This window comes from Oleidesulfovibrio sp. (genome assembly GCF_047973035.1).
Classification (GTDB): Bacteria; Desulfobacterota; Desulfovibrionia; order Desulfovibrionales; family Desulfovibrionaceae; genus Oleidesulfovibrio.
The window spans coordinates 115,344-172,317 of record NZ_JBKEBF010000037.1 but is presented as its reverse complement, the minus strand read 5'-3'; the positions used below and the strand labels follow the sequence as shown (position 1 = coordinate 172,317).

General features: G+C 54.6%; 56 protein-coding genes (2 of these 56 only partly in view). 25 read left to right on the top strand and 31 right to left on the bottom strand.

Annotated features, from left to right (window positions below):
- From ACK5LI_RS13025 to ACK5LI_RS12975, 11 genes are all read right to left on the bottom strand, one after another.
- Positions 1–500, bottom strand: the start of a protein-coding gene (locus tag ACK5LI_RS13025; RefSeq protein WP_416950031.1) for a DegT/DnrJ/EryC1/StrS family aminotransferase. The gene continues 4,018 nt to the left of window position 1, outside the view; the window shows 500 of its 4,518 coding nt (coding positions 1–500); its start codon is at positions 498–500; the stop codon falls past the left edge of the window.
- Positions 501–521: 21 nt separating this feature from the next.
- A complete protein-coding gene (locus ACK5LI_RS13020; protein ID WP_416950029.1) occupies positions 522–1,247 on the bottom strand; it encodes a CatB-related O-acetyltransferase in 726 nt (241 codons plus the stop codon).
- The gene (locus tag ACK5LI_RS13015; protein WP_416950027.1) at positions 1,244–2,188 is read right to left on the bottom strand and encodes an NAD-dependent epimerase/dehydratase family protein; all 945 of its coding nucleotides are present in this window, start codon (positions 2,186–2,188) and stop codon (positions 1,244–1,246) included. The genes ACK5LI_RS13020 and ACK5LI_RS13015 overlap by 4 nt, the downstream gene beginning before the upstream one ends.
- 135 nt (positions 2,189–2,323) lie before the next feature.
- The gene (locus ACK5LI_RS13010; protein WP_416950025.1) at positions 2,324–2,968 is read right to left on the bottom strand and encodes an HAD family hydrolase; all 645 of its coding nucleotides are present in this window, start codon (positions 2,966–2,968) and stop codon (positions 2,324–2,326) included.
- 12 nt (positions 2,969–2,980) lie between these two features.
- Positions 2,981–3,898 carry a phosphoglycerate dehydrogenase gene (locus tag ACK5LI_RS13005; protein ID WP_416950023.1) on the bottom strand — a complete coding sequence of 306 codons (918 nt, stop codon included), beginning with the start codon at positions 3,896–3,898 and terminating at the stop codon, positions 2,981–2,983.
- Positions 3,899–3,906: 8 nt separating this feature from the next.
- Positions 3,907–4,536, bottom strand: a complete 630-nt coding sequence (locus tag ACK5LI_RS13000; protein ID WP_416950021.1) for an acyltransferase — start codon at positions 4,534–4,536, stop codon at positions 3,907–3,909.
- A gap of 4 nt (positions 4,537–4,540) precedes the next feature.
- On the bottom strand, positions 4,541–5,314 hold the full coding sequence (gene kdsB, locus ACK5LI_RS12995; RefSeq protein ID WP_416950018.1) for a 3-deoxy-manno-octulosonate cytidylyltransferase: 774 nt from the start codon (positions 5,312–5,314) through the stop codon (positions 4,541–4,543).
- Positions 5,315–5,364: 50 nt separating this feature from the next.
- Positions 5,365–6,291, bottom strand: a complete 927-nt coding sequence (locus ACK5LI_RS12990) for an NAD-dependent epimerase/dehydratase family protein (RefSeq protein ID WP_416950016.1) — start codon at positions 6,289–6,291, stop codon at positions 5,365–5,367.
- A 19-nt stretch (positions 6,292–6,310) separates the two neighbouring features.
- The gene (locus ACK5LI_RS12985) at positions 6,311–7,072 is read right to left on the bottom strand and encodes an HpcH/HpaI aldolase family protein (protein ID WP_416950014.1); all 762 of its coding nucleotides are present in this window, start codon (positions 7,070–7,072) and stop codon (positions 6,311–6,313) included.
- Positions 7,073–7,105: 33 nt separating this feature from the next.
- On the bottom strand, positions 7,106–7,630 hold the full coding sequence (locus ACK5LI_RS12980) for an ArsR family transcriptional regulator (RefSeq protein WP_416950206.1): 525 nt from the start codon (positions 7,628–7,630) through the stop codon (positions 7,106–7,108).
- Positions 7,631–7,710: 80 nt separating this feature from the next.
- The gene (locus ACK5LI_RS12975; RefSeq protein ID WP_416950012.1) at positions 7,711–9,522 is read right to left on the bottom strand and encodes an ABC transporter ATP-binding protein; all 1,812 of its coding nucleotides are present in this window, start codon (positions 9,520–9,522) and stop codon (positions 7,711–7,713) included.
- A gap of 304 nt (positions 9,523–9,826) precedes the next feature.
- On the opposite strand from ACK5LI_RS12975, the gene ACK5LI_RS12970 reads away from it, so the two are divergent.
- The 9 genes from ACK5LI_RS12970 to ACK5LI_RS12930 all read left to right on the top strand — a co-directional run bounded on the left by ACK5LI_RS12970 (position 9,827) and on the right by ACK5LI_RS12930 (position 19,375).
- Positions 9,827–10,849 carry an N-acetylneuraminate synthase family protein gene (locus tag ACK5LI_RS12970; protein WP_416950010.1) on the top strand — a complete coding sequence of 341 codons (1,023 nt, stop codon included), beginning with the start codon at positions 9,827–9,829 and terminating at the stop codon, positions 10,847–10,849.
- 45 nt (positions 10,850–10,894) lie between these two features.
- Entirely contained in the window at positions 10,895–11,593 is a 699-nt protein-coding gene (locus ACK5LI_RS12965; RefSeq protein ID WP_416950008.1) for an acyltransferase, read from the top strand.
- Positions 11,590–12,435, top strand: coding sequence for a cytidylyltransferase domain-containing protein (locus tag ACK5LI_RS12960; RefSeq protein WP_416950006.1), 846 nt, complete (start codon positions 11,590–11,592; stop codon positions 12,433–12,435). Before ACK5LI_RS12965 ends, ACK5LI_RS12960 begins: the two co-directional genes overlap by 4 nt.
- Positions 12,428–13,813, top strand: coding sequence for a glycosyltransferase family 2 protein (locus ACK5LI_RS12955; RefSeq protein ID WP_416950004.1), 1,386 nt, complete (start codon positions 12,428–12,430; stop codon positions 13,811–13,813). Before ACK5LI_RS12960 ends, ACK5LI_RS12955 begins: the two co-directional genes overlap by 8 nt.
- 2 nt (positions 13,814–13,815) lie before the next feature.
- Positions 13,816–15,708, top strand: a complete 1,893-nt coding sequence (gene asnB, locus ACK5LI_RS12950; RefSeq protein WP_416950002.1) for an asparagine synthase (glutamine-hydrolyzing) — start codon at positions 13,816–13,818, stop codon at positions 15,706–15,708.
- Between the two features lie 178 nt (positions 15,709–15,886).
- The gene (locus ACK5LI_RS12945) at positions 15,887–16,513 is read left to right on the top strand and encodes an acyltransferase (RefSeq protein WP_416950000.1); all 627 of its coding nucleotides are present in this window, start codon (positions 15,887–15,889) and stop codon (positions 16,511–16,513) included.
- 18 nt (positions 16,514–16,531) lie between these two features.
- Positions 16,532–18,535: a hypothetical protein gene (locus ACK5LI_RS12940; protein ID WP_416949998.1), complete on the top strand. Its 2,004-nt coding sequence runs from the start codon at positions 16,532–16,534 to the stop codon at positions 18,533–18,535.
- Between the two features lie 114 nt (positions 18,536–18,649).
- Positions 18,650–19,039, top strand: coding sequence for a Fur family transcriptional regulator (locus ACK5LI_RS12935; RefSeq protein WP_416949996.1), 390 nt, complete (start codon positions 18,650–18,652; stop codon positions 19,037–19,039).
- A 111-nt stretch (positions 19,040–19,150) separates the two neighbouring features.
- On the top strand, positions 19,151–19,375 hold the full coding sequence (locus tag ACK5LI_RS12930; protein ID WP_416949994.1) for a rubredoxin: 225 nt from the start codon (positions 19,151–19,153) through the stop codon (positions 19,373–19,375).
- 175 nt (positions 19,376–19,550) lie between these two features.
- On the opposite strand, the gene ACK5LI_RS12925 is transcribed toward ACK5LI_RS12930, so the two are convergent.
- Genes ACK5LI_RS12925 through potA form a run of 4 tightly spaced genes read right to left on the bottom strand, consistent with a single transcriptional unit; the run spans position 19,551 to position 23,347 of the window.
- Positions 19,551–20,597 carry an ABC transporter substrate-binding protein gene (locus ACK5LI_RS12925; RefSeq protein ID WP_416949992.1) on the bottom strand — a complete coding sequence of 349 codons (1,047 nt, stop codon included), beginning with the start codon at positions 20,595–20,597 and terminating at the stop codon, positions 19,551–19,553.
- Entirely contained in the window at positions 20,594–21,367 is a 774-nt protein-coding gene (gene potC, locus ACK5LI_RS12920) for a spermidine/putrescine ABC transporter permease PotC (protein WP_416949990.1), read from the bottom strand. The genes ACK5LI_RS12925 and potC overlap by 4 nt, the downstream gene beginning before the upstream one ends.
- Positions 21,367–22,242: a spermidine/putrescine ABC transporter permease PotB gene (potB, locus tag ACK5LI_RS12915; RefSeq protein ID WP_416949988.1), complete on the bottom strand. Its 876-nt coding sequence runs from the start codon at positions 22,240–22,242 to the stop codon at positions 21,367–21,369. The genes potC and potB overlap by 1 nt, the downstream gene beginning before the upstream one ends.
- Positions 22,229–23,347, bottom strand: a complete 1,119-nt coding sequence (potA, locus tag ACK5LI_RS12910; RefSeq protein ID WP_416949986.1) for a spermidine/putrescine ABC transporter ATP-binding protein PotA — start codon at positions 23,345–23,347, stop codon at positions 22,229–22,231. The genes potB and potA overlap by 14 nt, the downstream gene beginning before the upstream one ends.
- A 752-nt stretch (positions 23,348–24,099) precedes the next feature.
- Here potA and ACK5LI_RS12905 point away from each other — a divergent pair.
- The 3 genes from ACK5LI_RS12905 to ACK5LI_RS12895 are packed head-to-tail and all read left to right on the top strand — an operon-like array spanning position 24,100 to position 24,938.
- Positions 24,100–24,546 (top strand): flavodoxin, encoded by a 447-nt coding sequence (locus ACK5LI_RS12905; protein ID WP_416949984.1) that lies wholly within the window; start codon positions 24,100–24,102, stop codon positions 24,544–24,546.
- A gap of 28 nt (positions 24,547–24,574) precedes the next feature.
- Complete coding sequence (locus tag ACK5LI_RS12900) at positions 24,575–24,787, top strand: hypothetical protein (RefSeq protein WP_416949982.1); 213 nt, start codon at positions 24,575–24,577, stop codon at positions 24,785–24,787.
- Positions 24,768–24,938 (top strand): hypothetical protein, encoded by a 171-nt coding sequence (locus ACK5LI_RS12895; protein WP_416949980.1) that lies wholly within the window; start codon positions 24,768–24,770, stop codon positions 24,936–24,938. The genes ACK5LI_RS12900 and ACK5LI_RS12895 overlap by 20 nt, the downstream gene beginning before the upstream one ends.
- A gap of 178 nt (positions 24,939–25,116) precedes the next feature.
- On the opposite strand, the gene ACK5LI_RS12890 is transcribed toward ACK5LI_RS12895, so the two are convergent.
- The 7 genes from ACK5LI_RS12890 to ACK5LI_RS12860 form a co-directional block, all read right to left on the bottom strand.
- Positions 25,117–25,851 (bottom strand): amino acid ABC transporter ATP-binding protein, encoded by a 735-nt coding sequence (locus ACK5LI_RS12890; protein WP_416949977.1) that lies wholly within the window; start codon positions 25,849–25,851, stop codon positions 25,117–25,119.
- A gap of 18 nt (positions 25,852–25,869) precedes the next feature.
- On the bottom strand, positions 25,870–26,541 hold the full coding sequence (locus tag ACK5LI_RS12885) for an amino acid ABC transporter permease (RefSeq protein ID WP_416949975.1): 672 nt from the start codon (positions 26,539–26,541) through the stop codon (positions 25,870–25,872).
- Positions 26,542–26,670: 129 nt separating this feature from the next.
- The gene (locus tag ACK5LI_RS12880) at positions 26,671–27,414 is read right to left on the bottom strand and encodes a glutamine ABC transporter substrate-binding protein (RefSeq protein WP_416949973.1); all 744 of its coding nucleotides are present in this window, start codon (positions 27,412–27,414) and stop codon (positions 26,671–26,673) included.
- Between the two features lie 1,143 nt (positions 27,415–28,557).
- Positions 28,558–30,012 carry a threonine synthase gene (gene thrC / locus ACK5LI_RS12875; RefSeq protein ID WP_416950204.1) on the bottom strand — a complete coding sequence of 485 codons (1,455 nt, stop codon included), beginning with the start codon at positions 30,010–30,012 and terminating at the stop codon, positions 28,558–28,560.
- Between the two features lies 1 nt (position 30,013).
- Positions 30,014–30,616, bottom strand: a complete 603-nt coding sequence (gene plsY / locus ACK5LI_RS12870) for a glycerol-3-phosphate 1-O-acyltransferase PlsY (protein ID WP_416949971.1) — start codon at positions 30,614–30,616, stop codon at positions 30,014–30,016.
- Positions 30,617–30,673: 57 nt separating this feature from the next.
- Positions 30,674–32,770, bottom strand: coding sequence for a ribonuclease catalytic domain-containing protein (locus ACK5LI_RS12865; protein ID WP_416949969.1), 2,097 nt, complete (start codon positions 32,768–32,770; stop codon positions 30,674–30,676).
- 95 nt (positions 32,771–32,865) lie between these two features.
- Complete coding sequence (locus tag ACK5LI_RS12860) at positions 32,866–34,140, bottom strand: IMP cyclohydrolase (RefSeq protein ID WP_416949967.1); 1,275 nt, start codon at positions 34,138–34,140, stop codon at positions 32,866–32,868.
- Positions 34,141–34,410: 270 nt separating this feature from the next.
- Between ACK5LI_RS12860 and ACK5LI_RS12855 the strand changes: the two genes are divergently transcribed.
- Positions 34,411–34,770: a hypothetical protein gene (locus tag ACK5LI_RS12855; RefSeq protein WP_416949965.1), complete on the top strand. Its 360-nt coding sequence runs from the start codon at positions 34,411–34,413 to the stop codon at positions 34,768–34,770.
- On the opposite strand, the gene ACK5LI_RS12850 is transcribed toward ACK5LI_RS12855, so the two are convergent.
- On the bottom strand, positions 34,681–36,168 hold the full coding sequence (locus ACK5LI_RS12850; protein ID WP_416949963.1) for a transglycosylase SLT domain-containing protein: 1,488 nt from the start codon (positions 36,166–36,168) through the stop codon (positions 34,681–34,683). The genes ACK5LI_RS12855 and ACK5LI_RS12850 overlap by 90 nt on opposite strands.
- Before the next feature lie 202 nt (positions 36,169–36,370).
- Here ACK5LI_RS12850 and ACK5LI_RS12845 point away from each other — a divergent pair, with 202 nt between their 5' ends.
- From ACK5LI_RS12845 to ACK5LI_RS12825, 5 genes are all read left to right on the top strand, one after another.
- Positions 36,371–37,654: an adenylosuccinate synthase gene (locus ACK5LI_RS12845; protein WP_416949961.1), complete on the top strand. Its 1,284-nt coding sequence runs from the start codon at positions 36,371–36,373 to the stop codon at positions 37,652–37,654.
- Positions 37,655–37,659: 5 nt separating this feature from the next.
- Positions 37,660–38,550: a DNA polymerase III subunit delta' gene (locus ACK5LI_RS12840; RefSeq protein ID WP_416949959.1), complete on the top strand. Its 891-nt coding sequence runs from the start codon at positions 37,660–37,662 to the stop codon at positions 38,548–38,550.
- A gap of 95 nt (positions 38,551–38,645) precedes the next feature.
- Positions 38,646–39,461, top strand: coding sequence for a response regulator (locus tag ACK5LI_RS12835; RefSeq protein WP_416949957.1), 816 nt, complete (start codon positions 38,646–38,648; stop codon positions 39,459–39,461).
- A complete protein-coding gene (gene phrB, locus ACK5LI_RS12830) occupies positions 39,461–40,921 on the top strand; it encodes a deoxyribodipyrimidine photo-lyase (RefSeq protein WP_416949955.1) in 1,461 nt (486 codons plus the stop codon). Before ACK5LI_RS12835 ends, phrB begins: the two co-directional genes overlap by 1 nt.
- A 111-nt stretch (positions 40,922–41,032) precedes the next feature.
- Positions 41,033–41,854 carry a response regulator gene (locus ACK5LI_RS12825; RefSeq protein ID WP_416949953.1) on the top strand — a complete coding sequence of 274 codons (822 nt, stop codon included), beginning with the start codon at positions 41,033–41,035 and terminating at the stop codon, positions 41,852–41,854.
- 182 nt (positions 41,855–42,036) lie between these two features.
- Here the strand turns inward: ACK5LI_RS12825 and ACK5LI_RS12820 are convergent, their stop codons facing one another.
- Both ACK5LI_RS12820 and ACK5LI_RS12815 read right to left on the bottom strand, forming a co-directional pair.
- A complete protein-coding gene (locus ACK5LI_RS12820; RefSeq protein ID WP_416949951.1) occupies positions 42,037–42,399 on the bottom strand; it encodes a DUF4911 domain-containing protein in 363 nt (120 codons plus the stop codon).
- 21 nt (positions 42,400–42,420) lie between these two features.
- Positions 42,421–43,818 carry an FAD-binding oxidoreductase gene (locus ACK5LI_RS12815; protein WP_416949949.1) on the bottom strand — a complete coding sequence of 466 codons (1,398 nt, stop codon included), beginning with the start codon at positions 43,816–43,818 and terminating at the stop codon, positions 42,421–42,423.
- On the opposite strand from ACK5LI_RS12815, the gene ACK5LI_RS12810 reads away from it, so the two are divergent.
- Positions 43,817–43,954 carry a hypothetical protein gene (locus ACK5LI_RS12810; RefSeq protein ID WP_416949947.1) on the top strand — a complete coding sequence of 46 codons (138 nt, stop codon included), beginning with the start codon at positions 43,817–43,819 and terminating at the stop codon, positions 43,952–43,954. The two genes, ACK5LI_RS12815 and ACK5LI_RS12810, sit on opposite strands and share 2 nt — an antisense overlap.
- 99 nt (positions 43,955–44,053) lie before the next feature.
- Here ACK5LI_RS12810 and ACK5LI_RS12805 read toward each other — a convergent pair whose 3' ends face one another.
- From ACK5LI_RS12805 to ACK5LI_RS12790, 4 genes are all read right to left on the bottom strand, one after another.
- Positions 44,054–44,725, bottom strand: a complete 672-nt coding sequence (locus ACK5LI_RS12805; RefSeq protein WP_416949945.1) for an amino acid ABC transporter permease — start codon at positions 44,723–44,725, stop codon at positions 44,054–44,056.
- Entirely contained in the window at positions 44,725–45,492 is a 768-nt protein-coding gene (locus ACK5LI_RS12800; protein WP_416949943.1) for an amino acid ABC transporter ATP-binding protein, read from the bottom strand. The genes ACK5LI_RS12805 and ACK5LI_RS12800 overlap by 1 nt, the downstream gene beginning before the upstream one ends.
- A 12-nt stretch (positions 45,493–45,504) precedes the next feature.
- On the bottom strand, positions 45,505–46,173 hold the full coding sequence (locus tag ACK5LI_RS12795) for an amino acid ABC transporter permease (RefSeq protein ID WP_416949941.1): 669 nt from the start codon (positions 46,171–46,173) through the stop codon (positions 45,505–45,507).
- A 324-nt stretch (positions 46,174–46,497) separates the two neighbouring features.
- Positions 46,498–47,253: an ABC transporter substrate-binding protein gene (locus ACK5LI_RS12790; RefSeq protein WP_416949939.1), complete on the bottom strand. Its 756-nt coding sequence runs from the start codon at positions 47,251–47,253 to the stop codon at positions 46,498–46,500.
- Positions 47,254–47,593: 340 nt separating this feature from the next.
- Here ACK5LI_RS12790 and ACK5LI_RS12785 point away from each other — a divergent pair, with 340 nt between their 5' ends.
- From ACK5LI_RS12785 to ACK5LI_RS12770, 4 genes are all read left to right on the top strand, one after another.
- Positions 47,594–48,166 (top strand): flavin reductase family protein, encoded by a 573-nt coding sequence (locus tag ACK5LI_RS12785; RefSeq protein ID WP_416949937.1) that lies wholly within the window; start codon positions 47,594–47,596, stop codon positions 48,164–48,166.
- 131 nt (positions 48,167–48,297) lie between these two features.
- Positions 48,298–49,218, top strand: coding sequence for a helix-turn-helix domain-containing protein (locus tag ACK5LI_RS12780; RefSeq protein WP_416949935.1), 921 nt, complete (start codon positions 48,298–48,300; stop codon positions 49,216–49,218).
- Between the two features lie 70 nt (positions 49,219–49,288).
- Positions 49,289–50,311: a proline dehydrogenase family protein gene (locus tag ACK5LI_RS12775; RefSeq protein WP_416949933.1), complete on the top strand. Its 1,023-nt coding sequence runs from the start codon at positions 49,289–49,291 to the stop codon at positions 50,309–50,311.
- Positions 50,301–50,714 (top strand): DUF2000 domain-containing protein, encoded by a 414-nt coding sequence (locus ACK5LI_RS12770; RefSeq protein WP_416949931.1) that lies wholly within the window; start codon positions 50,301–50,303, stop codon positions 50,712–50,714. Before ACK5LI_RS12775 ends, ACK5LI_RS12770 begins: the two co-directional genes overlap by 11 nt.
- Positions 50,715–50,890: 176 nt before the next feature.
- On the opposite strand, the gene ACK5LI_RS12765 is transcribed toward ACK5LI_RS12770, so the two are convergent.
- Entirely contained in the window at positions 50,891–52,240 is a 1,350-nt protein-coding gene (locus ACK5LI_RS12765; protein ID WP_416949929.1) for a glutamine synthetase family protein, read from the bottom strand.
- Between the two features lie 269 nt (positions 52,241–52,509).
- The gene (locus ACK5LI_RS12760) at positions 52,510–54,690 is read right to left on the bottom strand and encodes a glutamine synthetase III (protein WP_416949927.1); all 2,181 of its coding nucleotides are present in this window, start codon (positions 54,688–54,690) and stop codon (positions 52,510–52,512) included.
- Positions 54,691–55,127: 437 nt separating this feature from the next.
- Here ACK5LI_RS12760 and asnS point away from each other — a divergent pair, with 437 nt between their 5' ends.
- Positions 55,128–56,513 (top strand): asparagine--tRNA ligase, encoded by a 1,386-nt coding sequence (asnS, locus tag ACK5LI_RS12755; RefSeq protein ID WP_416949925.1) that lies wholly within the window; start codon positions 55,128–55,130, stop codon positions 56,511–56,513.
- 154 nt (positions 56,514–56,667) lie between these two features.
- On the top strand, positions 56,668–56,974 hold the 5' portion of the coding sequence (locus tag ACK5LI_RS12750; RefSeq protein ID WP_416949923.1) for a universal stress protein. The gene runs 113 nt beyond the window's last position; only the first 307 of its 420 coding nucleotides appear in the window; the start codon lies at positions 56,668–56,670; the stop codon falls past the right edge of the window.

Sequence of the window (56,974 nt, the reverse complement as noted above, 5' to 3'; positions counted from 1 at the left end):
CCTTCGCAGACACGGGGAAGATACGCATAATCCACTCCGGCCTGCGACAAAGCATCCGCCATGCGGGGCATGTAGACTTCTGTAAAGGAGCCCTTTTCCGCTATCCGCCGCATATGGAAAAAAGTATCGATAAGAATCAGCGGCCTGCCGCCTTCATCTTTTGCAGGCAAGGGACGGGCCTCACCTCTTGCGCTCACGGCAAATTCAGTATGTAAAGGCGAGTTCCAGCACCAGCGGGTGATGACGGTATTAACGGCCAGGCTGCCCAACCATGCGGCGCTTCGCACGGCATAACGGACAAGCTGCTTTGCCTTGACGGTGCGGGATACCGCAAGGTCGGCACCATCCCAGTCCAGCGAAGCCAGAAGGTCGGCATAGAACGTATTTTTTGCCAGAACAGGATTTGCCAGCAGGTTAGGATCATTGCAAAACTGAACAGAAAGATTGCTCAGCCTGCGGCGCAGTGCCTCGCGGCGTTTTTGCATAAGGGAGTGTGCCATACTAAGTTCCGGCTGCGTTTATCAGGCATTGCCTGAGTTGTCTGAGTCAAAACTCATTGCGGCAGTACTTCCCCCCATGGTTTCTGCCTGTGCCTGCAAGGTCATGAGGTATGCTTTTAACTCGGCAAGGTCATACCAGACTTCCTTATTCACCATATCCTGCAACACCTCGCGGGGAAGATTCCACCACGCAGTCTTCAGCAACAGCTCGCGGTCTTCCTGCGAAAAACGATACTCGTGCACCTTTGCGGGAACCCCCGTCACAACGGCGTAAGGCGGCACATCTCTGGTAACCACCGCAGAAGCACCGATAATGGCTCCATGCCCGACCGTAACTCCTTTGCGGATAACGGCATTGGCGCCAATCCATACATCGCTGCCGATGGTAGTGCGCACATGATCACGCGAAAAATTACGCCAGCCCTTACAAAATCCGCCGCTGGATTCATACAGGTAGAACGTGTGCGTGGTGGTAAATGTGTCATGCTCCCACAGGCCCACATACACCCCCGGGCCTATGGACGTGAATCTGCCTATGTCTGCTGCTACAGCCATGGAACCTGCCGAAAGATAGCTGTACGCACCAAGCACAGAGTCGCGCAGTTCGCAGTTTTTTTTCAGCCGCGAATACTCGTGCATGGTACTGCCCGAAACTTCGCTACCGTCCAGTATCTGCGTGGTTGCATCAATACTGTTGCCGAAGCGTTCATCCCGGAAGAAAACGGCATGGTTCACGGGGCTGCTCATACTGCCACCTTGCCGTAAGCGGGTGCTGTGCGGCGGTACATATCTTTAAGACCTTCGGCAAACGACACCTGCGGTGTATAGCCAAGAGCCTTTCCGGCCAGCGTAATGTCCGCATGGATGCCGTGCATATCGCCTGCGGTGCAGCCGGAGTATTCCACCGTGACAGGTACGGGGTGCAGAGCGCGCAACGCCTCCACCACATCGCCCACGGTTACTCTGCCGCTACCGGCAATATTGATAATCCGCCCGTACGATTCCGGCCGTTCAAGGCACAACAGAAACGCACGCACCACATCGCTGATATGAACAAAGTCACGGTATCTTTCCGGACTGCCTTTTACATGGATATGCCCGTCACGCAGCATCATGGCCATAAAAATGGACACCATGCCCTGACGCAGATTTTCCATGTTCTGCCCATGCCCGTACACGTTGAATAACCGCAATGCGGTAGAACGTATGTCGAACTGCTCATGCAACCGCATATAGTGTTCGCTAGCCAGCTTGCCCACACCATAGAACGAAAGCGGAACCGCAGGCGCAGACTCACTGACTGGCACATCAGGCTGTACGCCGTAAACCGACATGGTGCTGGCATAAATCATTCGTCTGCAGCCGGTACGCCGTGCAAATTTCAAAAGGTGCAGCGTCGATTCCGCATTAGTGCGCAGATCATAGGCGGGATCGTCAAAACTGACTTCGCCGCTGCTCTGCCCTGCAATATGAAAAATAGCATCATACGACTTTTGCGACAGAATACGCTCATACAGTGCAGCATCCTGACAGTCTGCCTCGTAGAAGATAACACCGGCAGGAATGTTATCCCGATGTCCAGTCGTCAGGTTGTCCACGCCGATAACGCGGTGCCCTTGCTGCTGCAAAGCACTGGCCACGGCTGCGCCTATGAACCCGGCTACTCCGGTAACAAGGTATGTTGCCATCTTGTCCTGATTCCTCATGTTCTCGTATCAAGTGCTTCGGAGGCTGATGTTGCTACGCCTGCAGCTTTGCCTGCACTGAAAACCGCGCCGCTTCCGCAATAACATCGTTCCGGTAACCTGCTGCTACGCAGGCGGCTACACCTCTGCCAGCAGGCGCAGCAGGTGTTCCTTCAGCGGGTGCAGATCTTCCGCCCACGGATGGCCGGACGTTGCAAAGCTGCTGCCGCGCCCGAAGTAGCGGGTGCCGCAGGCGGTTGCCGCTTCAAGGTCCGTGCTGCTGTCGCCTACCATGACGGTTTTTTGCGGGTCTGCCCCGGTATGACGCAGTATGTCTGCCAGCAGGGCTGTCTTGTGCGGCGGTGAGCCGAAAATTCCCTGAAAGTATCCGGTCAGCCCTTTTGCTTCCAGCACATACGTCAGCTCATCATGGGGCGCACCGGACGCAACGTACATGGGCACCTTGCCGTACAATGCCTGAATGGTCTCCAGCGCGCCGTCCACAGCGGGTGCAGCAACAACTTCTTCAAAGGCAAACTTGGTAAAGCGCTCTCCGAGGTCCTGCATTTCCTTGTCGGTAATGGTACGCCCCAGCACTTCTGCATAAAACCATTCAAACTTTTTATAGCGGCTTACACCACCGTGAGCCATGTGGTAGTCAAGCAACCGCTGCACGGCCTGAGGGCCGAATTCTTCAACAGTACGACCGAATGCGCGGGTTTTCACTTCTACGGTTTCCAGCAGCACGCCGTCGCAGTCAAAAACAACTAAGTCTAACGCCATAAAGGTATCCTGCTATCCCTTCTGCGCTGCACTTAAGGCATCGATAAGGTTGGCTATGGTGTCAGTTTCCATACGGATACGGGCTTCCATGGCATACGAGCCTATATGCGGCGTCAGGATAACGTTGTCCAGCGTGGCAAGGGGGCCGGTGTAAGGCTCTTTTTCAAATACATCGATGGCGGCGCCGGCAAGATGGCCGTCCGCCAGCACATTATAAAGCGCCTGTTCATCTATAATGCCGCCGCGGGCCACATTGAGAACCCAGCTGCCGCGCTTCATGGCACGCAGATGCTCTTCGGTATAATACGAACACTCGCCGCCGGCTCTGGAACAATGCAGGCTAAGAATATCCGCCCAGCCGAGCAGCTCTTCCACGGGCATGCAGCGGAAGTCAGTGCAGGTGGCTACGGGGTCGTTAAACGCCACTTCCACTCCCAGAGGGGCAAATGCATCCGCAACAGCACGGCCAATGCGGCCGAAGCCGATAATGCCCAGGCGCTTGCCGGTAAGCAGATTGCCCATACGTTTTCTCCACACACCGGAACGCAATTCTCTGTCCATGCGGGTAACCTGTCGCATCAGGTCCAGCGCAAGGCCAAGGGTCAGCTCCACCACGGCCTGCGTGGGGCCGTCCGGCGTATTGCGTACGGCTATGCCGCGCTCTTTCGCTGCGCTCATATCCACGTTGTCCATGCCGGTACCGCAACGGGAAATAATCTTAAGTTCCGGCAAGGCATCCATAACGCGCGCCGTCAGGGGCTCCGTTCCTGCAGCAACAGCCACACAGCCCTGCAGCAACTCAATGGTTTCATCTTCTGTCAGCTTGCGGCCATGAGGATTCAGCACGTATCCGATACCGGCCTTGCGCAGCAGGTCGAGCGGCTCTTCGCTGAACTTGGCAAACGATGATGTGGTAATGGCAATTTTCATATGGGTACCTACGAGGTCTGATCTGAAATGTTTTCGGGCTTACGGCTGCCGGTAACGCGGGCCGGAACGCCCGTTACGATGGCGTAAGGCGGCACATCGCGGGTAACAACGGCTCCTGCCCCTACCACGGCACCGGTACCGATGCGGACATCAGGCAGAATGGTGCAGTTCGCACCTATCCAGACGTCATCTTCGACGGTGATTGTTCCGGCTTTATGCCCCTGCATGCTGATGGGAACATCGGCATGTTCAAAGCGATGATTTGCCGCACGTAGCACAGTGCCCGGGCCGATGCCGCAGTCGCTGCCGATGCTGATGCGCCCGCCGTCTTCGGCATCAATAAATACGCCGCTGTTCAGCGCACTGCGCGTGCCTATCTGCAAAAGACCGTTACGGGCATACAGACTGCAACGCGGCATGATGCGTACATCAGGGCCGAAGTGCATGTTCGCACAGCCCCGCAGCAGGCAACCGATGCCCATACGCGGCGCACCGGAGGCAAATAGCAGGCGCAGTCCGGCCATACGCAACATCGTTCCCACAGCCGTAGGAACTATACCCAGCAGCCATACCCAGAGTTCCTCAAGGTTGGCCGCCAGCGCAGCGCGTAAAGAATGGTTGCCTTTGCGCGGAATCATACGCTTATTCTCCGGTGTACTGCAGACGCAGCGTATCTTCCTGCATCATGGCACGGGCGCGCTCAAGGTCCTGCGGCGTATCCACGCTGAGAGTACGCCCCGCGAATGGAACCATGCGTACTTTTTCGCCGTGTTCAAGAATACGCATCATATCTACGGATTCGATCCGTTCCAGCGGAGTTTCCGGCAGGCTGTTGAACCGCAGCAGGTAATCGCGGCGGAAAGGGATGACACACACCTGCTTGCGCATAGGTACCTGCGTTACGCCTTTTTTACGGGAAGGCACAGCCTCGCGCGAAAAATACAGTGCATCGTTGTTAAGATCCGTGACCACCTTGACTTCGTTGGAGTCTTCAAATTCTTCCGCGGTTTCCATGTCAGCCATCAGGTTGGTCACATTGACAGACGCATCAGCCAGCATAGGAGCAATGGCATCGTCAATCATGTCGGGAGTAACCATGGGTTCGTCTCCCTGCACCATGACCACAATGTCCACACGCTTTCCGGTAAGTTCTTCAATCTTCAGCATGGCTTCTGCCGTGCGGTCCGTACAGCGTTCGTGGGTATCTGCGGTCATAACGGCCTTGATGCCCGCCTTTTTCGCATATTCCATGATGACTTCGTCACATGTCGCAATCCATGTTTCTGTCACGGCAGGTGCCATTGCGGTGCGCAGCGCCACGTGTCCGACCATAGGCACACCGTGGATATCGGCCAGCGGCTTGCCGGGAAAGCGGCTTGAACCCATGCGGGCAGGAATGACGGCTATAATGTTCATTACGGTTTCCTTGCGGGTGCCGCGTGTTTGATCGCGGCGGAATTGTTTGTTTATTCTTTTGCGGCGTCCGGACTATCCACCAGTACGCCTTGTATGATTTCCATTTCGGGATTCATTTCGCGGTGCAGCTCTTCAATAGCCCGAAGCACCCCCTGCCCCAAGTCGGTATGCAGAACAGGAGTCATTTTTTTACCCATACGGGGGCTGAAGTTGTACGGCGTAATTTCATAATGGCCGCTGTCGGGATTATCGTTGAAAGAAAACTCAACGGGTCTGCCCAGCATTTCAGCAATCATCTTCAGCAGATTGCCCACCTGCATAGGCTGGTGCCCCGTCAGCACGATATGCTGGTTGGCATATTCGGGCTTTAAAATTTCAACGCTGGAAAGGGCTGCGTCCTCTACGTGGATGTATTCGCGCAACGCCGTGGGACGGCCGTAGTATTTGATACGTCCTGTTTCCAGTGCCTCACGCACAAAGCGGTAGATGGCATTGCGGTGGTCGGCGCGGGGGCCGTACAGCGAGCCGTACCGCAGGATAGTGTATTCAACCCCGTGCACCTGCTGGTAGTTTTCGATGTACAGTTCGCTTGCCTGCTTACTGCAGCGATAAAAACTGCCGGACTGGCTGTAAACGTATACCGAACTGGCAAAAACAAAACGCTGCACTCCTGCAATCCGGCAGGCTTCCAGCACTACTGTATTTCCTAAGATATTATACCGTACGGTATCCACAGGCCGGTTGCCCGCCTCGCCTATATCGGCGATGCCTGCAAAGTTATATACGGCATGAGCGTCGTTGACAGCCTCCAGCACGGCGGCCTCGTCAAGAATATCGCCTATGACCATACTCTGGTCGTCGCGCAGCCACGGCGAGCGCACGATATCAAATATCGTCACCTCGTGACCGGCATCCGAAAGCTTGTCGCAGACGTGGGAGCCCAGAAATCCGGCTCCGCCGAAAACGGTTATCTTCATATAGTCTCCTGCGGCGCGCCTAACGGTTTTTTGCCAGCGGATTCTGCGCCGCGTGCCACAGGAACACGGCATCCAGCCCGTATGCGATAAACCGGTAACCCTGCCCGATACGCTGCGAAAGCTGCTGCGGGTCGGGCGATACAATGTGCAGCCCCATAGGCACGTTATGCCTTGTGGCGGCTTCTTCTATACGGGCAAGCGCTGCCGTAAACCGTGGATTATCAAATTCGCCCGTGCAGTCCATTGAGCCGGAAAGGTCATATGGCCCTACCATTATGGCATCGAGACGCGGATGGCTGAGAATTTCATCAATACTGTCCACCGCGCGGATATGTTCAATCTGGGCCACAAACAGGGTTTCTTCCGCTTGTTTCAGCCCGCCATCAAAATTTTTACCGTACAGGTTCCCTCTGCAAAAACCGACACCGCGTGTGCCGGAAGAAGGATAAAGCGCGTACCCGATGGCCGCATCCAGCTGGCTTCGCGATTCAATCATGGGAAAGATGAGTCCCCGTGAACCGGAATCGAGCGAGGCCTTGATGGCTGTCATGTCGCAATGCGCCACCCGTGCAAAAGGGGCCGCACCGCCAAGTGCAATAGCGCGGAACATATCCGGCAGATGCGAACGGCTGAAAGCTCCGTGCTCAAGGTCAACGGCAACCCAGTCATAGCCTGCCGCCCCCATGACTTCTGCCACATCGGCAGAAGGAAGCTGCAGCCATGTGCCGATGGTGGCACCACCTGTGCGCATTGTTTCGCGGATAGATTGAGCTGTGTTCATTGGTATGTCTCTGCAACCTGCCGAAAGCACGGGTTAGAAAATCTTCCAGTGAGGACGCTTCATAATGACATCGTGGCTGTCTTCAAACTGTGCTTCTGTCAGCATCAGCGTACGGACGCGGCGTTTTAAATGCTTTTCCGCGTTCATACACAGCGTGTGTACTTTCTCAGGGTCCACATCACCCACGATAAGCACATCAATCAGCCCGCTGTCTATGCCTTTGGCATAATCATCCAGAATGTACACTTCGAGCACCGTACCCAGATGATTGACGATGATCTCCATCAGGCCGTCTATGCCCATGTGCTTGCGCACAATGGAGCTTATTTCCGGAAAAAACGGGTGCTTACGGTTGGCATTATAAAAGATGTACCGCCCCTTCTTCTCCTTATTCAGGTATCCGGCTTGCGAAAGCCCGTCGAGCTCCTCCTTGAGAGCATTGGGAGACAGTTCAAACTCTGCTGCAAGCTCCCGCAGATAGGATGATACATCCGGATTCAGAAAGAGCTTGATAAGCAGTTTGACCCGTGTCTTCGACGTAAAAAGCGAACTGAGCATATTCATGGTGTACAACTTACCTGTACGTTGAACTTTAGGCCCTGTGGAATTCCACTGGACTCAAATATCTGTCCCGCACGTCAGGTGCGCGGAGCCTGTGCCCTTGTGGCAAGAAATTCTTCGTATTTCGGCAGCACTTCGTTTGTGGCGCCTTGCATGCGCACCGTTCCGCTGTCGAGCCAGACCAGGGAATCGCAGTCTTCTATGGTGGAAAGACGGTGTGCGATAACAATGATCGTGTAACTATGCGCAAGAGAGCGGATAGTCTGACGGATGAAGTCTTCGCTGCCTTTATCCAGTGCACTGGTGGCCTCGTCCAGCACCAGCACCTGAGGACGCGTATAGAGAGCCCGGGCCAGTGCCACACGTTGTGCCTGCCCGCCGGAAAGACGCGCGCCGCGCTCACCGATGGGGGTGTCTTCTCCTTGCGGAAGAGTGGCGATGAAATCCATACCTGCCATCCGGCAGCATTCCAGCACACGGGCACGGTCAAAGCTGCCACCCTGAGGTACAAATGCAATGTTTTCCGCAACGGTGCCGTCAATGATGTAAGGCTTCTGCCCCACATACCCTACCCGCTCACGCCATGCGCTCATGGTGTCCGGTGTCAGCTGCACCCCGTCCATGTCTATGGAGCCGTGCTGCACGGGTAAAAGCCCTGTCAACAGGTCTGCAATGGTGGTTTTGCCGGCGCCGGAAGCGCCTACGATCCCCGTCATGCTGCCTGCGGTAAAAACAAGCGAAACGCCGTCCAATGCAGGAGCAGAATCTGCATCGTATGAAAAGCGTACTTCATTAAAGGAAATGGCCTTCTGCAACGCGGGCAGCTGCCCTGTGCCTGTCTGGTCGGCTGCGTAGGGCGCATTAAGCATATCGATAATACGCAGGGTCTGCGGCAACGCCCGGCGGATATTCGCCAGACGGATGAGGATACGGTTCACCGCAGGCAAAGCGCGCCACGCGGCAACGCCCAGCAGGGCCAGCGTGCCCGTAACGGCAGCGGGAGAAGCGCCAGCGCCCAGAGTAAGGTACAGCGTGACGCCGCACAGAGCAAAAACGCCTGCAGACTCCATCAGCCACTGAGGCGAAGTGCCCAGTACACGGGTTACCGCATCGGCGTTCGCCGCAATGTGCACACGGCCTTTGAAGGCATCAAAAAACACATCGCCCCTGTTCGAGGCCTTTATGTCTTTAATACCGTGCAAAGCCGTGGTCGCGGCCTTGCTGGCTTCCATATCATAGCGCGACCATGTGGCAGCGTGCCTGTCTATGCCCGGCCGCACAACACGCAACACAAGAATGGCAGCAATCAGAAGCACCGCCATGATGATGGTGCTGGCCAGCGGAGCCCATGCAATCAGCATGGCTACCGAAACAACGGCGACAAGCAGTTCATTCAGCCCCTGCATGGCTTGAAACATCAAAGCACTGCCCACTTCGCGCCGCCACGCAAGCAGCGTTACAAGGTCAGCCGAATGCTGCGAAAGGTGCCATTGATACGGACGGCGCAGAAAACGGCGCAGGAGCATTTCGCCCACTTTGATATCAACCTTTGCACAAAACGTGCTGCTGCGCAGCGTGATAAGCCATGCGCCGGCATTTTTAAGCACAACCAGAAACAACATGGCACAACTAAGGTAAATCAGCAGCTGCCTTGCTGTTTCGGGGTAATAGCTGCCTGCCAGATTGCGCAGCCCCTCAAGGCGGGGAGAAGTAAGAACCGTCTCCGGCGCGGTGGCGGCAGAGGCAAAAAGAGCCACACAGGCAATGAAGGCCATTTCAACCAACGAAACAGCACACATTCCCGCACCGGTCAGCCAGAAGCGACGGCGCAGACTGGACGGCAGAAGATGCAGAATGCTGCGTATTACGGTAAGCGTGGAGTGAAGCATTGATTGTCAGTTATTTCTAAGCGCTAACTTTGAGCGCCGGTGTATTGTGCGCTGATTTTTTACAGACCTGTTGCCATGTCGATTCTTTTTGAGTACAGAAAAACTGTACAAACTAAGTATCCGCATGGCGTATTTATGTCAACGGGCATACGAAAAAACGGGACTACACAACAGATAAAATTACCGGACGCCCCCCGTAAGGACTGTTGTTTTTCAACAAAAACAAGCACTCTCCACGTGTTCCGGATGCATATTATTTTGTCTTTTTCGTACTTTCAAACAGTAATCAACAGGCAGCAACACAGTGACGCACTTTATATCTGACAAAAACCCGCTCTTCTTCATAGCCGAGATAGGCGGCAACCATGAAGGCGACTTTGACTATGCAAAGCATCTTGTTTCGCTGGCCATTGATTCCGGCGCAGATGCCGTAAAATTGCAGGTATATTCCGGCGACACGCTGGTCAGCCGGATTGAAAGCCCTGACCGTAACAAGCATTTTAAAAAATTTGAGCTTAGCCGCGGTCAGTACGAAGAATTGATAGGCATGTGCGCAGATGCCGGTGTGCAGTTTATGGCATCGGTGTGGGATACGCACAGACTCGGCTGGATTGAGCCGCATGTACGCATCCATAAAGCCGGTTCCGGCGACCTGACGGCCTACCCCATGCTGCGGGCGCTGGTAGCATCCGGCAAGCCGCTGATTCTTTCCACCGGCCTTTCAACCATGCCGGAAGTTGAAGCCGCAGTACGGTACATCGGGCAGCTTGACGCTTCGTACATTGCCGGAGGCAAACTGGCGCTCCTGCAGTGCTCCTCTGCCTACCCATGCCCCGACGCCGATGCCAACCTGCATGTCATGCAGTCTCTCCGGCAGGCATTCGGACTGCCTGTGGGATATTCCGACCACACTACGGACAACGAAGCAGCCTATGCAGCCGCAGTAATGGGTGCACAGATACTGGAGATGCACTTTACCGATACCCGCGAGGGCAAGGTCTTTCGCGATCATCTGGTTTCCATCACCCGGGACGAGCTGAAAGACCTGCTGGACCGTATCCGGCGTGTTCGAACTCTGCAGGGCAGCCATGTAAAGCAGCCCACCTCTACGGAGCTTGCACAGGGGCATGTCGCCTCCTTCCGCCGATCTGTCTATGCAGCGCGGCCCATCGCGGCGGGCGAATTCTTTACGAATGACAACCTTACTGTGCTGCGCCCCGCCCACGGCCTTTGCGCCAGCCGCTACGACGAATGCATCGGGCGCAGGGCGCTTCGCAACATCGGCGAGCATGAAGTGCTGACTGAAGCCGATCTTGAAGACCGTTAACCGTCCGCAAGAGGCGCCGCGAACCGGCTCGCCAAAGGATAGCAGATGACTTCTTTTAATGAGAACAACGCAGCGCATCCCCCTGTACAGGAAGGTACTCCTTCAGAGCAAAAGTCCGGCGGCGGCACCGGATGCCGTGAAGGAGTTATGCACGGGCTGGACGGCAGCAACCGCATCGCCGATGAGCCCATACGCTTTCAAAGCAGGGTCCGCTCTGCCCAGAGTGAAAACGTATGGCACAACATACGGCGCTGGTGGCTGCTGCGCGGAGTCGGCCATGCGGGGTCAGGCATTCACATGGACGCCGGAGTGCACCTGATGCGCTACAAGGCAAATATGACGTTCGGCGAACGGGTATTTTTTAAAGAAGGCGCCAGAGTATGCGCCGCGCAGCCCGATGCGGTTGTGCACATCGGCCGGAATACCACCATCGGCTACCACACATATATTTTTGCCAGTAGCGGCATAACAATAGGTAATGACTGTCTGATCGCTCCGTTTTGTTATCTTGTGGACGCGGATCATGGCATAGCAGCAGGAAAAAACATCAACACACAGGACATGTCGGCCCGCCCCATCGTCATTGGGGATGACGTATGGCTGGGAGCGCGGGTTACCGTGCTTTCAGGAGTGCATATAGGCAACGGTGCGGTTGCCGGTGCCGGCAGTGTGATTAATGCCGATGTTCCCGACAACGTCATTGTAGCGGGTTCTCCGGCGCGGATTGTAGGATACAGGAAATGAGCACACTTACACAGCACATGAGAAGGGTGGGCATAATTCTGCTGGCACGGCTGGATTCGTCGCGCCTGCCCAGAAAAGCACTTCGCATGGCTCAAGGCAAAGAGATGCTTGGCTATGTGGTGGAGCGTGCCCGCTTGGTTGAAGGGATTTCAGAAATTGTTCTGGCTACCACGGACAGAGAAGTGGACGATGAACTGGAAGAGTTTGCAGCAAAATATGACCTGAGCCTTTTCCGGGGTTCGGCAGAAGACGTTGCAGGGCGCGTGGCGGCCTGTGCCCGCTGGCGCGGCTGGGATGCCTTTGTCCGTATCAACGGCGACAGTCCGTTTATTGATCCGCATACTATTTCGTGCGCAGTAAATCTGCTGTACGGGCTGGACGGCATCGGCTGCAGAGTCGGCGACAACACGGCACAAAGAGGCAATGTACATGCCGCCTGTGCCGATGTGCCGCTTATGGTTAACGGCACGGTGACTCTGGCTGGGTATTCGGGGCACGATGCAACGGAGCTGCCAGACCTTGTAACCAACGTTCTACGCCGCACCTTTCCCAAAGGGCAAAGCGTGGAAGCATGCCGTACTTCTGTGTTTCTGGAAGGATACTCGCGTATGACCCTGCCGGAGCACTTCGAGCATGTGACCAAATATTTTTATGATACCCGCAGCGTACGCATTATGAATATGGAGTCCGGAAACCCCTCGCTGGGAGAAGTTCAGCTTTCGGTGGACAGCCCCGAAGACTTTGCCATGTTCGAATGTATTCTGCGCCAGATGAACAAGCCGCATACAGAGTATGAGGCACATGAGATACTTGAATTATACAGGAACTGCCTGAATGGCTAGCCAACCTCTGGTTACCGTCTATATAACCAACTACAATTACGGCGCGTACCTGCGTCAGGCTGTGGACAGCGTATTTACGCAGACGTTCACAGACTATGAGCTCATCATCATCGATGACGGTTCGACAGATGGCTCCCGCGAGATTGTTCTGGAGTACGAAGGACGCGAAGGCGTTACTGTTCTGCTGCAGCAGAATTCGGGCCTTAACCGCACCAGCAATACCGCGCTCAGCATGGCACGGGGCCGGTATATCATGCGCCTTGATGCCGACGACTACCTTGCCCCGCAGGCGCTTGCCGTCATGGTGGAAGTGCTTGAGCGCAACCCCTCCGTTGGGCTGGTGTTTCCCGATTACTATTACGTTAACGAAAGCGGCGCGATACTGGGCCGTGAAATACGCAACGACTTCAATGGCGGCGTATCCCTACCGGACATGCCGGCTCACGGCGCATGCACGCTGATCCGGCGCTCACATCTGCTGAGTGTCGGCGGCTACAGTGAAGAGTTCCGTTGTCAGGATGGGTATGACCTGTGGTTGCGGTTTATTGAAAAGCACGAAGTGCGCAATGTGAATGAGCCGCTTTTTTATTATCGCCAGCACGGCGGCAGCCTTTCCGGCAATCGCAAGATGATTGTGGAAACCCGCGCACGCATCAAAGCGGCCCATGCACAGCGCAGCAACCGACCGGAATGCCCCACGCTGGCATTCATTCCCGTGCGTGGCAAATCTGTTGATTCCGGCTGCCTGGCGCTTGAATCGTTGGATGGCAAAACACTGCTGGACTGGACAATCGACGCGGCACTTGAAGCACAGCAGCTTTGCGGCGTGGCTGTAACCACGCCCGATGCAGATGTCATCGCGCATGTCCGCAGCCGGTACGGCGATGCCGTACATGTGCTGGAACGCCCGAAGCAGATGGCCCGCAGCAACACGACACTGCATGATACCATGATGCATGTGCTGCAGAACATGCCGGAGCATGCAAAAACAGCATGCGCGTGCATGATGCTGTCGGTGGAAACGCCGTTCAGAAGCAGTCTGTATATTGATAAAGCCATCAACACTGCCCGTATCTTCGACGTGGATACCGTCATTGCCGTGTCTCCGGAAAACGATCTGTTCTTCCGGCATGACGGAACCGGCCTGCATCTGGTAGGCAACGACATGAAGTACGGCGGTAAGCGCTTTGAGCGTGAATATCTTTTTCGGGCGGTACCGGGGCTGCACCTTCTGACCCGCAGCTGGTATGAATCCAACCCCAACTGGTTGGGAGATCGCGTAGGACACATTGTACTGGCAGAAGACGCCCTGCACCTTGTGCGTACTATGCGTGACCTTGCCGTTGCCCAAACCCTGCTTTCGTGGGAGCGTAACTGAAAATGTGCGGCATTGCCGGATATATCGGCCCTCGTCTGATCGAAGAAGGCGCGGTCACCCGTTGCCATGAGGCCATGCGCCATCGCGGGCCCGACGGACGGGGCACCTTTCGTGACAACACACCCGACGGACGGCACGTTGTGCTGCTGCACGCGCGGCTTTCCATTGTAGACCTTGACCCTCGTGCGGGACAGCCCATGAGCCGTGGCGGCTATACCATGGTCTTCAACGGCGAACTGTACAACTATCTTGAACTGGGCGCACGGTTACGCGATGCGGGGTTGGAGTTTACGACCAAAGGCGATACGGAAGTTCTGCTGACAGTGCTGTCTCCAAAAGGACGGGAAGCCCTCGGACACGGCAATTTGCCGGAACAACAAGGTATGGCAGCCGTTCTTGACCGTTGCGAAGGCATGTGGGCGTATGCACTGTACAATGCCTCAACCGGCGATCTGATGCTGTGCCGTGACCGCTTCGGCGAAAAGCCGCTCTACGTAATGCGTGATGCTGACGGAGGCGTTTACTTCGGCTCCGAACCGAAGCTGCTGGCAGCCCTTTCCGGTCGGCGTCTTCCGGTAAACAGGCAGCACATGGCCCGCTATCTGGTTAACGGCTACAAGGCACTCTATAAAACTCCGCAAACATTTTTTGAAGGAGTGCACGAGGTGCACTCCGGCACCATGCTGACCATCCGGCAGAATGACTGCCAAAAGCATACCTACTGGGCCCGTCCTGTGTCGGATTATGACCCTGTACAGCACGACATGACCTTTGGCGAAGCAGTGCAGGGCGTACGGGACAGGCTTATCCGTTCCGTTGAGCTGAGGTTGCGCTCGGACGTACCGCTGGCATTCTGCATGAGCGGCGGCATTGATTCCAATTCTCTTATCTGCATTGCCCGCAAGGTGTTCGACTACAACGTGCACGGCTTTACCGTCATGAATACGGATACCCGCTATGAAGAGCGTGCATACGTAGAGCATGTGGTACGGGAACTGGGTCTACGTCACACTGCCGTTGCGCCCTCCTGCCACGGCTTTCTGGAAGGATTGCGTACGCTGGTACAGGCGCATGACGCACCGGTATTCACCATCTCATACTACGTTCACTGGCTGCTTATGCAGCAGATTCGTGAGCACGGATATGCAATTTCCATCAGCGGCACGGCAGCGGACGAACTTTTTTCCGGTTATTACGACCACCACAACCTGTACCTTGCCGCTTTACACGGCCGAGGTGCTGTATACGACGAAGCGCTAACCAACTGGCGGCAGGACGTTGCCACCATCGTCCGCAACCCGTACCTGCAGGACCCTGATGTCTTTGTAAAAACACCTGATGAACGCGGGCACATCTTCCTGCATAACGACCGGTTCGCTTCGTACCTCAGCATGCCCTTTACCGAACCGTTTGCAGAAGAGGCATACCACGCAGTGCCCTTGCGCAACCGCATGCTGAATGAACTGTTCCACGAGGCTGTTCCCGTTATTCTGCATGAAGACGACCTGAACGCCATGTATCATTCCGTGGAAAACCGGTCGCCTTTTCTGGACAGGGCCCTGTTTGACTTTACCCAGCGCATTCCCACACGGCATCTGGTGAAAGACGGCATGGCAAAAGCGGTTCTGCGTGAAGCCATGCGCGGTATTGTGCCGGATATGGTTCTGGATAACCGCCGCAAGGTGGGCTTTAACGCCCCTGTGCTCGATTTTCTTGACGTGCACGATAAAACCGTCCGCTCGCAAGTGCTGGCGGACAGCCCCATATGGGATGTCGTGCGACGTGATGCCGTGGAAGCCATGCTGGACGGCAGAACACTGGGTAACAGCGAAAGCAAATTTGTTTTCAACGTGCTGTGCTGCAAAATGTTTCTGGAAGATGCGGGCACGGTGTAGCGACCTTGTAAACGGCTGCAGGCCGCGCCGCTTGTTTTTTGTCCTCCCATGCCGGTGCAGGCAGGCAAGGCATACGCTGCGATGCTGCCAATAGCTGGCGTTAACCTTAAGGCTTCGGAAGCAACCGCCTATCAGGCACCTTCCGGAAACCTTCCGACAACTCTATGCAGGTGTCTTTATGAATATGATGCTTGAGATGCTGTTTGGTGAAGCATTGTGGCGCATCTGGAGCAAGCTGGTTGTTGCCATGCTGCGTTTATATGGCGTGCAGGTGGGAAATGGGTTTTTCATAAAAGGCCACCTGCTGCTGAAGCTGCGGGGAAAGCGCAAAAACATCATCATAGGCGATAATGTCAGCGTTTTCGGCGAGCTTGATCTGCGAAACAGAGAAAACGGGACGATCATCCTGTGTGACAGCGTGGTGGTGGACGGACCGTGCAGACTGGTAGCCGCCCGTGAGGCCGTGGTGGAAATCGGAGAAGGAAGCGCGCTTACTCCGTATCTGCTGCTGAATGCCGGAGCGGATGTGCGCATCGGCAAAGGTACTATTATCGGCCCGCGCGCCAGCATCAACGCCAGCGAACATGTGTTCCAGCGCAACACTCCGGTCCGGCAGTCCGGCTATGAGCATAAAGCTATCACCATTGGAAATGACTGCTGGCTGGCGGCAAATGTATCTGTAGTGAAAGGGGTAACCATAGCTGACGGCAGCGTGGTGGGCGCCAATGCAGTGGTCACAAAGGATACAGTCCCGTACTCTGTTAATGCCGGTGTACCTGCACGGCAGATAGGCGAGCGCCGATAGGCACAGGCGAGGGATGCTATGGGCGATGTAATTCATATAATCGATTCCTGCTCCGCCGCCGCGGCAATGCGGCATGAAGTGGGCGAGCAGGTGCACCGCGGGCATGTATATTCCACTCACTGGTCTGTTGTAGATTATCTGTCTGCCCATGACATCAAGTGCATTGATATTTCTTCATATACAAATGATGCGGACCTGCGCGGCCTTATGCTGGGCACATGTGACGACCTGAAGGCTATTCTGGCCCCGCTGGACAAGGCTGTTGCGCCTGAAATCTGCCGTCTGGCAGGTATCCCTGCCATGCCGCTTTTCGACATTATCTACCGCTATCACGGGCACTATAACCTGACGGGACTTCGCCTTTTCTCTCACTGGTTAGAGTCGGAACTGGTTAAACACGACGTGGTCACCGTGCATTACTGGCACACTCGTGAAGCGGCAGACCACCCCATTTTTTCTTTTTCGCGCATTTTACAGCAGGCAACGTCGCGGCACAGCGCAGGGTTGATTGACCATGTCGTCTCGCAACGAAGCACAGTTGCCGAACGCTGGTATAAGCGCATCCGCAGGCTGGCTCTTGCCCCGCGCCGGACGCTGCAACGGCTGGCTTCTTACAGAGAAGTGCATAAAAAAGCAGTCCTTGGCGAAGGCGCCACGCTTGCAGTGATCTTTGAGCCGGAAAAAAGGCTGCCTGAATTACTGGAACAAAGCGTTGATGAAATTTTGCTCTGGCCACGCAGCGGTGTGCGGGAAGTGGAAGGTGTGCCCGCGATCAGTACTTCGCGCTGGGCGCAGGCAGCACATGTAGCCCGCAGCGCCAAAGCAGAGAGTGCAGCCCCTCACAACACAAACGCAAAGGCCAGTACCACACCTGTTCAGTCCGAACAGGCTGAACACGTTGATCAAGCCGATCGGGCTGACCAAGCTGCTATGGCTGATCAGGCTGGCACCGCAATGCCCCATGCAGAAGATGAGACAGCACCCCTGCACATGGCAGCAACCAACACTCTGCAGGCAGTGGCCCTATCCGGCATCTATGAGCCAGATGCCGATGTTGTGCGGAATCTGGTATTGGATGATTTTGCCGGTCGCGCCAGAGAACTGCTGGAGCCTGCCGTCTATATGCAGCAGGTACACCGCCGGCATCCCGTAACGATAGGAGTGTGGTCAGTACCTTTGATAGGCACCCCTTCACGTCTGGCGGCTGAGGTGCTGATGCAATGCGGAGTGCCTGTTGCAGGGTTGCAGCATGGTGGCTGCTACCTGTCGCAGCATCTGGGTGAAAAGCATTTTCTGACAGACTTTACAGCCTGCACGCGTTTTATCAGTTACGCAGCCGACCAGCAGACTTTTGAAGAAGCATACAGCGAAGAAGAAAGAGTGGCCTATGGCGGTGAACGTGGGCCCTGCGCGGTTCTGCGGGGCGGCAATATCGACCATGTGTCGCCGCTGATTGGCACACAGCCCGTGGATATTGTTTTTCCCGTAACAAACGCCGTTGACCTTTTCTGGACGTGTCGCACCGGAGCAGACAGGCTGGCACGGGCGCAGGTGGACATTATGCAGGCCATCGACTCTCGTGTCGACCTGACCAGTATTGTCAAGCCGTTCCCGCATGCGTCACGGGACAGCATAGCCGTGTCCGAAGCGATGGAAGCCCTGACACACAGCTCTGTAGTTCAGATGGGCTGGCGTGATTTTCTGGAGCGCTACAAACCTTTGCTTGCAGTTATTGAGTTTCCTTCAACTCCTCTGTATGAAGCACTGGCTTACGATATAGATATTTTTCTGCTGGCGGACACCACGGCTCCGTTTACCCCTCATGCACTGAACTTATTGGAGAAACGTGTACATATTTTTTACTCTGCAGAGGAGCTTGTTGCAGCGGTTATGCGCTATACGCCAGAGCAATCCGGCTCTTTGCGGGACAATGCCTTTTATAATGCATATGTAAATACTGAAGCAGCACTAAAAAATATTACCGTTCATCTCTCTGAAATAATTGCATCTCGTTTAAAATAGGCACAATATCCTTTCTGGCTGCCGTTTTTCAGGTAGTTACTTTCACACTAATAATTGACATCCAAACTATTCCGGTTTAGGAATGGTTATCATTAATTGATGATGGAGGCTTTCATGGCTGCACAGACACGTATGACAAGGCAACGCAAGGTGATTCTTGACGAGTTGCGCAAGGTGACAAGCCACCCTACGGCGGATGAGATATACGAAATGGTACGTCCTATTCTGCCGCGCATCAGTCTGGGCACCGTGTACCGCAATCTGGATCTGCTTGCAGAGACAGGTGAAATTCTGCGTCTGGAACACGCAGGTGCGCAGAAGCGCTTTGACGGCAACACCATGCCTCACCAGCACGTACGCTGCACCAAGTGCGGCCGCGTTGGTGACGTAATGTCGCCGCTCGAAGTTCCCGCTTTCAATCAACTGGATGTGCCGGGCTTTACCGTTTCGGCTGCACGGGTTGAATTTGAAGGCATCTGCGACGATTGCATGACCAGCAACTAGCGGATTCGCGGTACAGACATGCTTAAGCACAACGGGTGAGGGGGCGTTATGCCCCCTCGCACAGCCTGTGCCTCTTAAACTTTGGCCTGGGCCTGCAAAGGAGGTGACCGTATGGCAACCCCTGAAGAAATGTGGCGCTGCCAAACAGTGAACTGCGGGTATGTATATGACCCCGACCGCGGAGATCGTAAGGGAAAAATTCCCAAAGGAACCCGCTTTGAAGACCTTCCGGAAGCGTGGAGGTGTCCGGTGTGCGGAGGCAGCAAAAAATGCTTCCGTCCCCTTGCCGGCCCCGGCTCGGTAGAGGCTACCCACTGCGAGCTGGAAACAGAATAAACTGCGATTCCGGTCTTCTCGCTCTGTAAATTTATTATGTAAGGCCCGACAGGTAGTACTTGCCGGGCCTTATTATCTCCTGCCCCTGCGCTCTGAAAAAGATGCAGGTGACACGCAACAAAACAGCCCGCCGGAATACTCCGGCGGGCTGTTGTTTTTACGTTCGCTTTGCTGGCTAGCTCTGCGTTTTAAGCATCTGCCAGTATCTTTCATAAATCTGCAGCGCCGGGCCTACTGCGTCGCAGAATTCACTCTCGCTCATATCCTTTTCAGAGGGAGAAACAGCGCGGCTGTTTTTCAGCCCTTCAGGCAGCAGGTGCCATGCACCCTTGTTCGGGGTGGAGTACAGGTACTCTTCAACAATCTGCTTGGCAATTTCAGGGCGCAGCAGGAAGTTGATAAAAGCATGAGCGTTGTCCTTGTTTTCTGCATTCTTGGGAATGCACAGGCTATCCAGCCACAAGGGAGCGCCTTCCTTGGGGTAAATATACTGCAGGTTAGGCATTTCCTGTGTAAGCACAGTGGCGTCGCCGTTCCACGACATACCGATAACCACTTCTTCGCTGGCAAAAGCCTGCTTGGTTGCGGTTACATCAAATACGCGTACGGACGGGTAAAGCTTTTTAAGAAACTCATAAGCGTCTTTGATTTCCGCCTCGTCACGGGTGTTTACAGAGTGCCCTGTGGCAAGCAGCGCCATGCCCATGGTGTCGCGCATATCGTCAGACAGAATGACCTTGCCCTTGAATTCAGGACGCAGCAGATCGTGCCAGCTGGTGATAGAAGCAGGATCGACACGGTCAGTGTTTACCAGAATGCTTGTCGAACCCCACATGTAGGGGATGGAATAGTCATTCTGCGGGTCAAAGGGCTGATTCAGTACGAACGGATCAAGCTGGTCGAAGTTGCTCAGCTTGCTGCGGTCAATCTTGGCCAGCAGCCCCTGCTCGCGCATCAGAGTTACAAAATACGTAGAAGGCACCACCACATCGTAGCCTTTGCCGTCAAGCAGCTTGAGCTTGGCAAACATCGCCTCGTTGGACTCGTAGGTGGTGTAGTTTACATTGATGCCGGTTTCTTCGGTAAACTGGGTCAGCAGATGCTGGGGAGTATATTCCGACCAGTTGTACACGTTGACGACTTTTTCATCCTGCGCAAAAGCCGCCTGCGCGGTAACCATGCACAGAAGGGCCGTCAGGATGACGGCGAAGAGCTTTTTCATGGGCGTCTCCTTGCCTTGCTAAGAGTGTGAGCCAACAGTACCAAAACGATGGTAAGACAGAATAACACCGCGCTCAGCGCGTTGATGTCGGGCTTTACGCCCAGACGAACCATTGAGTAGATGCGCAGGGGCAGAATATCAAAGCTCGGCCCCGTCACAAAAAAGCTGATGAGCACGTCATCCATGCTCAACGTAAAGCTAAGCAGCCAACCGGCCAGAACAGCAGGCATGATAAGCGGCAGAATAATATGCCGGAAGGCCTGTCCCTCACTGGCGCCAAGGTCTTTTGCCGCCGCCACCACATCTTCATCAAACTCGGCAAACCGGCCCAGCACCGTCACTGTGACAAAAGGCAGACACAGCGTGACATGCGCAATGAGCAACGTGGTAAAGCCAAGCTCAATATGAAAGAAGATAAAGAAGATAAGCAGCGAGATTCCCATGACAATGTCCGGCGACACAGTAAGCACATAGGTAAGCCCGTGCAGCACCTTGCGCCCCGTAAATCGGTAGCGGTGGATGCACAGGGCTGCCAGCGTGCCCAGAACGGTGGCGCAGGTGGCGGCAATGGTAGCCACCATCAGCGAGTTGCCGGCGGCGTCCATAAGCTGCTGGTTATTAAACAGCTGCTGATACCACTTCCAGGTAAAGCCTTTCCAGTCCGTGGTATACTTTGCATTGTTCACGGAATAGCCGATGACAATAAGGATGGGCAGGTACAAAAATGCATAGACCAGCCACAGGTACGAGCGGCGCACTATCTTTTTCATTACAGGCCCTCCCCGTACATTTCATCGTCATTATGCTGGGCACTGCGCTTTTTCGCCATGTAGTACAGCAGAATAAGCACAACAAGAATAAGCGTCATGACAATGCTTGCGGCAGAGCCGAGGGGCCAGTCCCGTGCAACAAGGAACTGGTTCTTAATAAAGCTGCCCATAACAAGCGTCTTGGAGCCGCCCAGAATTTCCGGCACATAAAAGCAGCCCAGAGCAGGCAGAAAAACAAGCATGCAGCCGGCAACGATACCCGGCATGGTAAGCGGCAGAGTAACGTTGAAGAATGTCTGTCTCGTGGTCGCCCCAAGGTCGCGTGCAGCATCAAGCAGCCGCATATCCAGCTTTTCGATGGAAGCGAACAGCGGCAGAATCATAAAAGGCAGCGAGGTATAGGCAAAACCAGCGACCACGGCAATTTCGCTGTACATCAATGAAATGGGTGCATCAATGAGCCCCAAAGCCATCAGAACCTTGCTCAGCACTCCGTTGGATTTCAGAATGATGATCATCGCATAGGTACGGATCAGCGAGTTGGTCCAGAAGGGGATAATGACGAGCAGCAGCAGCCACGGACGCATATGCTCACGCGCTGTAGCCAGCAAAAAAGCAAACGGGTAGCCCAGCAGCAGACAGATAAACGTGGTGATGCCTGCAAGGCGGAAAGACTCCACGAATATTTTGACGAAGATGGGGTCAAACAGCCTTGCAAAGTTATCCAGCGTAAGAACAGGGGCAACAAAAGTGCCGGAGTCGCGCGTCAGAAAAGACGCCGCCACCAGCATAAGGTGCGGAACCAGCGCAAACAGGCCGAGCCACAGCGTCACCGTGGTGATGCTGAAGCGGCGGAAGAATTTACTCCCCTTCATCTCCCAGCACTACCTCCCAGCCGTTTACCCAGGTGACGGCAACGCGTTCGCCCGGAGTGTAGTTGATCTCTTCATCGTCCTCGTTAAAGAACTCGGCCACCATCAGCTGCTTGCCTTCACGCCCGTCGATTCCGTCAAGACGTACCACGATGTCCACCGTGGCTCCTTTATAGACTGTTTCTTCAATGGCCCCTGTAAAGTAGGCGCCTTCGGGCTTGTTGCTCATCATATGCAGACGGATATCTTCAGGCCGCAGCAGCACCTTGATACGATCGCCTAATTCAAACTGCTTTTTTGTCTGTACAAGCGAAGAAGTACCTTCCAGTTCGGCTTCGTACAGAACACCGTTACGACGGCCCGTAACAACTCCGTCCAGAATGTTGATATCACCCACAAAGCGGGCCACATACAGGTTTGCAGGCTCTTCGTAGATTTCCTGCGGGGTGCCTATCTGCTCAATGCGGCCATCGTTCATGACTACAACACGGTCGGACATTGCAAAAGCTTCTTCCTGATCATGCGTGACAAAAACAAAAGTGATGCCAAGCTGGCGTTGCAGGTGTTTGATTTCAAGCTGCATTTTCTTGCGCAGCTTAAAATCCAGCGCACTGAAAGGCTCGTCCAGAAGCAGCACATAAGGATTGTTTACTACGGCACGGGCAATGGCCACACGTTGCTGCTGCCCGCCGGAAAGCCTGTCGGGCTTGCGGCTGCCGAACTGCTCAAGGTGAACCATGCGCAACGCTTCACGCACCCTCTTGGCGATTTCGTCTTTGGGCCGTTTTTGCATTTTCAACCCGAACCCGACGTTGTCGCGCACAGTCATATGCGGAAAAAGAGCATAGTTCTGAAAAACAGTGTTTACCTGACGTTGTTCAGGCGGCACGGTGTTCACAACTTTACCGTCCAGCAGCACGTCGCCGGATGTAGGAGTTTCAAACCCTGACAGCAAACGCAGAATAGTCGTCTTGCCGCACCCCGATGGGCCCAGCAGGGTTAGAAATTCACCGTTTTTGATCTGCAGATCTATGTTTTCAAGCGCGATGGTGTCTTCAAATTGCTTAGACACCCCGCGAAGCTCGAATATATAATCTCGTTCAGCCATCGTCGCACCTCCGATAAATCATGATGCCAACCCGTAAATGACGGGCCGGTACGCGCGGCCAGTGCAGGACGCATCCTGCGATGGTACTCAATTTTATCTATTTGGGAAAATAAGGACAGAAACTGCCCGTGGAGCGCTACGCCCGGGCAACAAGGGGCCGGTATTTATGCGGAAGAACTGACGGAACTCTTTCCATCAGAAAAACCGCAGCCCGGCGTTCGGGCATCGCCGGCGTAATGGACGCGGTGCAGCGCGTGATAAGAGGGGGCGCTGCTATGGTGATGGAGGGTATTCATTATCCCGCCGCTCCCTTGCGATGATCTGTGCCATACGGCACTGTTGCAATACGCAACGCGGGTTTTTTGCCACGAACTGAACGAGTTCACAAGGAAAAAAAGCACTGCAAGCTATACGAAAAAGGCTTTGAAAGCGAACTTTCTGTCACCCGTGCATAACTTCCTGTACAAAGTCTGAAAAATTTTCGCTGCCAATCATTGACAATGAATTTCATTTTCACGTAAAGCGTATTCATCAAAACGAGGACGACACGCATACCCCTTATGAAACGCATGCTCCTTACCAGACCGGCGGCGCGCAGGGTGCCCGAACTTACAGGCTCCGTGGCACAACATACAGCCTGTGATGCCCTGCGTGCGCTGCCGGCGCACAACAATTATAGCTCCTGCGCCTACAACTACTGTATGCAGCCTCCGATTGGCGGAGGCGGAAAACAGTAACATGAGGTTTGCGAGATGGCTAAAGTTCTTATCGTATACGGTTCCACCACCGGAAATACAGAAACAACCGCCGGAATCATCGGCGATGATCTTAAAGGCGCCGGTCACGACGTTGTCGTGGAAGACGTTACCTCTGTAACTGCAGACGGCTTGTGTAAAGGATACGACGCGGTGCTTTTCGGCTGCTCCACATGGGGTGAAGACGAAATCGAATTGCAGGACGATTTTATCGACCTTTACGACGAACTGGACAAAGCAGGCCTTGAAGGCATCAGTGTGGGCTGCTTCGGCTGCGGCGACTCCAGCTACCAGTGGTTCTGCGGGGCTGTAGACGCAATCGAGCAGCGTGCTAAGGAAAACGGCGCAAAAATTATGTGCGAATCGCTGAAGATCGACGGCGACCCGAACTCATGCCGCGACGAAATTACAGACTGGGCCGGCTCTGTAAAGGCCGTGCTCTAACATTTACTGACCACGTGCAGGAGGCATCATGCAACCAAAGTTAAGCATTCATTCCAGAGGAACAGCAAAAGGGTTTATGCGCAGTGTCCTGAGAGGGGTACTCACCGACGACACCCAGCATCTGGCCCGGGCGCTTGCCGAGCAGGAGAGTGAGGCAGGCTTGTGCGTAGATGCCTCTTTGCGCGACGGGGCACTTCCTGCCTCTCACGCCGGAGAGAAACATGGCACGTCAGGTAAATAAGCCAGCTCTCCGGCGTGGGACGAAGCGGGCCGGTAAAGATTTTGAAAAACGCTCCTTCGGTCGCAAGCAGGATAAAGAAGTGCGTGATATCAGTATCTGCCTTGGCACGGTGCTTTTGCTGGAACTTGTTCTGGCAAGCTTTGTAGGCTGAGCCAGCCGCCTTTGCCGTGCAGCTTTGCTCCGCATATTTTACTATAAAAGCTACAGGCATGCCGTATCGGGCTGCCAGACATAAGAAAAGGGCGCGTATGCGCCCTTTTTTGTATCTTGTTGCAGTCGAAAAAGCAGATTGAAAAACAAAGGCTCTTCCACCTGCGGTGACCTTTATTTTAGTGAGCCACCTTACCCAGAAACTCGCGCAGACGCGGATTTTTGGGGTTGCTGAAAAACTCGTTTGGCGGGCCTTCTTCCTGAATACGGCCCTGGTCAATAAAGATCACACGGTCTGCCACATCACGAGCAAAGCCCATTTCGTGAGTGACCACAACCATTGTCATCCCTTCGCTGGCAAGACGCTTCATAACGTCCAGCACTTCACCCACCAGTTCAGGGTCCAGGGCAGAGGTAGGCTCGTCAAAAAGGATAACCTTGGGCTGCATGGCAAGGGAACGGGCAATGGCTACACGCTGCTTCTGACCGCCGGAAAGTTGCTCAGGATACGTGTGCGCCTTGTCCGGCAGGCCAACTTTTTCCAGCAGCTTCTGCCCCAGAATTTCTGCCTCTTTCTTTGCAACCTTACGCACCTTGATAGGGCCGATGGTTACATTCTGCAGAACACTCAAATGAGGGAAAAGATTGAACTGCTGGAACACCATACCGGCTTCTGTGCGCACGTGGTTAATGTTGGTATCCTGTGCGTACAGGTCGTATCCATCTACCACAATGCTGCCGGAGGTAATTTCCTCAAGCCTGTTGATACAGCGCAGAGCAGTGGATTTGCCGGAGCCGGAAGGGCCGATGATAACGACAACCTCTCCCTGCTGCACGGTCAGATCAATGCCTTTAAGCACTTCTGTGCTGCCGTAGCTTTTATGCAGATCTTTGACTTCGATCATGGGTTTCATTTCAGTCTCCTTGCGGCGTTAGCGTTTGGTGCGAGCGTTAAGCTTGCGTTCGTACCAGCGCAGCACCTGCGAAAGCGTAAGCGTCATACACAGGTACATGATGGCAACGGTAAGCCACACTTCAAACGCACGAAAGTTGACTGCAATAATCTCCTGCCCCTGACGGGTCAGTTCGCCCACGCCGATAACCACAAGCAGAGACGTGTCTTTAAGGCTGATGATAAACTGGTTGCCCAGCGGCGGAATCATGCGCTTGAATGCCTGAGGCCAGATGATAAAGCACATGGTCTGCAAGTGGGTAAGGCCGATGGAACGGCCTGCTTCCATCTGCCCTGTGTTGATGGACTGGATGGAGCCACGGACAATTTCGGCTATATAAGCGCCGGAGTTGACAGCGATAGCGACAACACCTGCCGTTACGGGAGGAATGCGGATTCCCAGAACCAGCGGCAGGCCGAAATACAGAAACATCACCTGAACAATCAGAGGAGTGCCGCGGATGGTTTCAACATAGGAAACCGAAATTGCATTAAAAAGGCGGCTGCGCGAAATGCGTCCCAGACCGGTCACGGTGCCGATGATAAAGCCGAAGACAAGACCAAGCATCGTGATGATGATGGTGAGCTCGATACCGTCCCATAGCAGGGGGGCGGTCTCCAGCATCACTTCGGGTTTGAATTGAAAAGCCATATAACCTCTTGTTGTGCGCCCGTAACGAGTGTGCCGCAGCAGCAGGCCGGACAAGAAAACGGCATAGGGATGGCGCGCGCCATCCCTATGCTATTAATTCGGGCGGTTGTTATTAACTACCGGTCGGTATTACTTCTTTGCAGGAGCGTAACCAAACCACTTGATGTACAGTTTTTCGTAGGTGCCGTTTTCGCGCAGCTTCTTCAGCGCAGCGTCAACCTTCACCTTCAGATCGCTGCCTTTGGGGAAAGCTATACCGTAAGACTGACCCTGATACAAGGGACCGACAACCTTGGTCTGGTCTTTGCCGGCCTTCTGAGCAAAATCTTTTACAACGGGCATGTCGAAGATAACTGCATCGGCACCGCCGGAAAGCAGCTCAAGGAACATGGCGTCGTTGTTGGGGTACAGTTTAATGTTTTCTTTTTTCGCAAAGGTGGCGGCAAAGTCCGCGCTGGAAGTAGCCAGCTTGGTGGAAATGACTTTGTCCTTCAGGTCTTCAACGCTCTTGATGTCGTTGTTGTCGGCGCGAACAAGAATAACAAGGCCGGAATCGTAGTAGGGATCAGAGAAGTCTACAACTTCCTGACGCTCGGGCTTAATTGTGATACCGGCGATACCTGCGTCAAAAGTGGCGCTCTGCAGACCGGGGATGATTCCGTTGAAATCGTTGGGCTGGAAGGTGTAGTCAACACCGATCTCAGCAGCGATGGCTTTCCACAGTTCGATATCGAAGCCGGTGTATTCGCCGGTTTCGTCTTTGAACTCGAAGGGCTTGAAGTTAGTGTCGTGTGCAACAACGAGCTTTTGTGCCCATGCATTGGCGGAAAGAAGCATAACAAGAGCGAAAGCTGTCAAAAGAATGCGCTTCATAGTGAACCTCCTGGGTGGTGAGCCACGGTAACCGGGGCGTGAATGGCCGGACATGTGCAGATGACGCCGGCTGAATGTCGTGGGAAACTTCGACCGCGTATGACCGAAGCGGTATACAGTAGCGGTTCACCCCCTGAAAATCAAGTTTTAGCTGCAAGTGGCGGCTATTTTTATGAGAGATCTACATCGTAATCGTTACCGATCTCTAAAAAATAAGATGACGTTTTTATCTCCTGAGCCGTTCAAAAATGCGCATCATGGAGCAAATTTTTTGTTCAAAAACTAGCGTCCTGACGCTGCAAATTTATAATGCGCAACCTCCTCTCACTACCGTGACACTCTTTGCACAAATTCAAGTTTCGGCCCGTAGAGCTGCTGAAACCATACATAACACCTTTACAGAAAGTGCAATACTCTCTGTTTCAAAAATGAAAAAGTTGTCATTTTTTGAACTTCAGCCAAATCATTTTCGGCCATTTTGCGAGTGAAAACTTACAAAAAATGGACGCACAACCTTTCCGTTTTCTGCCTTTTAACGCGCAAGAACTACTCACGTAACAAAACAGCCCTGCTTCAAAAGCAGCTTCAAAATATATCTGAAGGCTTACTGCGGAGAACATACCAAACGCCTGCTGCAGTCACTTATTGCGGTGTAACCGTGCACGCTGAATGAAAAAAAGCACCTTTTTTTACACCACAGAGGCAGGCACAGAACGAGCAGGGAGGCTGCCTGAAATTAGCTTCCTATACCGCTACGACCAGTACTTTCTTTGCAAGTCCCTATAGAAATCTTTGGCAAAAGCCTGCTTGCTCTTTCGCCATTAAGAACATTTACAAAACAATTATTCAAAAAAGGTGCTGGCAACTCTCTGTAAATCATTCCACTTTCAGCCCCGAAAGGCTGCAAGTCGGAAAGGCAGCCGCGTATTTATAACAGGGACAAGGCAATCACGTTGTGATGGAAAACATTCTTACAAAAATCCGTTGCCATGGCTTCGCCTCACCCATTGCGCTAAATCCAGTTTACCCTACCTCTCTTTCGTATACGTAAAAGCGTCTGTACCACTCTTGCCAAACAAAAAACGCCCTTGGCTGCCATAAAAAGCTGCCAAGGGCGTTGAAGACGTATATCAGATAAAACGGCTAGGCTTTTTGTTTCAGCCCCAGCCTGTCGGCGACAGCCTTGGAGGCTGCCAGCGTGAAGTCGGCAGGAGACAGTTCCGCCTTGCGCCTCGAATCGATGAGCAGTTCCGGAGCATTGGCAAGGGAAGCATCGGGGGTGACGCCGTACTCTTCAGGCAGGCTCCCGCTGAAGTACATATCCTGAAAGCCCGAGAACTTCAGTGCATGTGCGGTTGCGTCCAGCACAGCAACTTCATCTTTGCTGATGAGGCCCAGTTCCTTGGCACGCAGCAGACCGGCAAGGCATTCGCCGCCCTGCGTACAGGCGATGTGCCCGTGGCGGTTGGCAACAATCATGGCATCCATAATGGCCTGCTCGGTCACCTGTACCACCTGGAAAGAACCTTCGCCGCCGATGGCTTCAAACTGTTCTGCAAAATGACGAACACGCGGGAAGGAAACGGGGTTACCGATCATAGCGGCCTGCGCCACGCTGGGCTGAACCGTTACCGGCTTGAACTCACGCTGTTTCGGATCTTCCACGCTGTAGTAACGGTAGACCGGATCGGCATGATGCGACTGCACGCCGAACACACGGGGCAGGGCATCAATAATGCCGAGGCGGTGCAGCTTCAGAAAGCCACCCATGACAGCGGTAATGTTGCCCGCGTTGCCGATGGGCACAAACACGCATTTGCCCTTCATGTCCCAGCCGTACCATTGGGCCACTTCAAAGGCATAGGATTCCTGCCCGAGAATACGCCAGCTGTTTTTGGAATTCAGCAGCGCCACGCGGTAATTTTCGGCCAGATGTTCCACAACTTTCATGCAATCATCAAACACGCCGGGCACTTCCAGCACGGTGGCCCCGCTGCCGAGCGGCTGCGAAAGCTGCTGAGGAGTAACCTTGCCGTGGGGCAGCAGCACCACAGACTTAAGCGGCGCACCAACATACGATGCATACAGGGCTGCCGCGGCAGAGGTATCACCGGTTGACGCGCACACCGTCAGCACTTCGTCCCAGCCATGTTTGCGTACCAGCGATTTCAAAAAGCTGAACGCACAGGCCATGCCTCTGTCCTTAAACGATGCGGAAGGATTTTGCCCGTCGTTTTTAAAGGCAAAGGGAATGCCTGCAAACTCCACCATGGCGGGCGAAGCATCAATAACAGGCGTATTGCCTTCGCCAAGGTAGATGATGTCTTCCGGCTCAAGCAAAGGAGCCATCAGCTCATAAAAGCGGAAGATACCGCGCAGCGGGGTGTTGCGGGTGGCAGCACGGCCGTCAAAAACAGCACGCCATTCTTCGCCGCTGGTTTTCTTCAGCGAGTCAAAGTCGGTGTTGTCCAGCAGAAACACGCCACCACAGTCAGGGCAGGTGTAGTGCAATTCTTCAACGCCGAAGCGACTGCCGCAGCCAAGACAGAAATATTCCATGTGCCCGCGGTAGGCGGGAAAATCATGCACAGCCGTCATGTTATTCATTGTCCTTGTGCTTCTTTTTCTGCCACGGTTTTTCTTCGCCCCGGGCAAGGCGGCCGATGTTTTCGCGGTGGCTCCAGAAGACCAGTACCATGACTACCAGAGCAAGCGGAATATAGGCAAAATTGCCGCTGAGCAGCAGCATAACGGGCAGGGCGGTGACCAGCGTAAGCGAACCCAGCGAAACAAAGCCGGAACGCCAGATGACCAGAGCGCAGACAAGTGCGGACAGAAGCAGCGGGGTGAACGCCAGCGGAATAAATACACCAAGCGTGGTAGCCACGGCCTTGCCGCCCTTGAAACCCAGAAAGGCGGAATACAAATGCCCCAGCAGCGCCGCAAGCGCCGTCAGGCTTAAAAACAGGGTCGATTCGCTGAATGTCATGGCCACAGCCACGGGAATGACACCTTTAAGTACGTCACAGACCAGCGTCAGAACGCCGAATTTTGTGCCGCACAGACGCGCTACGTTGGTTGCGCCTACATTGCGGCTGCCACCGGTACGCGGGTCGACAGAGCAGAACGTTTTGGCAATCAGAAGGCCGAAGGGGACAGAACCGATAACGTAGGCGGTGACGAGCCAGAGCAGGTTGCCCATAGGGGATGTTCTCCTTACGTAGTATGCGCCGTAAGCGGCGCGGGCAGCGCGCGTGCGCTATTGTTCCATGACGTCCAGTATCTGGATCTCGTTGTTCAGGGGGTGCACTTTGCCGATTCGCACCATGATACGGGTACCGGGGTGCGTTCTTTCGCCGAAGCCGGACCTGCGGCCGCGGACAAAAATCTGCTGGTCAGGCAGCGATACCGTTACAAATGCATCATTCTCATCTGTAATGACGGCATCCCACCAGACCTTATCGCCTTTTTGTTTAAAAAACAGCAGCTTCCAGTAGCGGGGACGAAAACGCTGCACCTGACCGGCGGCATCCAGCCGCGCGCCCAGAAGAGGCAGCATGGCGTCCAGTTCTTCCGTTGTCCAGTGCGGAGCATCAGTCCCCAGATAGTGGAGAAGCTGCGCCACGTTAACAAGGTCGGGGTAACGGCGCAACGGGGATGTGACAGGACTGTACGCTGCCACACCTATACCGGAATGCTTGCGGGGCGTTGTTTCCAGCACTGCGGATGAAAGCGCCTTCACCACGCGCGCGATGTCGTGCGGTTCATCCCAGATGCCTGCATATTCTTTCGGAACCCCTACATCCTGAGTACGATGCAAAAGCGCGATACCGCGTTCCTTAGCCCACAGTGCAATGCCGCTGTTGACCAGAATCATCATCTCGCTGACCAGCAGAGAAGAAGCAGGCGTAGGGCTGTCATGCTCGATTTCCACACGGACATCGGCACCTTCGCCTTCCAGCACGGTTTTAGGGTCCGGCCGGTCAATGACAACAGCGCCGTTTTCTACTCTGCGGTTTATAAGGGTTCGGGTCAGCTTTGCACCCGCCCGCAGCTGCCCGGCAAATGCGGCAGCCGGATTGTCTGCATCATCCCAGCCGAAATCTTCATTCAGCACCGCTTCGCAGTCTACGTAGTTCAGGTTGGCTGCAAGCTTCACCCATCCGGCATGAACGGCACTCGCCTCCACTTCACCTGCGGGCGAAATATCAAATTCCATAATCATGGAAGGCCGTTCTTCGCCTGCCAGCAGGCTGAAAAAGTCCGTGCCCAACTCTTCGGGCAGCATGTGCAGGTCGCCTTCCGGCAGATAGATACTGGTCGCACGGCGCATAACGGCTTTATCCAGCTCGCTGCCGAACTGCCAGCCAAGAGCAGGGCATGCAATGGCAAGCCGCAGGCGGCATCCGCCGTCGGCCCGTACTTCGATATGAAACGCATCGTCAATGTCGCGCGTGGTGGCGGAATCTATGCTGATAAACGGCCTCGGGTCAGGCTCTTTGCGCACGGCAAGAACACGTTCTTTCAGCTCGTCCACTGCATCTATATACGGCGCATACCAGTCCTGCGCGGTATCATAGCCTGCTTTATCCAGATGAAAATTATGATGCGCAGGCAGAATGCCCCACGCCTGTGCAAGCAGCAGTGGCAGGTGCGGAACATCAGGAAGCCCCTTGGAAATCTGCTTCCACAGCTGCTCTGATTCATGATCGTCCGGTTCTGCTATACGCTTGCGCAGCAGGGCTTCAATATCAGCAGCCAGAGCGGGATCTTCCGGCGATGCGGGAGGAGTGCGTTTTTTCTGGTGGGTATCCCACAACGCACGCAAAAAGTCGTGTCCGGCAGAGGCCAGCTGTTCACGCTTGCGCTTGGCTTCCTGCTCCAGCATCCGCTGCTCGACTTTCTCTGCATCGTAAACTTCAAAATCAGGCGGGGTAAACTTGAAATGCGTTTTGCAATCCAGCAGCATCCGGCCCATAGCCGCAATATCGTCAACGTCCGGCGATTCCTGCAGAAGCTCGGCAAACCACTGCGCCGTGGCAGCAGGTAATTCACCCTGAGCCAGTTCCCACAGCTCCATCGGATTCAATGCGGCAATTTTGCGGCTGCGACGGTCTTCGTGCTCGTTCAGCAGGTCGAGAGCCTCCTGACGGGACTTGTCGGGACCGTATTGCGGACCGGCCCACGGCAACACACGGGCAGCAGCGAGCTTTATTTCCCGTTTACTCTGGGTGAACAGGCGCAACCGGCCCGACTGTTCTTCCTGAACCCATGCAATCTGGGGTTTATTGCCCTGCATGTATTCGATGATGCAGCCCGGACCGGGAAATTTTACCAGAGTGGAGGATGCGCTCATGGTTCCTGCTTGTGGTTTGCGCGAAAGCGTGAGGGTTATGGCACACGGGTGCCGCGGAAAAAGGGGCGGCAGTCGTGCCGCCGCCCCGAAGGATTCTAGTGTTTAAAGGAGCGCTGACCGGTGAAGACCATAGCAACCTGAGGCGAAGCCTCGTTACAGGCCATGATGACTTCACGGTCACGGATGGAGCCGCCGGGCTGGGCAATGGCCGCCACACCGTGGGCGATGGCTGCGTCCACACCATCGCGGAAGGGGAAGAATCCGTCAGACACCATGGCGGTGCCGGGCAGACCGCCCTTATCAGCGCGGGTGCGGGCGTCGATATCTTCCAGTGCTTCCGCCGCGGCCTTGTCGGTCAGGGCTTTCTGCTTCAGTTCGTACAACGAACAACCCTGTTCGCGGAAGGCCAGCGTGTCGGCGTACTTGGTGTATGCTTTATGCACTGCCAGCTCAACGCAGCCCACGCGGTCCTGTTCTCCGGTGCCGATGGAAACAGTGGCACCGTTGCGGGCAAAAATAACCGAGTTGGAAGTAACGCCGGCTTCCACAGCCCAGGCGAACAGCAGATCGTCTGCTTCCTGCGCGGTGGGCTTGCGGGCGTTTACGGTAACGCCGTCTTTCTCTGCCGTTGCGGGCAGGAAGTCATCAACCGAATGAATACGGTTGCGGAAAGAATGCTGCATCACAAGGCCGCCGTCCTGCAGTGACTTGAAGTCGAGGAAGGGCAGGCGGGCAAGTTCGGGCAAACGGCCGAGGCCGGGAATCTGCAGAATACGCAAGTTCTTGCGGTTTTTTAAAATTTCGATGACACCTTCTTCAAAATCAGGTGCCGCGACAACTTCAAAGTAGCAGGAGTTGATAAGCTCGGCAGCTTTCTTATCCAGCGGGCGGTTAACGATGACAGCACCGCCGAAAGCGGCGATACGGTCGCACCAGAAAGCGCGTTCCAGCGCGGTAGCCACGCCTTCTTCGCTCCATGCGGCACCGCTGGGATTGTTGTGCTTCATGATGAGCGCAGCGGGCTTGGCATCAAGGTACTGAAGAATGTTCAGCGCGTTGTCTACGTCGGTAAAGTTGGTCTTGCCGGGGTGCTTTCCGGCCTGAATCATGTGCTTTTCCTCAAGGGAAGAGACAAGGCCCGCGCCGGGGCCGCGGAACGTGACGCCGCCAAGGGTCAACGTTCCTTTGGTCAGTTCGTACAGTGCTGCGGGCTGGTCGGGGTTTTCGCCGTAGCGCAGGCCCTTTTCCTGCCCGTCGATGGTCCAGGTACGCTTGGTGTAGTGCAGTTCCTGATCACCCAGACGTATGGTCATTTCTGAAGGAAACGGATCTTCCTGCAGGGTGCTGTACATTTTCTTGAGGTCGCTCATGCTGCTGTGAACTCCGGCTCGTCGGGCGCACGCGCCCGGGTAGTGATGATTGAAAGCGGCGGACGAAATCAGACGCCCGCCGCAAGCGGTCATGTGAGGCGGGCAGAGTATCACAGCGCGCTTTGGTGGGCAATTTCCATTTGAAGCCCTGCGCCGTTTGGCGTAGCGTGTGGCATACGCGGCACAGGTTGTACCGGCATAAACGCACCAGAGAAGTAACCGCCGGCGTCTGCGTCGCCGTGAATATTACAGTCAGGAGTGTATCACCCCATGGAACGAGCTCTGCTTAAACTTGCCCGTCAGTTAAATGCCTACGACGAGGCTTCACTTATGGCCCTGTGGGAATCCCTTGCCGACAGAGTCGAGCAGTTCGAGCCTTCTTCCCGCTGGGAAGAAGCCGCCATCGCCTTCGGGATGGTGCAGGCCGTACGCTGGAAAAACCAACTGCATAACAGCCACATGGCAGAACTGGCGCGACCCGACGACGGACTGCCGCCCCAGTCTGCTTATGATACCGGTCTCAGCCTTTTTGAAGGCTCATCAGGTTCCCGAACCGGCGGGCCAGTGAAGGGGCAGGCTGCTAAGCAGCGCGCCAAGGTCCTCAGTTTCAGGCCGCGCGAGAGTGATTAACCCGTTAAGTATATAGTAGTAATAGCGGATATTCTCTACATAGCTTACCGCTTCAAAGCCGCGACAGTACCCGTGCTTGGTTTTACTGTACCAGCGTTCCCACGCCAGCAGCGGATATACTTCTTTCAGTTCGCGCCACGTACGGCCTGTGCCGCCACGGGCGCGGCTGAGTTTTATGGCATCGAAAAGGTGTCCCGGCCCCTGATTGTATGCCGCCAGCGTAAAGAACCAGCGGTCCCACGGGTCAAGGTCCATCTCTTCCAGTGAATTCCATATCATACGCAGATAGCGGGCACCGCCTTCAATTGACTGCACAGGGTCCAGTCTGTTGATGCCCAGCAGACGGGCGGTGCCTTGCGTCACCATCATAAGGCCGCGCACACCTGTTTTGCTGCGTGCGGAGTTGTCAAAGCGCGACTCCTGATAAATCACTGCGATCAGAAGCAGAGGGTCAATCCCCTGCGCCTGTGCGGCTTCGACAATGGGCTGTGCATATTGCGGCACTTTTCTGTCCAGCGTGCGGCGCAGTACGGATACGTCGTAATGATCGACCTTTTCCGGCAGAAAGCCGAAGTACCGTTCCTGCATATCCAGCAGCATGGAGTCATTGTCACGCTCGGCCCAGAATTGCAGTGCGGCGGTGTTCAGCCGTTCATCGTCACCGCGCCAGAACCAGCGATACGGGATTTCCTGCGTAAGCACCTTGGCGGTACGCACCCCGGGGTAAAAAGGCTGCCACAGACTGAAGCCGACCTTGTCCAGCATGGCAAAACGGGCACTGTTGGCATCAAGCGCCTGCAAAATAGGGGTGACGTACACATCCTGTGATGCTTCCGTAATGGGCTGGCATTGCAGAATATCCGCCTTTGCTTCCAGAATTTCTTCCAGTTCGCGGTCTGCGGTGACAAGTACGGTAGTGTCACACATTTCGTTGCCACGGCGCAGGCCGTAACGGCGGTTACTATGCACCAGTACCGGATTGTAGTGTCCGTATACCGGACCGGCTACGACAGGTGACACGTTCCGGTCATCTTCTGCTTCCGGCACTGCAGCGTCCACAAGGGACTGCGGGGGAATATTGCCGCCAAAACCGACAAGCAGGTCGCCGCGATTTTGTGCAAGAGCCTGCAGGGCGTCTTCCAGATTAGAGGCTTCGATCCATGTAATATCATAGCCTGCGTCCTGGGCGAAGCGCATAACTAATTCATGCTCATAGCCGGGGCCGTATGGTGAAAGCGCGCTTGAAACGCGTTCGCGGTGCGGAGCCACAACACGCAGAGTGTTATCGGGCTGCAAGGGTTGTTTTTCGCGCTCGGAGCATGAAAGCAGAAATCCGAGCACCGTTACAGCCAGTGCGGCCATAAGGCGTTTGCATACGCGTATGTGAGGTTGTTCCATGAGGTAGTAGAAATGTCTGGGCGGGGGCGGAGTTGAAAAACGTACAGAAGAGAACCCATCCAGAGCAGGTTAAGTGGCTTTTTTCGGTAGCCATCCGTTTGACTTTTCGATTTGCGGCATGTAGGTAATGATTCCCTTATGCCGTGCGCCGAACTCCTGTTTTGCGTCGGAAAGGCGACCTGCATGTCACAAGGAGATGGAAATGTCAAACGTGGTAATCATGGGAGCGCAGTGGGGCGACGAAGGCAAAGGCAAGATCGTCGACCTGCTTTCCCGGGAAATAGACGTCATTGTCCGCTTTCAGGGCGGTAACAATGCTGGCCACACCGTAATCGTAGGCGATAAGTCCTACATCCTGCACCTTATCCCTTCCGGCATTCTGCACGAAGGTAAGACCTGCCTTATCGGCAATGGTGTGGTGCTGGATCCGGTGGTGTTCTGGAAAGAGGTGGAAACCCTCGCAGAGCGCGGGATTAATGTGGGGCCTGAGCGACTCATGATCAGCCGTAAGGCCCACGTGATCATGCCATACCATAAGGCACTGGATGTCGCCCGCGAGAATTTCAAGTGCAAAGACTCCAAAATCGGCACCACCGGTCGCGGAATCGGTCCCTGCTACGAAGATAAAATGTCACGTATCGGCGTGCGTGCCGGTGATCTGGCCGACCCCGCGCTGCTGCGTTCAAAAATTGAAGCCGCTCTGGTAGAAAAGAACGCGCTGTTCTCTGCGTTGTATGGCACCGAAGCCATGACCGTAGACGCTGTTTTTGATGAAGTCATGACAGTGGGCGAAAAGCTGGTACCCTACCTGACCGATGTTTCTTCATGCATCGAAGACGCATGGGCCAAGGGCAGCGGCGTTATGTTTGAAGGTGCTCAGGGCACTCATCTGGATATCGACCACGGTACGTATCCTTTTGTTACTTCGTCCAACACTGTTGCAGGCAACGCCTCCGCAGGCAGCGGCATTCCCGCCGGTAAGCTCGACAGGGTTGTAGCCATCGTCAAGGCCTACACCACCCGCGTAGGCGCAGGCCCCTTCCCCACCGAGCTGGATGATGCCGACGGCAACCATATGCAGTCTGTCGGTCACGAGTTTGGTGCTACCACCGGCCGTAAGCGCCGTTGTGGCTGGCTGGACTGCGCACTGCTGCGCGAATCCGTACGCCTGAACGGCCCCACGGATATTGCTCTGACCAAGCTGGACGTTCTGAGCGGCCTGAAAGAACTCAAAATCTGCGTAGCTTACGAGTACAAAGGCCAGCAGGTTCAGCATCCCCCGCAGGACCAGAACGGTCTTGCTTACGTCACCCCCGTGTATGAAACCATGCCCGGCTGGGACGAAGATGTAACCGGCGCAACCAAGTGGGATGACCTGCCTGAAGCAGCCCGTAACTACATTGCCCGCATCGAAGAGCTGCTGGGCGTTCCCGTGTCCATGGTTTCCGTGGGCCCCGAGCGTGACCAGACTCTGATGAGGAAATAAATATCGTGTCCGTGCAGGAAGACATTCTCTCTGCACCGCACACCAGCGAGATTGTGGCCCCGGCCCTGTCGTCCAGACACGACAGGGTGCGGGGCTATCTTGAGCGTCTGGCCGGTGCCGTACCACAGGTGCTTCTACTGGAAGGCGGAACCGCCCGCGAGCGTGAAGCGCTGTCGTTGTGGTGGGCTACGCGCCTCAATTGTCCGGAAGAATCCGCCCCCTGCCTTTCCTGCGCTGTCTGCGCCCAGTTTGCCGCACGTAACAACCGCGACATGTTCTATCTTGATGGCAGCGAAGGCTCTATCAAAATCGACGACGTGCGCGCCGTACGTGCCGTTCTGGGAGAGCCGCCCAGAGGACGTTACCGCGTGGTGGTGCTGGCAGAAGCACAGGCCCTCGGCATTGAAGCCGCCAACGCGCTGCTTAAGTCGCTGGAAGAACCCCGCCCCGGAACAAGCTTTGTACTGCTTGCCCCGCAACGCGAACGGTTGCTGCCTACACTGGTTTCCCGCAGCTGGGTACTTACCCTTGCATGGCCAGACGGAGACAGTGCCCCTGCCCCCATAGCGGAGTGGGCCGATGCCTTGCATGAATTTGTGCAAAGCGGACATGGCTGGTTTGCCCGCACCGGAACCAAAAGTTCGCTTGACCACGGTACCGGCCTGCAACTTGTGGCATACCTGCAGCGCCAGCTGGCTGACGCGCTTACCGGACGCGCCTCTACTTCCTTCTCCCGTATGCTGGCCTCCCGCCTTGATGACGCAGCCCTGCGCAAGCTTGATGAAGCTCTGGCAGAATGTCAGGATTCACTCATTTACAATGTGAATCCCGCTCTTGTGCTCGACTGGCTTGCCACCCGCCTGTATGCATGGGCACGGACCTCGCGTCGCGCTTGATTTTGATTGCCTGCCACGGCTGCTGCCGCTATTCTTAACCAAACGGATAGATATGCACGCGTTGCGTGTGTGCTTACTTGCAAGGGTTATATTTCATGATGAATGTTCAAGCTCTATATGCGGCTCAGACCGTGCTGATTATTGAAGACAGCCCTGTGCAGTCCAAGATAATCCGTAACCAGATTCTGGCGCTCAGCCAGTTTGATACCCTTGCCGCGTACACGCTGGAAGAAGCCCGTGAGGCTTTGACTGCATATAAAGACAAAATTTTTGTAGCAGTTATCGACCTGAACCTGCCGGATGCTCCCAACGGCGAAGGCGTGGACTTATGCCTTGATTTCGGTGTGCCCACAGTGGTGCTGACAGCTACCTTTAACGAAGAAATCAGAAAGCGCTTTATTGAGCGTAATGTAGCTGACTTTTTCTTTAAAGGCTCCATTCAGGACATGGACCCGATGGTTCACAGCCTTGAGCGGCTTTTCATGAACCAGTTTGTCAAAGCGCTGGTTGTAGAAGATTCGCGCATGTCGCGGGCGCACCTGCGGCACCTGCTGGAAACGCAGCGCTTTACCGTGCTGGAAGCCGCAGACGGGGTTGAGGCCATGGAGCAGCTGGAAGCCAATCCAGACATCGGCCTTATCATTACCGACTACAATATGCCCAACATGGACGGCTTTGAGCTGGTGCGCAATATACGTGCCCGTTTTAAAATGGACCGTGTAGCCATCATCGGTGTTTCTGCCGCGGGTTCCGGCCCGCTGACTGCAAAATTCCTGAAAAACGGCGCCAACGATTTTCTGACCAAGCCTTTTGAAGTGGAAGAGTTTTACTGGCGCGTTAACCACACTGTCAGCGTGCTGGAAGTGATGAAAGATCTGCGCACCTGTCAGGAAACCATTTCGGAGGACTGATGCATCCCGCACGCCTGAGCTTTTCATCGGCCCCAGGCGGCCCCGCTGCCATACAAAACGGAGCGGTTATATACTGGATGCATCGGGAGTGCAGAGCCCATGACAACTGGGGTCTACTGCACGCGTTACGCCTTGCCGATGAGCGCAAGGTGCCCGTGGCTGTGGTATTCAGCCTTGTTCCACGGTTTATTGAAGCCGGATACCGGCATTTCCACTTCATGCTGCACGGGCTGCAAGGCACGGCGCGCATCCTGCAGGACTATTCCATTCCCTTTTACCTTCTGCGCGGGTATCCGCCGCAAGAAGTCCTTCGTTTTGCTGCGCAGCGCGGCGCAACGCAGATTGTGACGGACTTTGACACATTACGCATCAAACGGCAGTGGCTGCGGGAACTTACAGAAGCGGCCAGACAACAGGGTACCGGCGTGGACGTGGTGGACAGCCGCAACGTTGTTCCCTGCCTGCGAGTCTCGAACAAACGCGAGTATGCAGCCCGCACCATCCGCCCCAAAATCCACCGCCTGCTGAACGAATTTCTTGATCCCATTCCGCCCCTGAAGACTCCTGACGTGCCGTGGCCCGACAATCCGCCTCTGCCCGATCTTACAGCGGCTCTTGCCAGCTTACAGGCAGACTCTGCCGTTACTCCCACAGGCTGGCTGCCTGCAGGCGAAGAAGCCGCCAGAGCAGAGCTTGCCGCCTTCATTACAGGCCGGCTGCACCGCTACGCGGCAGAACGCAACAACCCCAACCAGCCTGTCCTGTCGCATCTTTCGCCGTACCTGCACTTCGGCATGCTTTCCGCCCAGCGAGCTGCGCTGGAAGTGCTCGAAGCACAAGGCGCATCTGATGCGGGAACACCCTTTGGGGAAGGTGCGGAATCGTTTCTTGAAGAAATGATCGTCCGCAGAGAGCTTTCTGACAATTTTTGCTGGTTTGAACCGCAATACGACAGCGTGGAAGCTTTTCCTGACTGGGCGCAGAAAACGCTGGATAGACACCGCAACGACACGCGCGAATACCTGTACACGGAAGAAGAGCTGGAAGCAGCGAAGACACATGATCCGCTTTGGAATGCTGCACAGCAGGAAATGACGCTGACCGGCAAAATGCACGGGTATATGCGCATGTACTGGGCAAAAAAAATTCTGGAATGGACACCCTCGCCGGAAGAAGCCCTGCGCATAGTCATCCGGCAGAACGACAGATGGTCGCTGGACGGGCGCGATGCCAACGGCTACACCGGCGCAGCATGGTCCATAGGCGGCGTGCATGACAGGCCCTGGAAAGAACGTCAGGTATTTGGCACAATTCGATTTATGAGCTATAACGGAGCCCGATCAAAATTTGACGTGGCAGGATACATAGCAGCGGTTGCCGCACAGGCTGTAAAGCCGGTGCCCGCACCCGTATCGCGCGGCAACGGGGCTGCGCCGGTAGAGCAAGCAAAGCTGCTTTAGCACTCACCGGTCAGGGCAGGCGCGCCGGCAATCCAGCCTGTCAGACCAGCTACCATGGTTATGTATGTGCACTCTGCCACAGAGCACAAGGCCGCCCGCAAAGGAGCAACAATGGAAAAGCAAGTAGCCCGTACTGTGCTGCTGGTAGAAGACAGCCCTGTACAGACCCGCATTATACAAAATCACATCGAAACGCTGACCCCCTTCAAGGTTATCACCGCTGCTACGCTGGAAGAAACCGGAGCGCTGCTGGAAGAGCATAAGAACCTTGCCGGGCAGAACCCCGAAGCCGGACTTTTCATTGCTGTTGTAGACCTGAACCTGCCGGACGCCCCCGATGGCGAAGCAGCGGACAAGTGCATCGCCAGCGGTGTGCCCAGTATCGTGCTTACGGCTTCGTTTGATGAATCTGTCCGTGCCCGCTTTTTCGACCGTAACGTCGTTGATTACTTTCTCAAGGGCAGCGTACGGGATATGGACCCCATGGTGGCAGCGCTTATCCGCGTTTTCCACAACCAGTTTGTCCGTGCGCTGGTCGTAGATGATTCGCGCACCGCGCGGCATCAGATGGCGCACCTGCTGGAAGTTCAGCAGTTTCAGGTACTACAGGCGGAGGACGGTAAACAGGCTCTGGAAATTATTGAGGCCGAAGGCAACATCGGGCTGGTTATAACTGATGACAACATGCCCCGTATGACCGGCGTGGAGCTGGTAAGCGAACTGCGCCAGCGCTACCGTCCTGACGAAATGGGGCTCATCGGCGTGTCTGCCGCAGGTTCCGGTCCGCTGACTGCCCGTTTTCTGAAAAACGGTGCAAGTGACTTCCTTACAAAGCCTTTTGAAGTGGAAGAATTTTACTGGCGCGTTAACCAGACCATGGAAAAACTGGACATGATGCGCGACCTGATGGCCTACCGCAAAGGCAAGGCCTAAAAAGTCGAACGAAAATGCCCGAACCTATCTTGCTTTTCCGCCACTGCGGCACCTGCATCTGTTGCGTTCAGACTCCGCACTGTTTTGCAAAAGGGAAAGTTCCGGAAACCATTCTGTAAAATACAAGCGCACGTTCCGTTATGGAACGTGCGCTTGTATTTTACTACTATTCTACCCGCAGGTTATTCCTGTACAGGCGCAGCCTCTTCTACGGAGCATGCAAGTTCTGCCATATCATCGTCAGCTGAAACATCCGGCAGCGGGTCGTGCCATTCCACCTGTGGCGGCTCGCTGATGCTGAACGAGATGGTTTGCTGCATACCGCGCAGAAAATCGCGCATTTCGCGCTCCTGATGCGGGGAAAAGACCACCTGCAGGATGCCGTCAAACTTATTGATCACGCTCATGTAGCCAAGGTTGTCCTGCGCTTCCATCAAAAAGCGGAACATGCCGATATCGGACGGCGCTACCTGCACATACAGCCTTTGCGAAAAGCGGGGCGGCGGCAGAGGGCGCGAAGGTTTACGTCTGCGTTTTTTTGCCACGGGTACTCCGGTGACCTGCTGTTACCGGGCAGGGAACACCTTGTCTGGGTTCATGATGTTATTAGGGTCGAAAAGAGCCTTGATACCACGCTGCAGCCGCAGCGAAGCAGGACCGATTTCAAGCGGAAGCAGGTGCTTTTTAGCCTCGCCTACGCCGTGTTCGCCGGAAATGGTGCCGCCAAGCGCCAACACGCGGCGCGCTACCGCCTCAATGCCTTCATCCATAAGGGGTGCGGGTGCATCTTCCGGCAGATTACGCGGCACGGTAAGAATCAGATGAATGTTACCATCACCTGCGTGCCCGAAGGCAAAGATGTCCAGTGCGTATTTTTGCTCAAAAGAAGGCACTTCTGCAATAAAATCGGCAATGGAACCGATGGGCACAACGACATCTTCCGAAAAAGAGCGGGCGGCGTGCTCTCTGATGCGGGTGGACACTTCGCGGCGCACGTTCCAGATAGTCTCGCGCTCTTCTGCAGTGCCGCCGGGCATCAGGTTGGTTGCGCCATGCTCTGTGCAGATGGCGGCCACGGTTTCAATTTCCGGCGTTATGGCTTCCGGCCTGCCGTCCAGCTCGATAATCAGCAGCGATGCTGTTTCGTCGGCAATACGGAAGGGCAGTTTATCGCCCACCAGCCTCAGGCACTTATGATCCAGAAATTCAAGGGCGCTGGGCAGATGACCGCGGCCCAGCACGGCGGCCACGGTACGCATGGCATCCGGCAACGAGGGAAACACAGCAGCCACGCCAACAGTTGCGGGCGGCATGGGAACGAGTTTCAGGTACATGGACGTAATGATACCCAATGTACCTTCAGAGCCTGTAAGCAGATGCGCCATGTCATAACCGACCACGCCTTTGCGGGTGCGGACTCCGGCATTGATGATTTCGCCGTCAGGCAATACAGCCTCTACACCAAGCACATAGTCGCGGATAACACCGTATTTGACGCAGGCAGGGCCTCCGGCGTTGGTTGCCACGTTGCCGCCGAGAGTAGACGTTTCCAGACTGGCAGGGTCGGGCGGAAAAAACAGACCTCTGGCTGCTGCGGTATCGCGCAGTTCTTTTGTGATAACGCCTGCTTCAACATGTGCATACAGGCTTTCGGTATCCAGCGTGATGATGCGCTTCATACGCTCAAGTGATACAACCACACCGCCGTTAAGGGGCAGGCAGCCACCGGCTGTACCGGTGCCTGCACCGCGGGGAATAATGGCAAAACTGAGCGTATTGGCAAGACGGACAATTGCCTGAACCTGCTCTGTGGTTTCGGGCAGGGCCACTACTTCCGGCGTTACTGTATACGGCGAAGAGTCGCGGTCGTAGGGTTCGCCGGGGGATACGAGAATGCCTTCCGGTCCGAGAATTTCAGTAAGCTTGCTGATGATGAGCTTTGTGTCGGTAGTGCAGGATGTCATGACTGAGTCTCCGAAGGATGCTGACCGTATGGTGCTTTCAGGCAAAGCGGGCTGGCGGGGTATGCTGCGCAAAGGCAGCGGGCGGAGTGAACCGTCGTCTTCTGTCCGTAAGTCTGCTTGCTGTGGTGTGTCTTAAAGGTTGATGAGCCGTATAAAAAAAGTCGCCCACGCCGTTACCGGCGGGGCGGCTATGTTGTTTCAGTAAATGGTGCCCCGCGGGGCGCACGGCAAAAAGTTATTTTTTGCTGCGTCCGAAACCGGGAATGTAAAGCCGTTGCTCCAGCTTGTCCAGAATCCACGTGGCAATGGTGACCAGTGCCAGATAGTACATGCCTACCACCATAAACGCCTCGGTAAAGCGGAAGGTCTTGGTGGCAATGGCACGTGCTTCGCCCGTCAGCTCGATGCAGGTGATAATGTAGGCCAGCGAAGAATATTTAATAAGGTAAATAACTTCGTTGCCGCATCCGGGCAGTGCGCGACGGAACGCCTGAGGAATGACAATCCAGAAAATTGTCTGGAACTTGCTCATACCCAGCGCCTGCGCAGCTTTGATCTGCCCCTGCCGGATAGAAAGCAATGCTCCGCGCACATATTCCGAGTTGTATGCACCGCTGCACAGCACAAAACCCAGCATGGCCGCCGCATAAGGCTCAAGGTAGATACCGATGTTAGGCAGGCCGAAATACAGCACAAAAAGCTGCACCATAAGCGGCACACCGCGAAAAATGGCCGTATAGGTGTTCATCAGCTTTTTGACCGGCGTAGAGCCGAACACGCGCAGCGTGCCCACCCCGATGCCTACAAGCTGGCCCAGAATGGCAGAGGGCACGATGAGCAGAAAGCTCATCCACAGACCTCTGTTCAGCGCGGGCAGCAACTGATCTGTGTAAAAGGCGTCCAGCACTAGCAAAGCTCCTCACACAGATTGGAAAGGCGGTTGCAGAAGTCCTGAGTACGGGTATTCGCGCCTTCTGCCAGCAGTTCCGCAGGGGTGCCCTGCTCGATGATGGCTCCGTCCTGCATGAACAGAATTTCGTGTGCCAGCGCCTGAGCAAAGTCCATCTGGTGGGTTGCCATGATCATGGTCATGCCGCCGCGGGCAAGATCGCGGATAACGGTAAGCACCTCGCCGACCAGTTCAGGGTCAAGGGCAGAGGTGGGTTCGTCCAGCAGAATGACTTTCGGGTCCATGGCAAGGGCACGGGCAATGGCCACGCGCTGTTTCTGACCGCCGGAAAGTTCGGCAGGGTACAGTGTGGCACGGTCGGAAAGACCGACGCGCTCCAGCTCTTGCATGGCGCGCTTATTGGCATCGCCGCGGCTGATACCTTTTACCTTGCGCAGTGCAATGGCAACGTTGTCTCGTGCGCACAGGTGGTCAAACAGGTTGAAATCCTGAAAAATCATGCCGACTTGCTGACGCAATTCATACAGCTCCGCCTTGCGGTGCAGATCAACTTTACGGCCTTCAAGGTACACGTTGCCCGTATCCGGAGGAATCAGATAGTTGATGCACTGGAGCAGGGTCGATTTGCCTGCGCCGGAGGGGCCGATAAGAACCTTAAGCTCTCCTTTATTGACGGAGAGAGTAACGGACTTGAGTATATCTTTGCCGCCAAGCTGCTTGCAGACGTTTTCCACGCGCAGGATAGGGCTTTTTTCTGCTGTCATGGGGTAAATTCCTTATGTGGTGTAGCCCGGAATACGGACTTTTTTCTCTAGCGCGGAAAGCAGTTTGACGCCGACAAGAGTAATTACAAAGTACAGGCCGCCGGCTGCGATAAACAGAGGCAGGTGCTCGTATGTACGTGACGCCACAAAGTGCGTACGGGTGAAAATATCCATAGCGCCCACAACGTAGGCAAGGGCGGAGTCTTTCAGAATGATGGAATATTCATTGGACCAGCCCGGAAGCGACAGGCGAAGCGCCTGCGGCAGAATGATGGTGCGGATGGCCTGCATATCACTCATGCCCATGGCCCGGGCAGCTTTGAACTGCCCTGCGGGCAATGCCTGAATGGAACCGCGGAAAATCTGAGACTGGTATGCGGCGCTGGTCATACCCAGCACAAGCGCGGTGGCGCTGACGGCGCTCAAATTAAGCCTCAGCAGTTCAAACACGCCAAAATAAAAAAGAAACATAAGTACCAGAATAGGTACGCCGCGGAAAAACCAGACATAAAGGCCGATGAGCCTGCGTATGATAAACGGACCGTAAACCTGCCCCACTGCCATGGGAATGCCCATGGCAAGACCCAGCAGCATGGCTCCCACTACGATAAGCAGCGAAACCAGACCACCTTGCAGGATATAAGGCATTGCTTCGATTACGGTTGTAAGCTGTTGCATCATTCGAATTATAACCAGTCAAAAAAATGTGTAGGCATCCGTTTATACCGAATGCCGCAAACCTGGCACAAAGCCGTGCCGCGCCTGCTTTGCCGAACCGCATGCGATTCCGGCTGATTGTGCTTTTGCCGTACGTGCAAGGGACCGTTGCCCCGCGTTGTGCGCCTGCTCGCTATACAGAAAAAACACGCGAAACGCGATAAAAGATTTCCCCCGCATTTCGCACAAACTCCGGCGGACAACAGGTGCCCGCCGGAGTGATACGCACTGTGAATTTCCTTGCGCCGCCCTTAGAAGACAGCGGAAGGGACAGCAGCAAAAAAGTGCTTAGTGCTTTTCGCCAAGGTACTTTGCTTTCAGCTCTTCCCAGTAGGGATCAGCCATCAGCAGGGCAAGACCCTTGTTGATGGTGTCGAGCAGCTCTTTGTCGTCTTTGCGAACGGCGATGCCGAAGTATTCGGGTTCGGTGAAGGAGCCCACGATTTCAATAGGCTTAACGCGCATGGCGTCCTGTGCGGGAGCGATGTCCATGGCAGCGGCGTCGATACGGCCGTTGATAACGTCTTCAATGGCAAGAGGAGCGGAATCGTAAAAACGTGCGGTGAAATTCCACTCAGGCTTGTTGGCCTTCTCTTTGTCAAGCCAGTCTGCTTCAGACGTACCGGACTGTACGCCCAGCTTCTTTTCAGCGGTGAAAACCTGATCAACAGTCATACCGGAACCTTTTTTGGCAATAAAAACCTGAGCAACGGTCCAGTAAGGGTCAGAGAAGTTTACCTGTTTGGCGCGCTCTTCGGTGATGCTCATACCGGAGCAGACCATGTCGATTTTTTTGGAAACAAGGCTCTGTACAATGGTGGACCATTCCATAGGCTTATGCGTTACGGTAAAGCCCATTTTGTTTGCAATCCAGTCCATGGCGTCCACGTCAAAACCGGCAGGCTTGCCGTCTTTATCAACGTAGGCGAAAGGAGGGTAGTTGGCGTCAATGCCGTTTACCAGAGATTTGCCAGCAAAAGCAGAGCCTGCAAAGGCCAAGGTAAGGGCCAGTACAGCTGCGACGATGGAGAACTTCCTCAACATGCTCGTATTCCTTCCTCTAAAGAAGTTGAAAAGAGTTGATAACAGGCGCGAAGCCGGGCGGGAGTGACGACTTCCACAGAGCGGAAGTTCCCGTAATGCCGAGACAACAACCAATTTCGCTAGCAGAAAGCGGCACAGGCTGCAAGTTGCAATAGTACAAAAATGGCAAAATAAGACATCCTGTACTGTTTTCGTGCGGCAGATAGTTGCCAATTCCGCCTCTTTGCGCCTAACCCTTGCCACAGTGTCATACGAAAGGCACAATACTGCGATTCGTGTGAAGCCCGTTGTGACAATAAATCCGCCTGAACGGCAGAATATCCAGCCAAGGAGTACCACAATGAAAAAATCGCTTGGCGCAAAGACACTTGCGTATCCGACTCCGCTTTTTTGTGTAGGCACCTATGATGCCGACGACCGCCCGAACATCATGGCAGCCGCATGGGCAGGCATCTGCTGCTCAAAACCGCCCAGCATTGCGGTTTCACTGCGTCCGGCAACCTTCTCGCACGATGCCATTCTGACCCGCAAAGCCTTTACCGTTTCCATTGCTTCGCGACGTCACATGGCACATGCCGACTATGCGGGCATCGTTTCCGGCAGGGACGAGAATAAATTTGAAACACTGGGGCTGACCGCTGTTAAAGGCGAGCTTGTTGACGCACCTTACGTGGATGAATTTCCCGTTATTATCGAATGCACTCTTACTCATTCGCACAGCATCGGCCTGCATACCCAGTTCATCGGCGAAGTCAAAGACGTGAAGGTTGACGAATCGTGCCTGCGCGAAGATGGCCTTCCCGACATTTTGAAGATCGACCCCATCATTTTTGCCCCTGTTACCCGCGGATACTACTCTGTGGGTGAATACCTCGGGCAGGCATTCAGCGCCGGAAAAGACTTCAAAAAGTAAGCGCTGTGAAATGCCGGTAACGGCCCTGCAGGGAGAATCATGCACGATGCCCCTGCGGGGCTTTTTTATGCAAACAAAATCGCTCCGCAAAAAGCCGCGCCGCTGCCGGACCATTCTGCATGACGGCCTGTATGGAGCCCTTTCCGGCTGTTTTGTCTAAGCCGCGTATCTGCTTTACGCCCGCAAACCAAGCCGCTATTCTGCCCCGTATGGGAAGAACACCGGAACATACTGCCGTACGCTTCTGGCGCGACCCCGACTTGCCGGGGCTTGAAGTGCGCTTTTCAAGCTACAGTGAAGAAATCTTTCGCAAGCATACACACGATGCATATTCTGTGGGGCTGATAGAAACGGGCAGAACCGTGTTTTTTATGCACGACGCCCACCACAATGCTCAAGCCGGTCAGATTGCCCTTATTCCTCCGGACACCGTACACGCCTGCAATCCGGATACGGATTCCGACATGACATACCGCATGTTTTACATTGCACCGGAGCTGATGCACGGCATTGCTGCCGAAATGGCAGGATGCGCTGCAACCATACCGGAATTTGAAGCGGCCGTTGTGAGCGATCCTGCTCTCTTTGAACTTTTCCATGCGTTATATCAAAGTATATGTGACGGTGCCGGAAGACTGGAAAAAGAGGAACGGCTGGTCGGCGCTCTGGTTGCACTGATCGTCAATCACACCCGCCACGCAGAAGTAGTGCCAGAGCACAACATGCCCGAAGCAGTGCATACTGTACAACGCTATCTGAAAGCCAACCTTTCAGAGAATGTCTCACTGACTGCGTTATCTGAACTGGCGGCTGTCAGCCGTTTTCATTTATTACGCATTTTTCAGGCACAGACCGGTCTTCCGCCGCATGCGTATCATAATCAGCTTCGCGTAAACTCCGCCAAGCAGCGCCTTAAGGCAGCAATCCCCCTCAGTCAGGTTGCCGCAGAGGCCGGATTCAGCGATCAAAGCCATTTTTCACGGGTATTCAAACAGTTCACAGGGGCGACTCCGGCTCAATACCGCGATGCTACGGCGCCCGAAAATTCGTAGTTCCGCAATTTCGTACCATACCCGTCATGCCGCAGGTGCTAGTGACCATCCTTATCAACAGGAGGAAACAATGCGCCTTTGGCAAAAATCAATGATCGCCCTTGCACGCAGCAAACGGGTAACTGCCACCATGCAACAGTCTGCCGTGATGCAGCCTTTTGCTTCCCGCTTTGTCGGGGGCGGCACCGTGGCGCAAGCCATGAAAACGGCATCCGCACTGCAATCCGAGGACGTCTGTGCCTCCCTTTTTTATCTCGGGGAATATGAAAGTGACCTGCGAAAAATCACAGCGGCAGTCAACGAACTGGAAGACTGCATTGATGCTCTTGCTGCAAGCGGGCATCAGGTCCACGTGTCAGTGGACCCTACGCAGATAGGTTCCATGCTGTCATGGCAGCTGTGCGCTGAACACACAGAACAGCTTGCACAGCGCATTGCCGGAACACAGACGGAACAGACTTCTCGGCGAACTATACCATCCCCCTTACCCCGCAAAGTTCTTATGCTGGACATGGAAGATTCCGGCGTCACACAGCAGACGCTAGACCTCTACCAAAACCTGAACAGACGAAACCTGCCCGTTGCCATTACCATCCAGACATACCTGCATCGCAGCGCGGCAGACCTTAAGGAACTTGTCCGGCAAGGCGCTATGGTACGTCTGGTAAAAGGAGCCTTTGCAGAAAACGCTTCTCTGGCTTTTACAGGTCGCGGCCAGATGGATAATGCGTACCGGAAAGGCATCGACATGCTGTTTTCCGCAGAAGCTCTGGAGTGTGGCGTTTATCCCGTACTGGGCACACACGACCACCGCATGGTTGCATATGCGGCAGAGAAAGCACGAAAGAACGGATGGCCTGATGAAGGCTGGGAAGTAGAAATGCTGTACGGCGTCAGACCTGACTACTGCAGGCAGCTGGTAGCCGGAAGGCGCATAGTCCGCCTGTATCTGCCATACGGCAAAGACTGGTGGTCGTATAGCGTCAGGCGGCTAGGAGAAGCTCCGCGCAATCTGCTGTTCGCGTTGCGGGCGATTTTTTCCGGCAGCGCTGTTAAGAAACTGCGGGCTACAGGAGGTCGCTATGCCGGTTAATACCAAGCGTTTTGTCATCATTCTGGATGAATCTCTTCCCGCAGGTCTGGCTGCCAACGCCGCGGCTGTTCTTTCCACTTCCATGGGTTGCCAGCGGCCTGAGATAGTCGGCCATAACGTACAGGACGGCACAGGCGGGCTGCATGCGGGGATAACCACACTACCCATTGCTATCCTGAAAGCCGGACAGCAGGCTATTCAACGTCTGCGTAGTACAGCAGAAGAGCAGCAGCTTCTTGCCGCAGGGTTCACCCGTACGGCACAGCGATCAAAGAACTACGGCCATTACGAGCAAAGGATGTCCGCCTGCCGTGCCTGCGATCTGGAATATGCGGGCATCGCGTTGTTCGGCTGTGCTGAAAAGATCACATCACTTACCGGCAGCCTGTCGCTTTTGCGGTAGTAGAAGCGTCTGTCAGCCTTATGACGGGGCAGGCAGTGGGCCGCAGCCAGAAGCACTAGATCGTGCTAATCCGCAGCCCAAAAGCCCCGCGGGCCGGATGGGAAGAGTATGCCTTCACAACAATACGCCCCGCAACAGCTGTTGCGGGGCGTATCTGTTTTGTAAAACTGTGCCGGTTACAGCACAGGCAGGTAGCGCTTAAGCTCAAACTCTGAGACGTGCGTACGGTAATCGTCCCACTCAATAAGCTTGTTGCCTACGAGGTTCTGATGCACATGCTCACCCAGAAGTTCTTTCATCAATGCACTGTCGCGCAGCGCGATTGCGGCTTCGTACAGCGACCCCGGCAGAGAATCAATGCCCTTGGCGGTAAGGTCTTCCGCCTCCATGGCAAAGATGTTTTCTTCCACGGCCTTGGGTACTTCGTACCCTTTTTCGATGCCTTCCAGACCAGCACCCAGCATGGCTGCAAAGGCAAGGTAGGGGTTGCATGCAGGGTCGGGGTTACGCAGCTCAACGCGGGTGGCTGCTTCTTTGCCGGGCTTGTACATGGGCACGCGGATGAGCGACGAGCGGTTACGCTGCGCCCATGCGATGTACACAGGAGCTTCATACCCCGGAACAAGGCGCTTGTATGAATTGACCCACTGGTTGGTGATGCAGGTCATCTCGCTGGCATGGGTCAGCAGACCGGCGATGTAGTGACGGGCTTCCGCAGAAAGGTGATGCGGGTCGTTGGCGTCAAAGAAGGCGTTTTTCCCGTTCTTGAACAGCGACTGATGCACGTGCATCCCGGAACCGTTTTCACCGAAAATGGGCTTGGGCATAAAAGACGCGTACACGCCGTGTTTACGGGCAATTTCCTTCACCACGACTTTGTATGTCATGGCGATATCAGCCATCTTCAGGGCTTCGTTGTAACGCAGGTCGATTTCATGCTGTGAAGGCGCCACTTCATGGTGGCTGTATTCCACTGCGATTCCCATTTTCTGCAGGGCAAAAATAATATCGCGGCGGACTTCGTTACCAAGGTCCAGCGGCGGAGCATCAAAGTACCCGCCGGAGTCCAGCGGCTTCGGGTTGTACGGGTCTGCAAACAGGAAGAATTCCAGTTCCGGCCCTACATAGTATGTGTACCCTTTCTGCGCGGCTTTATCGATAAGGCGGCGCAGAACATAGCGCGGGTCGCCCTCGTAGGGGTTGCCGTCGGGGGTGTGGATATCACAGAACATACGCGCAACAGGGCGGTCAAGCGGACGCCATGAGCATATCTGAAAGCTGGACGCATCAGGAATGGCAATCATGTCGCTTTCTTCAATGCGGGTGAACCCGAGAATTGACGAACCGTCAAAGCCCATGCCTTCTTCAAAGGCGGATTCCAGTTCATCAGGCGCAACCTGAAAACTTTTCAGGTTACCCAGAATGTCTACAAACCAGAACTGGACAAAACTGACGTTGTAGTCCTTTACAGCTCTGATAACGTCATCACCGTTTTTGCAATTAAAGACGGGATAATTCGTACTCATGCTCATGCCCTCTCGGTGGGTTGGCTGTGACGGATAACCACCACAGTAGTTGGCAGGCAAGCAGCCCGCCAGTAACACACTGATAAATTACATTGAAAGCCACTAGCGGCTACTATATCACATTTTTGCAAAATGAACCATTCAGCGATGCATAACAAAATCATGCATGCCGCGTTATGTTAGATAGCCTTGAGAGAAAAAAAAGAAAGGCCCGCCAAAGCGAGCCTTCCTTACGGTGAACCGTTTCTGTGTCGGAAGCGGTAGGATCTTTATTTTACAAACAGCATTTCCTGATAGCTGGGCAAGGGCCACAGATCGTCGGCAATGATGTTTTCCAGCTGGTCAGCATAGAGCCGTACCTTCTGCATTGCAGGCAGTGCCTTGGTGCACATGCAGCTGGCTTCTGCCAGTTCGCTTTCGCAATGGGTAGCCATAACGGCTTCCAGCTCGCTGGTTGCCTGCTGCAGGCCGCGTAGTTTTTCGGTCAGGTCAGACAGCGTATGCGTCACAAACTCCATACCGATTGCTTTCATGTTGGCGCAAGTTGCTGCAAGCTCTCCCTGATAGCGCATTGCCGCAGGGAAAATCTGGGTACGTGACATCTTAATAACCAGCGCCGCTTCTGTCTGAATGGTGCGGCAGTACTGCTCGATGTAGATGCTCTGGCGGCTTTCCAGCTCGCGGCGCGAGAATACGCCGAACCGCTCGAACATTTCCACCACACTTTCTTCAGTCAGCATGGGCAGCGCTTCAACGGAAGTAGGCAGGTTTTTCAGACCGCGTTTTTCAGCTTCCTTATGCCATTCTTCAGAGTATCCGTCGCCGTTGAAGATAACGGCTTCGTGCTTGGTGATAATGTCTTTAAGTACATCCTGCACGGCACCGGGCAGCTTGGTCATGTCGCCCTTGGTGGCAGTTTCAAGCTTTGTGGCGATGTAGTCGAGAGACTCGGACAGGATGGAGTTAAGCACAACCTGCGGACCTGCTACGGACATGTTGGAACCGACAGCGCGGAACTCGAATCTGTTGCCGGTAAAGGCGAACGGGCTGGTTCTGTTACGGTCGCCGGCATCCATAGGCAGCGGGGGCAGGGTGTCTACGCCCACCTGCAGCAGACCTTTCTTTTTAGAAGACTTGGCTCCGCCGTTTTTAATCTGTTCGAATACGTCACTCAGCTGCTCGCCAAGGTATACGGACATAATCGCAGGGGGAGCTTCGTTAGCGCCCAGACGATGATCGTTGCTGGCGGAAGCGACAACGGCACGCATCAGGTGACCGTATTTGTGCACGGCGCGAATCATGGCAGCGCAGAATACAAGGAACTGCGCGTTTTCATGCGGGGTATCACCGGGATCAAACAGGCTGCCAAGTTTGCAATTACCGATGGAGTAGTTCACGTGCTTGCCGGAGCCGTTGATACCGGCAAAAGGCTTTTCGTGCAGCAGGCAGGCCATGCCGTAACGCTTTGCAATACTTTTCAGCGTCGTCATGATGATCTGGTTATGGTCGGTGGCGAGGTTGGAAGTCTCAAACACCGGAGCAATTTCAAACTGTGCAGGAGCAACTTCGTTGTGACGGGTTTTAACCGGCACGCCCAGCTTGTACAGTTCATGCTCCACTTCCATCATGAATGCCAGCACGCGGCGCGGCACAGTGCCGAAATAGTGATCTTCAAACTCCTGTCCTTTGGGGGGCTTTGCGCCGAACAGAGTGCGGCCAGCAAGCTGCAGGTCGGGACGTCCGAAGAAGAAGTTACGGTCGATGAGAAAATATTCCTGCTCGATACCGGCGTAAGAGACTACGCGGTCGTCAGTTTCCGTACCGAAAAGGCGCAGAATGCGGCGGGCCTGCGTATTCAGAGCCTGACTTGCGCGCAGCAGAGGCGTTTTCTTGTCCAGAGCCTCACCGGTGTATGAAATGAACGCAGTGGGGATACACAGGAAGGTTCCGTTGGGGTTTTCAATGATGTACGCGGGGTTGGTTACATCCCATGCGGTGTAGCCTCGCGCTTCAAACGTGGCGCGCAAACCGCCGCTGGGGAAGCTGGAGGCATCAGGCTCGCCCTGAATCAGCTGGCTGCCGCTGAATTCCGCCATCACGTTGCCGTTACCGTCAGGGGTAAGGAAGCCGTCATGCTTTTCCGCAGTAAGGCCGTTCAGCGGATAAAAAACGTGGGTGTAGTGGGTTGCACCTTTGGAAAGAGCCCAGTCCTTCATGGCGTTTGCCACAATGTCCGCAAGCGAAGGATCCAGTTTTTCACCCTGTTCGATGGTACGCTTGAGCGACTTGTATACCGACTTGGGCAGGCGCTCCTTCATTACCTTATCATTAAATACGTTGCACCCGAACAGTTCTGTGGGCGAAGATTCTGCAAAGCTGAATGCCGGTTCTCCGGCCTTGTAGTTGGTAACTGCCGCAATTGCGTTCAGTCGTGCCTGATGTCCGCTCATTCTGCTGCTCCTTCATTAAGGATCTTGTATGTTCTGGTTCAGAGTAGGCGTAAAATAGCCAAAACGCTGTATACCATAATGCACGGCCAGTGCCAACGAACGACCAACTAATTAAAACAGGCAGTTAGAAAAAAACTGCTTTTTTCTTAAAATTTTATTTTTACATTTTTGTACTATTTTATGCTTTTGACGTCTTTATTTTTTACATAATTGTTTAAAACATCATTTTTTGAAAAAAAATAAACCCTTCACAGCAAAGGGACTGATCACAGAAGCTCATCTTACCCGGAGCCTCTCTGCACAAAGGTATTACGCGCGCTACCAAACACTCTTGACCGTCGATTACAATACGCCTATCCCTTCGCAAGAAACCATATCCTGACACAAAATGAAGGGTAGAGGTCATTTTCCACCAGCCACCGCAAGGAGACAATGATATGAAACGCACGCAGATTCTCGATGCATTGAATGCGTCCGCACCCTGCGATGACATCCGGCTGTGCGGCTGGGTACGCACCCGCCGTGACAACAAGGGATTTTCTTTTCTTGAACTGAACGACGGCTCGTGCCTGACCAATATTCAGATCATCGTCGATGAAGGAACAGATGCTTATAAGGTAGTCGAAGAAGCCACAACCGGCGCTTCTGTCGATATCCGCGGGCAGCTGGTGGAATCGCCCGGCAAGGGCCAGAAGTGGGAAGTTCGCGCTGCCGCCATGACTATTCTGGGCGGTGCCGACCCTGAAACATTCCCGTTGCAAAAAAAGCGGCATTCCGACGAATACTTGCGTACCATTGCACACCTGCGCCCCAGAACAAACAAGTTCAGCGCCGTATTCCGTATCCGTTCAGAAGCAAGCTTTGCAGTACATAACTTCTTCCGTGAAAACGGCTTCTTTAATGTGCACACGCCTATTCTGACCGGTTCCGACTGCGAAGGCGCCGGCGAAATGTTCCGCGTGACCACTCTGCCGCCTACAGGCGTAGCCGCCCCCAAAGAAGGCTCCGTCTATGATGATGACTTCTTCGGCAAAGAGTGCAACCTGACTGTTTCCGGTCAGCTGGAAGGCGAAATCATGGCCCAGAGCCTTGGTAAGATTTACACCTTCGGGCCTACCTTTCGTGCGGAAAATTCAAACACACCCCGCCATGCTGCAGAATTCTGGATGATTGAGCCGGAAATGGCCTTTGCCGATCTGGAAGATGACATGCAGCTGGCTGAAGACATGGTCAAATATGTGGTCAGACATGTCATGGAGCACTGCGCCGCTGATCTGGACCTGTTCTGTAAGTTTGTTGATAAAGAGCTGAAAGACCGCCTTGAAAACATTGTGAACAGCCCCTTTGCCCGTGTCAGCTACACCGAAGCTATCGACATTCTGAAGGCCAGCGGTAAAAAGTTTGAATACCCTGTAGAGTGGGGTACAGACCTGCAGACCGAACATGAGCGCTACCTTGCGGAAGAACATTTCAAAAAGCCGGTAGCCGTGTACGATTACCCCAAAGAAATCAAGGCGTTTTACATGCGCCTGAACGACGATGGTAAAACCGTGGCAGCCATGGACCTGCTGGTTCCCCGCATCGGCGAACTGGTTGGCGGCTCCCAGCGTGAAGAACGCCTTGACGTGCTTGAAGCCCGCATCAAGGAACTGGGGCAGGAGCTTGAAGACTACTGGTGGTATCTTGAACTGCGCAAGTTCGGCACCACGCCTCATGCCGGTTTCGGACTGGGCTTTGAACGGTTGCTGATGCTGCTTACCGGCATCACCAACATCCGCGATGTAATTCCCTTCCCCCGTACACCGCGCCATCTTGAATTCTAAAATTTCATTCTTCAGCTACAAGGCTTCGTCTTTCTGGACGAAGCCTTTTTTATGGTCTTAAAAACCCTTCATACATTTCCCTTTGGTCGTTGCCATAAGGGTGAGGAGCAGATATAGTGGAACGTAATCCGTCTAACCGACAAGGAGACTCACTATGGAAATCAAACGGATACTCCTCCCCGTGGATGGCTCGAAAAGCTCCTTGACCGCGGCAAAGGAAGCGGCAAGTCTGGCTGCCATGTTTAAAGCCGATATACTGCTGATGCATTGCAATCAGGTTTTTCCTAACCTGAAACAGCATCTTGATTTTGCGAAGGAAGTTGCCAAACTTTCTAACGAAGTACTGGGTCCCGCTCGGGACGTGCTGCAAGACCACAATATCCGCTTTGTCGAGCGGGTTGTTGACGGCTCTCCCGCAGAGGAAATTGCAGATATGGCCAAGAAAGAAAAATGTGACATGA

Coding starts and splice junctions, on each gene's coding strand:
- ACK5LI_RS12955 (WP_416950004.1), top strand. CDS start 12,428: ATGGCTAGCCAACCTCTGGTTACCGTCTATATAACCAACTACAATTAC.
- potB (WP_416949988.1), bottom strand. CDS start 22,242: ATGAAGGGGAGTAAATTCTTCCGCCGCTTCAGCATCACCACGGTGACG.
- ACK5LI_RS12975 (WP_416950012.1), bottom strand. CDS start 9,522: ATGCTTCACTCCACGCTTACCGTAATACGCAGCATTCTGCATCTTCTG.
- ACK5LI_RS12780 (WP_416949935.1), top strand. CDS start 48,298: ATGGAGCCCTTTCCGGCTGTTTTGTCTAAGCCGCGTATCTGCTTTACG.
- ACK5LI_RS12800 (WP_416949943.1), bottom strand. CDS start 45,492: ATGACAGCAGAAAAAAGCCCTATCCTGCGCGTGGAAAACGTCTGCAAG.
- ACK5LI_RS12810 (WP_416949947.1), top strand. CDS start 43,817: ATGACTGAGTCTCCGAAGGATGCTGACCGTATGGTGCTTTCAGGCAAA.
- ACK5LI_RS12835 (WP_416949957.1), top strand. CDS start 38,646: ATGATGAATGTTCAAGCTCTATATGCGGCTCAGACCGTGCTGATTATT.
- ACK5LI_RS12885 (WP_416949975.1), bottom strand. CDS start 26,541: ATGGCTTTTCAATTCAAACCCGAAGTGATGCTGGAGACCGCCCCCCTG.
- ACK5LI_RS12990 (WP_416950016.1), bottom strand. CDS start 6,291: ATGAAGATAACCGTTTTCGGCGGAGCCGGATTTCTGGGCTCCCACGTC.
- ACK5LI_RS12815 (WP_416949949.1), bottom strand. CDS start 43,818: ATGACATCCTGCACTACCGACACAAAGCTCATCATCAGCAAGCTTACT.
- ACK5LI_RS12880 (WP_416949973.1), bottom strand. CDS start 27,414: ATGAAGCGCATTCTTTTGACAGCTTTCGCTCTTGTTATGCTTCTTTCC.
- potA (WP_416949986.1), bottom strand. CDS start 23,347: ATGGCTGAACGAGATTATATATTCGAGCTTCGCGGGGTGTCTAAGCAA.
- asnS (WP_416949925.1), top strand. CDS start 55,128: ATGAAACGCACGCAGATTCTCGATGCATTGAATGCGTCCGCACCCTGC.
- ACK5LI_RS12965 (WP_416950008.1), top strand. CDS start 10,895: ATGACTTCTTTTAATGAGAACAACGCAGCGCATCCCCCTGTACAGGAA.
- ACK5LI_RS12795 (WP_416949941.1), bottom strand. CDS start 46,173: ATGATGCAACAGCTTACAACCGTAATCGAAGCAATGCCTTATATCCTG.
- ACK5LI_RS12925 (WP_416949992.1), bottom strand. CDS start 20,597: ATGAAAAAGCTCTTCGCCGTCATCCTGACGGCCCTTCTGTGCATGGTT.
- ACK5LI_RS12865 (WP_416949969.1), bottom strand. CDS start 32,770: ATGAGCGCATCCTCCACTCTGGTAAAATTTCCCGGTCCGGGCTGCATC.
- kdsB (WP_416950018.1), bottom strand. CDS start 5,314: ATGAACATTATAGCCGTCATTCCTGCCCGCATGGGTTCAAGCCGCTTT.
- asnB (WP_416950002.1), top strand. CDS start 13,816: ATGTGCGGCATTGCCGGATATATCGGCCCTCGTCTGATCGAAGAAGGC.
- ACK5LI_RS12900 (WP_416949982.1), top strand. CDS start 24,575: ATGCAACCAAAGTTAAGCATTCATTCCAGAGGAACAGCAAAAGGGTTT.
- phrB (WP_416949955.1), top strand. CDS start 39,461: ATGCATCCCGCACGCCTGAGCTTTTCATCGGCCCCAGGCGGCCCCGCT.
- ACK5LI_RS12960 (WP_416950006.1), top strand. CDS start 11,590: ATGAGCACACTTACACAGCACATGAGAAGGGTGGGCATAATTCTGCTG.
- ACK5LI_RS12980 (WP_416950206.1), bottom strand. CDS start 7,630: ATGCTCAGTTCGCTTTTTACGTCGAAGACACGGGTCAAACTGCTTATC.
- thrC (WP_416950204.1), bottom strand. CDS start 30,012: ATGACGGCTGTGCATGATTTTCCCGCCTACCGCGGGCACATGGAATAT.
- ACK5LI_RS13015 (WP_416950027.1), bottom strand. CDS start 2,188: ATGGCAACATACCTTGTTACCGGAGTAGCCGGGTTCATAGGCGCAGCC.
- plsY (WP_416949971.1), bottom strand. CDS start 30,616: ATGGGCAACCTGCTCTGGCTCGTCACCGCCTACGTTATCGGTTCTGTC.
- ACK5LI_RS12855 (WP_416949965.1), top strand. CDS start 34,411: ATGGAACGAGCTCTGCTTAAACTTGCCCGTCAGTTAAATGCCTACGAC.
- ACK5LI_RS12765 (WP_416949929.1), bottom strand. CDS start 52,240: ATGAGTACGAATTATCCCGTCTTTAATTGCAAAAACGGTGATGACGTT.
- ACK5LI_RS12985 (WP_416950014.1), bottom strand. CDS start 7,072: ATGAACACAGCTCAATCTATCCGCGAAACAATGCGCACAGGTGGTGCC.
- ACK5LI_RS12895 (WP_416949980.1), top strand. CDS start 24,768: ATGGCACGTCAGGTAAATAAGCCAGCTCTCCGGCGTGGGACGAAGCGG.
- ACK5LI_RS13000 (WP_416950021.1), bottom strand. CDS start 4,536: ATGATTCCGCGCAAAGGCAACCATTCTTTACGCGCTGCGCTGGCGGCC.
- ACK5LI_RS12945 (WP_416950000.1), top strand. CDS start 15,887: ATGAATATGATGCTTGAGATGCTGTTTGGTGAAGCATTGTGGCGCATC.
- ACK5LI_RS12930 (WP_416949994.1), top strand. CDS start 19,151: ATGGCAACCCCTGAAGAAATGTGGCGCTGCCAAACAGTGAACTGCGGG.
- potC (WP_416949990.1), bottom strand. CDS start 21,367: ATGAAAAAGATAGTGCGCCGCTCGTACCTGTGGCTGGTCTATGCATTT.
- ACK5LI_RS12940 (WP_416949998.1), top strand. CDS start 16,532: ATGGGCGATGTAATTCATATAATCGATTCCTGCTCCGCCGCCGCGGCA.
- ACK5LI_RS12785 (WP_416949937.1), top strand. CDS start 47,594: ATGAAAAAATCGCTTGGCGCAAAGACACTTGCGTATCCGACTCCGCTT.
- ACK5LI_RS13020 (WP_416950029.1), bottom strand. CDS start 1,247: ATGAGCAGCCCCGTGAACCATGCCGTTTTCTTCCGGGATGAACGCTTC.
- ACK5LI_RS12905 (WP_416949984.1), top strand. CDS start 24,100: ATGGCTAAAGTTCTTATCGTATACGGTTCCACCACCGGAAATACAGAA.
- ACK5LI_RS12825 (WP_416949953.1), top strand. CDS start 41,033: ATGGAAAAGCAAGTAGCCCGTACTGTGCTGCTGGTAGAAGACAGCCCT.
- ACK5LI_RS13005 (WP_416950023.1), bottom strand. CDS start 3,898: ATGAAAATTGCCATTACCACATCATCGTTTGCCAAGTTCAGCGAAGAG.
- ACK5LI_RS12850 (WP_416949963.1), bottom strand. CDS start 36,168: ATGGAACAACCTCACATACGCGTATGCAAACGCCTTATGGCCGCACTG.
- ACK5LI_RS13010 (WP_416950025.1), bottom strand. CDS start 2,968: ATGGCGTTAGACTTAGTTGTTTTTGACTGCGACGGCGTGCTGCTGGAA.
- ACK5LI_RS12845 (WP_416949961.1), top strand. CDS start 36,371: ATGTCAAACGTGGTAATCATGGGAGCGCAGTGGGGCGACGAAGGCAAA.
- ACK5LI_RS12790 (WP_416949939.1), bottom strand. CDS start 47,253: ATGTTGAGGAAGTTCTCCATCGTCGCAGCTGTACTGGCCCTTACCTTG.
- ACK5LI_RS12935 (WP_416949996.1), top strand. CDS start 18,650: ATGGCTGCACAGACACGTATGACAAGGCAACGCAAGGTGATTCTTGAC.
- ACK5LI_RS12860 (WP_416949967.1), bottom strand. CDS start 34,140: ATGAGCGACCTCAAGAAAATGTACAGCACCCTGCAGGAAGATCCGTTT.
- ACK5LI_RS12775 (WP_416949933.1), top strand. CDS start 49,289: ATGCGCCTTTGGCAAAAATCAATGATCGCCCTTGCACGCAGCAAACGG.
- ACK5LI_RS12760 (WP_416949927.1), bottom strand. CDS start 54,690: ATGAGCGGACATCAGGCACGACTGAACGCAATTGCGGCAGTTACCAAC.
- ACK5LI_RS12770 (WP_416949931.1), top strand. CDS start 50,301: ATGCCGGTTAATACCAAGCGTTTTGTCATCATTCTGGATGAATCTCTT.
- ACK5LI_RS12890 (WP_416949977.1), bottom strand. CDS start 25,851: ATGAAACCCATGATCGAAGTCAAAGATCTGCATAAAAGCTACGGCAGC.